The organism is Sulfurimonas sp., from assembly GCF_028694895.1.
In the GTDB taxonomy this organism is placed as follows: Bacteria; Campylobacterota; Campylobacteria; order Campylobacterales; family Sulfurimonadaceae; genus Sulfurimonas.
The window spans coordinates 1-56,026 of sequence record NZ_JAQVKA010000001.1 but is presented as its reverse complement, the minus strand read 5'-3'; the positions used below and the strand labels follow the sequence as shown (position 1 = coordinate 56,026).

Genomic DNA, 56,026 nt, shown 5'->3' with positions numbered 1-56,026 from the left:
TAACACTTCAAGCGGATGTGATACTTTTGTCGGTGCCATTTTTGAGATATGAATCATCCCATCATTTTTAAGACCAATATCCACAAAAGCCCCAAAATCGGTAATATTACGGACAACACCAGAGACAAAACTTCCTACACGAAGCATTTTTATATCTGTTATCCCATCTTTAAAAGGTATCGGTGGAAGCTCTTCTCTTGGGTCATATCCAGGTTTTTGAAGTTCTTTTATGATGTCTTTGAGTGTCTCTTCTCCAACGCCTAGCTCTTTGGATTTCTCTTTTATATCAATACTTGTCAAATCAAGCCCTGTGAGTTTTTTCGCAACTTCATAACTCTCAGGGTGGATTCCGCTGTTATCAAATATATTTTTAGAATTTTTTATACGGATAAATCCAACAGCTTGTTCATAAGCTTTTTTTCCTAAACCTTTTACTTTTAAGAGCTGTTCTTTTGTTTTAAAGACACCATTTTCTTCTCTAAAAGCGATGATGTTTTGCGCGACTTTAGCGCCAACTCCTGCAACATAAGATAGGAGTGAAGCAGATGCTGAGTTTATATCAACACCTACACGATTAACCAAATCCTGCGTTACATCTGTTAGTTTTTTCTCCAAAAGCTTCTGATCCACATCGTGCTGATATTGCCCGATTCCTAGTGATTTCGGGTCAATTTTTACAAGTGCCGCCATTGGGTCTTGAAGTCTGTGAGCTATCGAGATAGCGCCTCTGATGGTTACATCAAGGTTTGGATACTCCTGCGATGCTACTTTTGAAGCGGAGTAAACAGATGCTCCAGCTTCTGAGACCACTGTGTAGTTTAGGTTTGCATTTTCATCTTTGTTGAGACGTGCAAAAAACTCTTGTGTCTCTCTTGAGCCTGTTCCGTTTCCTATAGCTACACCTGTAATGTTGTACTTATCTTTAAAGGCTAAAACCCTTTTTTTTGAGTTTTCATAATCTTTTTGTGGCTCGGTTGGATAGATAACGCATGACTCAAGATAGTTTCCATTCTCATCAACTACAGCTAGTTTACATCCTGTTCTAAATGCTGGATCTACTCCCAAGATAACTCTCTTTGTAACTGGAGGAGTCATGAGGAGTTGATTTAGATTTTTACCAAAAACAGAGATGGCAGAGATATCCGCTCTCTCTTTTAACTCTGCGTGAACCTCTCTCTCAAGTGAAGGCAGAAGAAGACGTTTTAGCCCATCTTTATACGCTTCAAAGAGAAATTCTTTTGAGCTTGAAGCACTGCGAGGGATTTTGTACTCTTTGATATTTGCTTCTATCTTCTCTATATCTATAGTTATTTTTACGCTTAACTCTTTCTCATTTACCCCGCGCATAACCGCAAGATAGCGATGCGATGGCATATAAGCTACTCTCTCACTCTTACCATCAAAGTTTTTAAAGAGTCCATTTTCATCAAATGTTTTTGTTCTTTTTATCTCTAAAACACCACTACGGAGCATCATATTTCTTATCGCTTCACGCTCACGAGGCATATCCGCATAACGCTCTGCTAATATATCTTTAGCTCCATTTATAGCATCATCAACAGATGATATTTCACCTTTTACAAACTCTTTGGCTTTTGTTTTAAACTCATCAGCACTAAGTTTTGCAGACTCTAAAATATTTGCAAGGGGTGTTAAACCATTTTGCATAGCAGTTGCAGCGCGAGAGTTTTTCTTCTCTTTGTATGGACGATATATATCCTCTAAAACCCTTAGTGTATCGGCATCTTCTATGCTTTTACTAAGCTCTTGCGTGAGAGTTGCTCTCTCTGAGATAAGCCTTTTTATCTCCTCTTTTCTCTCTAATAGTTTTTTAGCACTTATGTAAATAGTCTCAAACTCTCTTAGCACTTCATCATCAGCGCCGCCTGTCATCTCTTTGCGATAACGTGCGATAAAAGGGATGGTTGCACCCTCATCAAGAAGTTTTAAAATATTTTCTATATGCTCTTTTTTTAGGGTTGTTTTTTTTGTTAGTAGATTTATTAGATTGTTAATATTTCTTTCCCTCACACTCTATAAAATCTTTTGGACTTAAGTCTTCTACAAGTGATTTGAAATTTTTAAGAGTTATAAGTTTTAAGCTCTCACTCTTTAGTGCTTTTAGCTCATTTGAAAAGCCACTCTTTGAGACTATAACAGAGATATCAGGAACTAACTCTGCGATGTCACACTGCTCATGAAGCTTTGAGAGAGTTGTTTTTTTAGTTTTTTGGTTTGAGTAGCGACTCACTCCTGCTACGATTTTTCCAGACTTTGTTTTGGCTAAAATCTCTATCTCACTATCTCTATCCCAGTAACTTCCTATCTCAATAATTGCGTCATCTTTGAAGCTCTTTTTTATAACTTCATTTGAGAGTTTTCTAAAAGTATGCTCATAAAGCTCACTCTTACGGTTTTCAAAGCTCTCTTTTGCCTCTTTAAAATCTCCCTCTTTTATGCTCTTAAAATATGGCGATACAAAGGCAAACCAAAAGCGCATAAATGGGGTGTTGAAGTTTAACTTCTCGTCAATCTTCTCATCAGAGTTTATAGGAGCTTCAAGAGAAAACTCAGCTCTTAGAAGGTTCTTCGCACAAAGTTCTCTAATCGCCTCTTCACCCTCCGCTCTTGAGACTCTAGCTCTCTTTAGTGCAGAGTGAACTCTTCCATCACCAACAGCGATAGCGCTTAGTATTGAGTGAGCAGTTTTATCGCTTTTTGTTACTTTTGTTATATCTGAGTGGATATATGTATAGTTTTTAAAAACCTTGTTTTCTATAAGTTCTTCAAGGTCTCTGCTCATATCTACACTCCAACTCATTCCGCCAAAAACTGCAAAATACTCTATAGCGCTCTCTAAATCATCTGGAGAGTTTTGAAAGTAAAAAGAGCGAAATTGTTTTAAAAGTGAGGGATATTTTGCCATAAGAGAGCCTTTGGAATGTTTTTAAAATTATACTCGAATAACATACAAAAGAGCTTGAGAAATGATATACTTTAGCATGATTAATCTATCTCTTGACAAGCATCTTGGCATTATAACACCAGCTACTAACAAGGCGTTAGCGACTGTTTTAAAAGAGGCATCTCCTAAAGATATGCAGCTACTTAGTAAAGATAAAGATCTCAAATCCGTTATAACCTCTTTACTTAAAGAGAGTACACAAAACGCAGACTCTAACAAGACTCTTTTAACCCTTGTAAAAAACAATCCAACACTTAAGGATTTAGGCAATGTATCTACTACTATCAAAGAGCTTTTAAGCTCAATAAAAAACGATAAAGAGCCTCTAAAAATTGAGAGTGTACTTAAAAAGTTTGTTCTTGATACAAAAGAGATTGGCTCTGCTGCGCTGAAGCAAAAACTCCAAGATTCTGGTGTTTTTTTAGAGTCAAAACTAAAAAATGTACAAAACCCACAAGTTGAACTAAAAAATATTCTAAGCACGCTTGAAAAAAGTATAGAAAAAAGCCAGTTTCCCGCGGCTAAGCAAGTTGTACAACAGATAAGAGAACTACTCTCAACTCCAACTCTAAAAAATGCTACAAATATGGCTTTTTTAGAAGCTCCAAAAGATGAAAAGGCTATTTTAAAAAGCATTGCAAAAGAAGTTTCAGAGATTGTCTCAAAATTAAACGAGGTTCAAAAGAGTTCAACTGTTATAAAGAGTGCAACCCAGATAATGGAGATAGTTTCCTTAAAAGAGAGCACTTCAATTACTTCAAAACTAAATGAAGCGCAAAAAGCTCCAGATGTTATAAATAGTAAAGCTCAGGCTCCAGATGCAGCCTTATCCAAAGAGACTCTCTCACTTACATCTAAACTTACGTTATTTGCAAATGCTCAAAAACTAGACTCTCATGAGAATATAAAAGAGATACTCTCAAAAGATTTAAAAGCAATCTTACTTAAAACTGTAGATGAGGCAACAAAATCTTCACATCCAAATCAAAGCGAGATAGCAAAACAAGTAGATAAGCTTCTACTTCAGATAGACTACTTTCAACTGCTCTCGCATCTATCTTCATCATCAATTCTCTATGTTCCTTTTTCTTGGGACTCTTTAGAGGAGGGAAATATAGATATAAAAAAAGATAAAAACTCTGCATTTTACTGCGATATAGATTTGAAGCTTAAAGAGTATGGAGAGTTAAAACTAAAGCTCGCTCTTTATGAGCAAAATCAGATAAATGTTCACATCTACTCGAACAATAAAGAGTTTAAAGAGATTGTAAAAGAGAATATCTCTTCTCTTAGAAGTGCCCTTATCGAGGCGCATATTACGCCTAAAGAGATACGGATATTTGATGCAACTAAAAAAAATCAAACCTCTGCGTACGAACAAGAGCCAAGAGATATTGATTTGGGATTTGAGATAAAAGTATGAAAAAAGCAGCAGCTCTAAAATATGATACAGACAAAGACGCAGCGCCAAGAGTAGTTGCCAAAGGGCAGGGGCAGAGTGCTGAGAATATTATCAAGATAGCCGAGCTTCATAACCTTCCAATAAGAAAAGATGAAGACCTAATAGAACTTCTCTCAAAAGTAGAGCTAGACAAAGAAGTTCCCGCAGCCCTGTATAAGGCAGTTGCAGAGGTTTTTAGTTTTATATATAAAATCAGTAAAAAAAGTTAGCAACTTGACTAGAGTTGCTGATACTCTGGAATTTGAGTAATATCTATACCTTTTTCTTTTAGCTTGTTTCCTATCTCAACTATTATTTTGTTATATTTTTCTGTCTGCAAAAAGCCTTCATAGGAATCAAGAGTACCTTCGTATACTTTTGCTCCTATATTATTAACCGCTATGATTGCTTTTTGTAACTCTTCATCTAAATACTCAACAGTATCTTTTAAAATCTCTTCTTCGTTCATAGTTTTCATCCTTTTTTAAATATCGTCTTCACTAACATCAGTGAGAGACTTTGGTAATGCTTTACTACTTTGCGCACCCAAAGCTTCGAGCTTTTGAAACTGGCTTGTTATGCTTCCACTTCCTGAGTGAAGCTTTGAGAATGTTTCATCATAGGTTTTTTGTACAGTTGTTATCTGTCTTCCGAGTTTTTCAATACTCTCAATAAAACCAGAAAATTTATCAAAAAGCATACCAGCTCTCTTTGCTATCTCTTGGGCATTTCTTTGCTGTTTTTCGTATCTCCAGCTGTTCTCAACTGCGCGGAGTGAAACCATAAGAGTAGTTGGTCCAACTAAAATAACGCTCTTTTTAAATGCGTGGTCAAAGAGAGTGTTGTCATGCTCCATCGCCATAAGTAGAGCGCTCTCGATAGGCACAAACATAAAGACAAAATCGAGTGTTTTTATCCCTTTTAAGTTCGCATAATCCTTCTCGCTCAGCTCTTTTATATGCTTTTTGATAGAGATTATATGCTCATTTATAAACCTCTCTTTGTGCTCATCATCCTCAGCAGAGGCATACTGTTCATACGCCACAAGAGACGTTTTAGCATCAACGATAATATCTCTACCATCTGGAAGGTGTACGATTACATCGGGGCGGTAACGACTTTGGTTATGCTCATGCTCAAGTGTTACTTCACGCTCATACTCGATGCCAACTCTAAGTCCAGAGTGCTCAAGAACGCTCTCAAGCACCATCTCGCCCCAGACACCTTGCTTTTTACTCTCACCTTTTAGAGCCTTTGTGAGGTTTTTTGCGTCTTGACTCATCTGATGATTTATCTCTTTGATGCTCTTTATCTCAGCTTGAAGCATTGAGCGATCTTTTGCTTCTTTTATATAAACATCATCAATCTGTTTTTTAAATTCGTTAAATTGTTCTCTCATAGGAGTTATCATCTTTGAGAGGTTTTCTTGATTTTGAAGTGAGAATTTTTGTGAGTTATTGTCTAAAATACTTTGAGCAAGTTCTTTAAACTCAAGTCTCATCTGCTCTTTGTTTTGCTCAAGTAGTATCAATTTTTCTTGATTTTTCTCATTTATACCATTAATACGCTCTTTTAAAACGCTGTTTTCATTTAAAAAAGCGGCTGATTTTTCTCTCTCAAGGTCTAGTTGATTTTTTAGATTCTTTGCAACTGCAATCCAAATACCAATAGCTCCAAAAAGTAAACCAAGTCCAACATAAAGGGCTTCAAACATTTCTAATACTCTCCAAATAGTTGGCATATTGTAGCAAAAAGATACTATAATCTACTTTTTTAAAAGTGAGATTTTTTAATATAAAACATCTTTTTTTAGGATGAATATTAAAATATTGGAGATATATTGAACAACAACAAAGAGTTCTCAAACCTACCCTTAACTAAAGAGATGCTTCATAACTTAAATGAGATAGGCTACAGTGAGATGAGTGACATCCAAGCGCAGGCTCTGCCTTTTATCATTGATGGCAAAGATGTAATAGCTCAGGCAAAAACAGGAAGCGGTAAAACAGCTGCGTTTGGAATAGGACTGCTTCATAAACTTCAAGTTAAAAAATTTAGAGTTCAATCCCTCATCTTGTGCCCAACTCGTGAGCTCTCTGATCAAGTGGCTCGTGAATTGAGAATGCTTGCTAAATTTTCACATAATATAAAGATACTCACACTATGCGGAGGCGTTGCATTTGGCCCACAACTAGGCTCACTCAGACATGGTGCGCATATCATAGTTGGTACTCCTGGGCGGATTTTAAAGCATCTTAAAAAAGATAGTCTATCTCTTGAAGATGTCGATACGCTTGTTCTTGATGAAGCAGATAGAATGCTTGATATGGGATTTAGTGAAGAGATAAATGAGGTTTTAGAGTTTGTACCAAAGAGTAGACAGACACTTCTCTTCTCAGCAACTTATACCGATGAGATTTTGGATATTAGTGCTTCTATACAAAACAGTGCTATACATGTAAAAACGACTGCAACTGAGGTCGCCAACAAGATAGAAGAGCGGTTTTATGAGGTTGGTAACTCTGATAAAATCAAAACTGTTATAGATATACTGAGCAATTTCAAACCACAAAATGTGATTATCTTTGCTAACACAAAAGTAGAAGTGGACGAAATAGCTAAGAGACTTCAAGAGAGTAAGATTGACGCACTTGCAATCCATGGCGATTTAGAACAGTACGATAGAAACGATGTGTTAGTTCAGTTTGCAAACAAAAGCTGTCCAGTGTTAGTAGCAACAGATGTGGCAGCGCGTGGTCTTGATATAAAAGAGCTCTCTATGGTTATAAACTATGACCTGCCTCACTCGCTTGAGACTTACACTCACCGTATAGGCAGAACAGCAAGAGCTGGAGCAGAAGGATTGGCATTTACGCTTTATAGCGCGTATGAAGAAGAAAAAATACAAGAGTATAAAAACGACAGTCGTATCTTTGAGTCAAGCAAAACACTAAAGAGTGTTAGTGGTTTTATGATGAAGCCTCAAAACATTACTCTTGTAATCGAGGGTGGTAAAAAAGATAAAGTTCGTGCTGGAGATATTTTAGGTGCACTAACGGGCGAAGCAGGGCTTGGTGGAGATTCAATCGGAAAGATAGATATCTATGATAGACAGAGTTATGTAGCCATAGAAGCCTCTAAGATAGATGAGGCTCATGATAAGTTAAAGAGTGGAAAAATCAAAGGTAAAAAGTTCTCAGTTTGGATTCTTTAAAGTATATACAAAACTATTCTCAAAATGTAAAAAATCAAGTGCTATCTCTTATCAAAGAGGATAAGTTAGCACTTCATCTCAAGAGTAAATACTCTCTCTCACACAGTATGAAAACAGATAAAGCACTCTTTAGCTATGTAAATGAGTTAAAACAGACTCATATGAAAAATGCCCCAACTCTCAGTAAAGCGCTTTATGATGGCAAGATAAGTGTTATCCATAACGCTTTGGGTACGCATCACTTCATCTCAAGAGTTCAAGGCTCAAAACTTAAAAGTAAAAACGAGATTCGTATAGCTTCTATGTTTAAGAGTGTGCCTGAGGAATTTTTGGAGATGATAGTCGTGCATGAACTAGCGCATTTTAAACAAAAAGAGCATAACAAAGCGTTTTATAGTTTGTGCCTTCATATGCAGCCATCTTATCATCAGATAGAGTTTGATGTACGACTCTACATGACGCAGATGGAGATTTTTGGTAAAATAGATGAGTGGAACTAAAGGATTACTTTTGAGTGAAGATACTAGCCTAGCTATCATAAAGAGCATTACAGATATGCAAAAAGATTTGATTGTTATTTTCAAAGACAACAAGATAGTTCTGATGAACAGTGCTCTAAAGAAGTTCTTTGGAGTCTCTTCAGTTGAGCAGTATGAAGAGGAATTCGGTCCATTTGTTCATAACTTTGTTCCACATCCATCTTATTTTCACTCCCAGAAGATTCAAAACAAAGCTCCTTGGTATGATGCTATTTTAGAGCTAGAAGAGATTGATAGGGTTGTAAGCATGATAACACCTAGCTATGAGCCATACGCTTTTTCTGTAGAGATAAATAAAACACAAGATTATGTTATTGCTCTCTTTAGTGATATCACACAAACGCTAATTAAGCGTATCATGATTGAGAATAATGCAAATATTGATGCAAAAAGTGGAGCTTATGCTAAGGCTTATTTTTTACAAATCGCTCAAAGTTATCAAGATGTAGCGCTCTTAAATAAAAAAATAATAAGCGCAATTCTTATAAAAACTAATCTAGGTGATGCAAATTTGCTTAAAGATTTTGTGGCAAATCTAAAAAGTATAATTCGACAAGATGATATGCTAATCAGATGGGATGAAGACTCGTTTTTACTTATATACCTTGCCGAGACCCCTCAAGGTGCAAAGGTAATGATGAATAAATTAAATCAAATCTGCATAAGAGAGGGTATATCAGAAATCACCTATACCCTTAGTCAAATTATCCAAAAAGAGGGTGAAGAGATTAAGAGCTTTATAAAAAGAATCGATGGTTAGTGTAAATCTTTTGAAAAGAAAACGTATCTATTTCGCCCTGATTGTTTTGCTTCATACATAGCAGTATCTGCATTTTTAAAGAGACTCTGTTGATCTGAGCCATCTGTTGGGTATATAGCTATACCGATAGAGGCAGATACAAGAAGTTCATTCCCATTATATATATGTGGAGTATTAGTAATTTTAAGAAGTTTTTCTGCAAGATGCATAGCTCCAGCTGCACCAGTATTTGGTAAGATAAAAATAAATTCATCGCCACCCACACGTGAGACCATATCTGCATTACGTAGAGTTGATGCAAAACGATTTGAGAGTTCTACAAGAAGAGCATCCCCAGCATCATGGCCTAAGTTATCATTAATCTCTTTAAAATAGTCGAGATCCAAAAATATAACACTAAAATTCTCATTATTTCGCTCAGATATACCTATGATATATTTCATATGTTCATATAGTTGAAATCTGTTAGGAAGTCCTGTAAGAGAATCAAAATTTGCTAGATATTGGACTTGTGCTTGTATGCGCTTTTTTTCTGTAATATCCTCTTTTATCGCCATGTAATGAGAGATTGTTCCATCAGCTTGAAAAATAGGTGCAGCATTTACGCTCTCTATATATTCTTCGTCTTTTTTTGTCTTGTTAATAAACTCTCCTTGCCATATTTTTCCATCAAGAAGATTTTCCCACATCTCTATATATAATTTAGGATCTGTTTTTCCAGATTGTAAAAATCGTGGATTTTCACCAATCACTTCATCCTTCTTATATCCCGTTAAGGCTAAAAATCTACTATTTATATATTCGATATTTCCATCTAAATCAGTAATTACCACGCAATTTGGGCTTTGCTCAAGGGCTTGAGAGAGCTTAGAGAGTTCATTTGCCTGAAGCTTTAACATATGTCTATTTTTAATAAGTATCAAAATAACAAATAGTAAAAGAAATTGCACTAATAAACCAGCTGATGTAATAAGTAGAGGAAAGAATGTGTTTGCAGAGTCTTGAAACTTTTTTGTACCACATATGTTGATATACCATGTTTTGTTGTTTACAGTAACTGTTTTTTGTATTTTATATTTTGTGTTATAAGAGTCTGATTTAGGTGATTTGTAAAGTAGGTTGGCTTCAGTCATGCTCTTATCATCATAGATTTCAAAGTTTAAAAGAGAGTTGTCTAAATTTATACTTTGCATAAGCTCGTTCATACGAAAAGGACTGTAAACAAAACCTAATAGTGCTTCTCGCCTCTGTTCTATGCTATCTATCTTTGCACCTTTTTTATAAAGTGGCATATACATTAATATGCCATGCTGTGCATCTTGCTCAGTCTCTTGAACTAATCTAACCTTTGCAGAGATTGATATTTTTGCGCTATCTGCGGCTTTGTCCATTGCAAAACGGCGCACGGGCTCAGAGTACATATCGTAACCAATTGCAGTTAGATTACGTTTATCTGTAGGCTCTAAGTAGAGAATTGAGCTGTAAATATCTCGTTTACCAGAAGGAGTTATTGCAAATGATTCAAACCCATCTTCTTTCATATTTTTCTCTACAAGAGATACTTCTTCAGGAGCAATCATCATAGCAATACCAACACCATAAGCACCAGGATAATTGTTATATATATCTATTGCGTTTATAAAATCATGCCACTCTTTATGTTTTATATGCTCACTTCCATAAAAAAAAGCAGCTCCACTTTTTAAAACACTCTCATAAGTTAGCATATGCTTTTCTATTTTGTAAACATGCTCATCCGCAGCACTCTCAAATCTTTTTTGAGATAAAGAGTCATGATAATTCTTCGATGCATACCAAATAATAACCGCGAGTATTATCGAGAGCAAAAGAACCAACAAGGCAATTATATTGTTGCGACTAGCTCTTTTTTGCATAGTAGTATATAACTTACAAAATATTTCCATGTTTTTACACCCTTAATTTAGGTTAATCACCAAGCTCTGCTATTTTTTTATCAAAATCAGTTGTTATTTCATCAAATTCATTTTGCAAAATCTCTAAGAGTTCAAACATCTTCTCAACCTCTTTTTGCTCCATGCTTACGAGCTTTGAGTACTCTATGATTTTAAAACTATCTCCGCTAGTAGAGCCTTCAAGAAGCTTTTTTTGATGAGAAGCTAGCGTTGCTTCTGATTTAATTATACTCTCTTCTAGTTTTATTATCTTTTTACTTATAGGCGTTGTTAGTTTGCTCTTTGTTTTTATCAAATCAGCTTTTGTCTTTTTGTTATCTTTTGAGCTATTTTTCGCTTTTGGTTTTGAGGAGCTATCATCCTCTTCATCTTCCCAACCCATTTTTTCTAAGAAGAGGTCATATCCGCCATCAAAGAGTTCTGCCCCATTTCTTGTAAAGACGATTAGTCTATCACATGTACGGCGGAGCAACTCTTCAGAGTGCGTGACAATGATGAGTGAGCCTTCAAACTCTCCAATCGCAACCGTTAGGGCTTCAATAGAATCCATATCCAAGTGGTTAGTAGGCTCATCCAAAAATAGCAAGTTTACATCACGGGCTAAAATCTGACCTAGCATTACACGACTCTTTTCCCCACCAGAGAGAAGAGATACTTTTTTCTCAGCGCTATCTCCGCTAAACATCATCGAGCCACAGATACCTCTGATAGTTTGTGCGGAGAGCTTTGTGTTTGCTGAGTGAATCTCATCCATAACGTTGCTGTTTGGATGAAGTCTTGCTATGTTTGTTTGACCAAAGTGTGCAAATGCAGTGCTTGGGTGCATGTGAACCTCTCCACTTAGAGGTTTTAACTCACCTGCAATTGTATTTAAAAGGGTTGATTTACCCTTTCCGTTTTTACCGATTATGCCAAGTCTTTGACCTTTTTCAAGCACAAAAGAGATGTTTTTAAAGAGTATGTTGTCCTCTGTGTAACCAAAACTTAGATTTTTAACTTCAAGCAGAACTTTTGCTGGAGTGTCTTTGTAGTTAAAGTTAAAGCTTAGAGTGGAGTCATAACCCAAATCTTCAAGCAAGTCCATCTTCTCGAGCTGTTTTACTTTTGATTGAGCAAGAGCTGCAGTTGAAGCGCGCGCTTTGTTTCTTGCGATAAAATCTTCTAGCTCTTTTACTTTTTTATCTTGTGAGATTTTTTGCTTCTCATGAAGCTCATCACTTGATTTTAGTTGCTCATAATACTTATGCGTATCTCCAGCGATAACTCTTAAGTTTCTGCGCACAATTCCCATAGTATGAGTTGTAACAGCGTCCATAAAATCTCTATCGTGAGTGATTAGGATAACCTCGCCCTGAAATGCTTTTAAAAAGCTCTTTAACCATCTAAGCGAGAGGATGTCAAGGTAGTTTGTGGGCTCATCTAGGAGTAGTAGATTTGGCTCTGTTACAAGTAGTTTTGCAAGATTTATACGGATTTGATAACCACCTGAGAATGAGAGTGGATCTTTTTCCAAATCATCTTGCGTAAAACCTAAACCAAAAAGAATCCTCTCAACTCTATAAACATCATACTTCATATCCTCTTCAAGAGCAAGTGCTGCCTCTTCTCTAAGTGTGGACTCTGTGAAGACAAGATACTGTTTAAGTGTTCCTATCTTGTATCCTTTTGGGATGATTACCTCTCCGCTATCAGGAGTCTCTTCGCCCAAAATTATCTTGAAAAGTGTTGATTTTCCACTTCCATTTCTACCAACTAAGCCCATTTTGTTTCCTGGATTTAACTTAAAGCTAAGTCCGCTAAATAGATCTTGTTTTCCAAAGTTTTTGGTAATGTTTATTAACTGTATCATTTTCTTCTTTTTTGTTTTATTTTTTTATCTCTTGTAATAGCCATGGCCACTCACCATAACCGCCATCAGCGTTAATGTGCCCAGCGCCTCGTAACTCTTTCATATCTATGCCAAGCGCATTTTGGAGCTTTTTTGCCTCATCTTGTGAGATGTATGGATCATTGTTTGAGCTAATGAGTAGAGTTTTTTTTGCATAAAGACTTTTTGGAATCAAACATGGAAAAAAGCTCTGCAACTCTTCAATGTCGCATTTAAGACTCGGAGGAGCTACTAAAAAAAGTTTCTCTATCCCTAATAGTTCTACTTTGTTACAAAGATGAAACCAGAGTATATTTGCTATAGAGTGGCAAAGAACTACATCTGGGCGAAATCTATCCATCTCAAGTTCTAACTCTTTTAACCAAACATCTTTTTTTGGATGCTGAGTATCGCTAAACTTTAAAAAACTAACACATCCATAATCTTTTGCTATCTCGCTAGCAATCCAACTCTGCCAGTGTGGAAAATCGCTTCCACCCCAGCCATGTAGTATTAGAACTCTTCTCATTTTATAAGGGCTAAAGTGCTCTTTACTCGCTTGATAGTCTCATCAACTCCGATAACCGCCATAACGCTATCAAGCCCTGGACCGCTCATCTTTCCAAGCAGAGCAACTCTTAGTGGCTGTCCAATTTTTCCAAATCCAACACCCATTTCATCAACTACTTCTTGCATAACATGATGATACTCACTTGGAAGATGGAGCTCTTTTGATGAAGAGAGTTTTGCTACAAAGTTGTTTAAAACTTCAACAGCTTCGCCTTTAAATGCCTTCTCAAGTGCTTTTTCATCATAAGATGCTGGAGGATTAATCATCTCGCTTACAAGAAGTGCCATCTCTTTAAGAGTCTTTGCTCTCTCTTTTACAGCGTCAAGCAAAATCTCTTTTTTATCATGAGAAGCTATAGTTATATCATACGCTTCTAACATCTTTGCCAACTCTTGATTTGGAGTGTTTTTGATGTAGTGTGAGTTTAGCCAATCAAGCTTTTCAGTGTTGTAGATAGATGCTGAGCGATTTATATTTTTTGGGTTAAAAAGCTCTTTCATCTCATCCATTGAAAATATCTCTTGATCTCCATTACTCCATCCCAAACGAACTAAAAAGTTTAGTAGTGCAGCTGGAGTGTAGCCCATCTCTTTATACGCCATAACATCAGTCGCGCCATCTCGCTTAGAGAGTTTTTTGCCCTCTGAATTATGAATCATAGGAACATGATAGAACTTTGGAACATCAAATCCGAGCGCTTCATAAATAATTATCTGCTTTGGCGTGTTTGAGAGGTGGTCATCCCCACGGATTACCTCATTTACCCCCATAAGATGATCATCAATCGCCACAACAAAGTTATATGTAGGCGAGCCATCAGCTCTAGCGATTACAAAATCATCTAAGATATCTTCAGCTCTAAAGACAACATCACCTTTTACGCCATCTCTTACAATAATCTCACCACTTAGTGGAGCTTTTATGCGGATAACACTCTCTACGCCCTCAGGTGGCGTGCCTTCAAAATCACGATATTTGCCATCGTACTTTGTTCGCTCTTTGTTTGCCATCTGAGTCTCTCTAAGAGCATCTAACTCCTCTCTTGACATGTAGCATCTATACGCTTTGCCCTCATCAAGAAGTTGTTTTACATAGACTGCATAGATATCATCTCTTTGTGACTGATAAGTGATTTCGCCATCATGCTCTAAACCCAGCCAATGAAAAGCTTTTACAATAGCCTCTGCGGCTTCTTGAGAGTTTCTTGCCTTATCTGTATCTTCTATGCGAAGAAGAAATTTGCCACCGTTTTTTCTAGCCCAAAGATATGAAAAAAGCGCCGTTCTTAAACCGCCTATATGTAAATATCCCGTAGGACTTGGAGCAAAACGAGTGACAATCATAAAAAAAGCCTTTGTAAAATAGTTGTCGAATTTTAGGGTATCATTTGTTAAAAGCGGGTAAAATACTTATCTTAAATTTTAGAGGATTTTGAATGTATAAAATAATATTAGCGCTTCTCTTAGGCGCGATGCTTAGTGCAGAGATGATTAATGGGGTTAGCGTTGTTGTAAAAGGCGAAGCTATTACAATTCGTGATGTTAAAGATGAGATGCACCTATCAAAAGTAAACGCAACAATGGCAACAGATATTTTGATAAGAAAAAAGCTAGAAGCGGCTGAAATACAAGAGAGAAAAATAACAGTAACTAGTAGTGAAATTTATGATGATATTAAAAAAGTTGCAGCTGCAAACAACTTGAGTATAGATGCATTTTATGATGCAGTTCGCGAGTCAAATGGGCTAACTTCTGAAGAGTTTAAAGAAAAAACTAGAGAGAAACTTCTCTCTCAAAAACTCTACTCAGCAATCGCATACTCTTCAATGAGCATGCCTGATGAAGAAGAGATGAAGGAGTATTATGAGCTTCACAAAGATGAGTTTTCACGTCCAAAATCTTTTAAAGTTATCATTTACTCTTCACCAAATGAAGAGGCACTTAGAAAGAAGATAACAACTCCTATGTTTATCTCTGATGAGGTAAAGGTAGAAGAGAGAGAACTTCCATATGATAAAATATCTCCAGAACTTGCAAAGCTACTTGAGAAAACAGAAGATAAAAATTTTACACCTGTAGTTATGGACCAACAAGGTGGGCATGTGAGCTTTTACCTCCAAGAGGCTAAAAAATCGCATATTGGTAGCTATGAGGATGTAAAAAACCAACTAAGTAACACTCTTATGGGTCAAAAAAGAGAGCAAGTTTTAAGTGACTACTTTGCAAGATTAAGAGGAAACGCAGATATTCAAATTGTACGAGAAGTGAAGTAGATGCTAAGCGATGAAAATTTTATAAACATAGCCAAAGAGATAGCAAAAGCTTCAAAATGTGTCTCAAAGCAAGTTGGCGCTGTAATTGTAAAAGATGGAAGAATCCTAAGCACTGGCTATAACGGTACACCTGCTGGATATATAAACTGCTGTGAGCATTGGCAAGATAACTATACTCATGAGCACCATGAGTGGTCAAAAACATACGAAATACATGCAGAGATGAATGCAATAATCTGGGCGGCGAGAAAAGGTATAAGTATAGAAGGTGCAACTATCTATGTAACTCTTGAGCCATGTAGCGAGTGTAGTAAAAACATAATAGCAAGCGGAGTAAAGAAGATTGTATATCTAAAGTCTTATGAGCATACACACTCAGAGGTAATCTCAAAATTTATAAAAGATAACAATGTAGTTATACAAAAGCTCGGAGTAGAGAATGATTGAAGATAAAGAGTTACAAGCAGAAATCGGTAAGCATCTTATGCAGCCTGAAAATTATGGTAAATTAGAAGACGCTTCATGTGTTGGAGTAGGGATAGACCACTCAACAAAAAGCTATGTGATAATGTATATAAAAAGAGATGATAAAAATATCTTGGATGTTATGTTTGGAACAAATGGCACACAAGATACAACCACTCTGGGTTCGATTTTTACTGGTATGATTAAGGGTGAGAGCGTTGAGAGTGCGCAAGAGATAGCTGAGGAATTAAACAAAGACCTTCAAGAGAGTTACGCAGCTATTCCCGCTCCAAAGGTTGACTTGAGTAAGCCTGAGGGTGAGCAAGTTGAGCATATCTCAACAGAGCACCAAGATAGTGCAAATATGGTCCTCACAGCTTTTAATGCGGCAATGCGTCACTATGAGCGCAGTGAGGGCGGTATAGAAGAGGAGCAGTATGAGATGAGTATAGTAAAAACTTGCCCATACTCAACTACTGAGTGCCACTTTGTAACAAAAGCTTCACAAGAGGATTAACTCTTTAAAAAAGCTTCAATTATCTCAGTTGGGCGACCTATGATTGCACGGTTACCTTTAAAAATAATAGGTCTCTCAATAAGCTTTGGGTTTGCAACCATGGCATCTACGAGCTTATCATAGTCATACTCTTCTTTTAAATTTAGCTCTTTATATATATCTTCTTTTGTTCTCATAAGCTCTTTAGGATTCATCCCAAGCATTGTGAGTGCTGTTATGATTTCATCTTTGCTTGGAGCAACATCAAGGTATTTAACAACCTCTACTTCGCAACTGTTTTGCTCTAAAATGCTCATAGCTTCACGAGATTTTGAACATTTTGGATTATGCCAAATAGTTATTTCTTGCATTTTGACCTCTTTTTTTCTTGTAGTTTTACAATAAATTTGATGCTATTTTACACTATAATCAAATAATTTTTTTTCAAAGAGAGAGTTATGGTAGATATTATTTTATATTTTCATATTTTAGCGGCAACTGCGTGGATAGGTGGAGCACTTTTACTTTTCTTACTTGGTATCTTTTTAAAAGGTAAAGAAAAACAGGCACAAACTTATGAGTATTTAGGCCCATTGTATGGCTATTTTGAGAGCTTTTGGCTCATAGTTCTTATAAGTACTGGTACATTTTTGTTTTTCAACTTTAACCTTATTTCAGTTCTAACGCTTGATGTAAATGAGTCAAAACTAGGCTATATGATGAGTCATAAACTTTTTTATGTAGCAACGATTACATTTTTGACAATCATTCACATGCGAATAGCACTAAGAACACATAAAAATGAGCGTACAACTATTCAAAAAATAGTATCACGTGGAAGCTCTATGATGATATTCTTTTTAAATCTTATAGTTCTATGGTACGCAATGCAGTTAAGACATATCCTCTCGTAGATGAGGTTTGATTTAAGAGACAAAAATGCCTCAGAAGTACTTAAGTGCTTCAAGAGCATGGATATAAAAGATGGCGAGATTGCCGAGATTGAGTTTCTTGACTCTGATGTAGAGAGGTTTGGATATAGGGGTTTTGTAGATTTAGCTCAACTCTTTTTTATGAAACTCTTAGCGCCTATAAAGAGAGATGAAATTACTACTATTTTAAGATTTCAAAAGTTAAATGCACAGAACTCATTTCACGAGAGTGGTGGTGGCTCTGAGAAGTATGGTGTAGATAGTGAGTTTTTTAAGCTTGATAAAACAGAAGAGTTTAGCTTTTTGTATCACTATCAAAAGGCTCTGGAGTTTATAAATATAGGCTCAAAAAAGAGAGTTTTAAATCTTGGCGTAAACCGAGGTGATGAGTTTAGAGTTATAAAAGAGATGCTGCCTTATGAGCTCTTTAGCAAGATAGAGTTTATAGGGATTGACTACTCAACTTCTGCGATAGAGTATGCAAAGAAGGATTTTTTAGAGGATGAGAATGTAAGATTTTTCTCTCATGATATAAACTCTCTTGGGGAACTTGATTTAGGTGAATTTGATATTATCATCTCCATAGGGACTTTGCAGAGCTCAAACATAGAGTTTAACGCTGTATTTATGAGCATTTATCAAAATTATCTGCAAAAGGATGGAGCTATGATTTTAGGCTTTCCAAATTGTAGATGGATTGATGGCGAGATGATTTATGGTGCAAAAGCCCCAAACTACGCCTTTAGTGAAATGAGCTTAGTTTTAAAAGATATACATTTTTGTAAAAAATACCTCCAGCAAAAAAAATATAGAGTAATTATTACCGGAAAAGATTATCTCTGTTTAACAGCGAGGAAAATTATTTAGATATAATTTTTTTCACAAATTTTATGGAGGTTTTGTATGGTTAATAACAATATGATTTTAGGCAATAAGCTTTTCCAAGATAGTTTTTTCAAAGCCTACGAAAAAGAGTTTTTACAGTTAGCTCAAAAAGGCCAAACACCAAAAGCTCTATATATAGGCTGTTCTGACTCAAGAGTTCTGCCAAACCTTATAACGCAAAGTGCCCCAGGGGATCTTTTTGTTATTAGAAATGTTGGTAATTTTGTAGCTCCTTATAAACCAGATGAAGATTTTCACTCAACAGCTTCAGCAATAGAGTATGCGGTAACCATTTTAAAGGTTGAGAGTATTATTGTATGCGGACATACAAATTGTGGAGCAATAGAAGCAATCCATAAGAAAAGTTGTGCAAATAACCCTGAGTTAGTTCATTCAAAAACATGGTTAACACTAGGAGAGAGTGCAAAAGTTCAAGCTATTTTAGCACTTGGATTAAATGCAGATAAAGAGACTCTTTACCGCCTAACAGAGAAACTCTCAGTTGTATCGCAATTGGAAAATCTTTTTACGTATCCATCTGTTAAAAAAAGAGTCGATAGTGGAGAAATCACTATACATGGATGGGTTTACAATATAGAGTGTGGAGAGATAGAGTACTATGATCCAGAAATCTCACAGTTTGTACATCTAAGTTCTATTAATGTTGAAGAAGAGGAGTCATAACAGATACTTCTTTAACCAAACGCTCAGTACATAAAGTCCCCATATGTGCTGTTTAAAGCCACCACTCGCAGCTTGTTTGATATGCTCGTTCAAAATATCTTTTTTAAAAATCCCAGTTTTATCATTTACCTCTTTTATGAGCGATATTTTTTTACTCTCTATGAGATACTCCATAAATGGATTTGAAAATCCTTTTTTTCTTCGCCCAAGAATTTTCTCATCAATCATAGGTTTTAGAGCGGACTTTAAAAGAGACTTTGTTACACCATCTTCGTAACGAAGTTTTGGATCTATGCTAAATACCAAAGAGGCAAGTCTATGGTCTAAAAAAGGTGCTCTTGTCTCAATGCTGTGTGCCATACTTAAGCGGTCTAATTTGCTAAGTGAGTGCTCGCCTAAAAAAATATGCATATCTATATAGCTGTACCAGATACTCTCATCAGAGTGGGATGAAGCTTCAAATATATCTCTATAATGTTGTATATACTTTAGTGATTCGTTATCTCTTACGTTTCTTTTCATAGTTACATTTTTTTGCAAGTCTGTAAAGTTTTCTCCACTTGTACGAAATAAAAGTGAGCCATCAAAGACTCTTTTATAGCGTTCCCACTCTCTGTTCATTGAGAAGTTTGAATGAAAATAACCGCTTAACCAGTTCTTGTTTTTAATGTTTGTAAGATTTTGAATATCTAAAAACTCAAAATATTGTCTATACCCTAAAAATAACTCATCACTCCCTTCACCACTTAGAACCACCTTGTAACCATCTTGCTTAATATGCCCAAAAAGTAGAGATAAAGGTATGCTTGCTGGATCATTTATAGGCTCATCAAGAGTGTCCAAAACACTATCACATGACTCTATAAACTCTTTTTGAGAAATCTCAATAGCTCTGTTTTTTACTCCAAGAAGCAAGGCACTCTCTGCGGCATTTGCTCTTTCATCATACTTTGCAAACTCTTTGTATCCAAGCGTGTACGTTTGGATGTCTAAAGCACTCTTCTTTGTATAAGCGCTAATGGCAGCACTATCAATTCCGCCAGAAAGAAGAGATGCCATAGGAGTATCGCTACTAACTCTTATATTTATTGCCTCTTCAAGTCTGTTTTGGATTAAAAAGATGGCTTCATCTCTATCTTTTATAAGAGATACAGCAGAGTCGAGTAGGTCAAAATATCTCTCTACTTTAACTTTACCATCTTTAAAAACAAGATACTCTCCAGCAGCTAATTTTTTGATATTTTTAAAAAAGGTAAAGGGTGGAGTTGGTGCTAAGTATGAGAGATAACTAAGAAGTGCATCCTCATCCATCTCTATTTTTTGCAAAAAAGGTACAAGGGCTTTTATCTCAGAGGCAAAGATAAAGGCATTATTATGTAGATAATAGAGCGGTTTTTCACCAAGTCTATCACGAAAAAGATAGAGTGTAGCATCATCTAAAATAGCTATTACAAATGCTCCACTTAAGTGAGATACAAAACTTTCTCCCCACTTTAAGTAAGCAGCGATTATAACTTCATCATTACTTTGAGTTCTAAAATCAAATTCGCAAGATAGTTTGGCTTTTAGCTCATTTAAGTTATAAACTTCACCATTAAATGAGAGCAATATATTTTTATATATAAAGGTGTTATTTGCAAAAAATAGATTTTCTCTCAGTACTGTTTTACTAAAATCTACTCCTCTATGTAAGAGTAAATAGAGCGCATGATTTGCCGCTCTTTCGTCATACTCTCCTAAAATCCCAAAAACAGCGCCCATTAAAGACTCTTTTTAAACATTACAGTTACATCATCTTGCATATAGTCATCTTTAAATATAACCTCGCTTGCGCCCAACTCAGTTGCGATTTTCTCTATCTTTGCTCTTGTGAGGTAGTTATATGTTTCACTCTCTTTATCTCCGTAAAGTACATTGAACAAAAAACCAACTTTGCATGAGTTAAAGCAGTTTTGCATAAAAAGATGTGTTTCAAAATCATTTAACACATTCATAGCACCGCTACAGATATAAAAGTCAGCAGAAGGAAGCTCTTCTTTGCAGATATCAGCAACTACTATCTCACAACCAGTTCTTTCACTAGCAATCGAGTACATATCTATAAGAGCGTCTATACCGATATACTCTTTTGGCATTCTCTTTTTCTTCTGCATATAAAGATACAAATCTCCAAATCCACATCCAGCGTCAGCCACGCTATACTCACTCATCTCTTTGGGGAGCATCTTTAAGATAATCTCAAAGCGAAGGTTTTGGGACTCCTTTGAGTGCCAATTTACGCCTTTGGCAGTTATTCCATACATCTCTATTGCACTTGAGTAGAATGTTTTATTGTCAATTTTAGGCATTTATAGAGTTCATAGTGTGGGATTTTTCCAAAAAAAGAGATTTAATTTGTAAATTATAGTACAAAATATATATAGAACACTTTTTGGTTGTGATATTATGCAGATATTAAAAGATAAGGATTTGTTATGAGTCATATGTACAATCTTGCAATCATTGGTGCTGGACCATCAGGAATTGCAACTGCAGTTGAGAGTTATCTTCTTGGTGTAAGAGATATCATCATCTTAGAAAAAGACCAAAACCACAACTCAACGATACGAAAATACTATAAAGAAAACAAGAGAGTTGACAAAGACTGGAAAGGGCAAAAAGTAGAGTTAGAGGGTAAAATCTACTTTGTAGATGGTACAAAAGAGAGCACTTTAGATTTCTTTGATGAGATTTTAAACAACCACTCTGTAGAGCTAAGAACACATACAGAAGTTCAAGGCATCAAAAAAAGAGATGGCTTCTTTGAAGTATCTATTGCGGGTGAGAGTATAGAGGCAAAATATGTCGTTGTAACCATTGGAAGAATGGGTAAGCCAAACAAGCCTGATTATAAGATACCACATGAGATCAAGAGCAAAGTTGGATTTACTCTTGAGGGTTGTAATGGTGGTGAGAAGATTTTAGTTGTTGGTGGAGGAGATAGCGCTATAGAGTATGCCGTTGATTTAAGTGCTAAAAATGAAGTTGGTATCTGTTATAGAAGAGAGACTTTTAGACGCGCAAACCCTACAAATCAAAGAGATATCGCAAATGCGATTATGCACAAAGAGGTAGAGCCAATTTTAGGAGTAGATATAACTTCTCTTGAAAATGATAATGGCAAAGTAAAGGTTATCTTCGGCGAGATTGAACCACGAGTCTATGATAGAGTGATTTATGCAATTGGTGGAACAACGCCTAGTGCCTTTTTGGCGAGTTCTGGCATAAAAGAAGAAGATGGCAAACCTGTTCACAATGATAACTATGAGACAAATATAGAGGGACTTTTTGTCGCTGGAGATATAACGCAAGAATCAGGTGGAAGTATAGCTCTGGGGCTAAATCATGGGCACGCTATTGCTAAACATATCCAAGAAGAGAAGCTATAAGAGACTATTTTAGAGCTTCTAGTAGGTTGGCAAAATCTATTTTGTTTGAGAAGCCAACACTCTGATGAAATGATTCCTCACTTGAAGGGTCTATAAAAAATGTTGTTGGTACAACAGGAACATTAAGAAACGGTGGAAAATTCTTCTCATCTTTATTTATGATTAGAGGGATATATTTTGCTTTTATAGTTTTGTCTATATTTGCGTCCATCAGAGTTCTTTTTTCAAACTTAGAACACCATGGACAGTAGTTAGTAACCATCAAAACCATAAGATTTTTATTCTCAGCTTTAGCCCGCTTAAGAGCTGTTTCATAGTTTGTCTCATAGCTCATAGCTGTTGCAAAATCTCTATAACCATCTGCAAAAACTACAATGTTAAGTAAAAGAGCTAGTAGTATATTTCTCACAGATTATCCTCTTTATATTGTGCTACAAACATATCTAAAAGTTCTTCACTATTTTCAAGGAGCTCTTCTTCAAGCTCCTCGGGTACAAAGATACGACTATTTATATAAGAGAGGACAAAAATCTCCTCTTTTGTATCAAGGCGCATAACATTTTCTCCAACAAGAAGCTCCATCTTAAGTGCAAGTGTGTCGCCCACACCGATATAGCTGACAATTAGTGCAAGTGAGCGAGTTGAGAAGTTTTTTGTCTCAACTCCAAGTTCTGCTGATTTTTCAATGAGCATATTTAGTATTTGCTCTTTATATTTTGTATCTATCTTGTCTGTATTAAATTCAACCACTGGATAGTAACTCTTTATACCAGTTAGAGTAAAAGGGGTTTGTGCATTTATAGATGGGATAAAGCACAGAACAAGCAGTGCAATGAAAATGCTCTTAAAGCGGCTCATGATGCAAGCTCCTGCTTGATTTTATAATTGTTTATCAGTTTGATTATTATTGTTATAAAGATTGCTTGAAACAGAGAAGCTAAAATTAGCGCATAATAGTTTAGCTCACTTATGCTCTTACCGTTGTATGCAAGCGTTGCCATTGCTATAAGAAGGGTAAGTGGCATAGAGTGGGAAAAGCCCATCAAAAGAGTGTCCACAAGCTTTAAATCTTTTATAAAAACAAGCGAAGCAACAAGGCGCATAAATGTCATTGCAAAAGTAATCAAAAGAGCCTTTGTTATAAGACCATCCATAAAGAGCGCTTCAAGATGAAACGAGCTTCCTATATGGATAAAAAATATTGGGATTAAAAAACCAAAACCAAAAGAGGCTAGTTTCTCAGGAAGCTCTTTTTTATGCTCAAAAAATGTTGGTATAAAAATTCCAGCTAAAAATGCACCAAAAGCGAGTTCAAGTTTTAGATAAAGCATAGCTCCAACAAGGAGAAAAAATATTCCCATAGATAGTCTTATATCTTGCTCTTTGTTGTCTTCGTGAGGCATAAGTGAAGTTGCCACTGATGGAAACCACCAAAAAAGAAGCTCAATAGCACGAAAGAGTACAAACATAAAGAGTAAGAAAAGTGCGAGTGAAAAGATTGATTGTACAAGTGCGAAGCCAACACCGGTCTCTATCGTTGCAGATGTTAGTGTTAAAAAGCCAATACTTACGATCTCACCTATGGCTCCTGCCGTCATTGAGAGAGCCAGCCATGGAGTTTTTCCGTACTCTTTTGAGAGTGTTGCGATTAAGCCAACAGAGATCAGAGGCATAAGCACCATAAAGATTTTTCCAAGATCAAAGTAAAGAGAGATAGCAATAGAAAAAGCGTATAAAATAACAAGATAGATGATGATTTTTCGTATCAACTCTTTTGGGGTTTTTAGTGTACTTTTGAGGTTTATCTCTGTTCCTGCGATAAACATTAGATATAAAAATCCAAGCTCTGCAACTATTTTAAATAGATGCGCCTCGTGTAAAAACCCCATATATGCAAAAATAGAACCAAACATAATCTCTATTGGGGTGGTAGGTAGCTTTATAAATTTCGCAAAAAATGGCGAAAATATAATAATAAGAGAGATGGTTGTGATTAATGCTATATTGTCATACATAAACTATTTTACCGAAGAAGCTATATCAAGATTTAGTGATTTTAACATCTCCAAATCCCTCTGCATTGCCTTTCCGCTTGTTGTAAGATAGTTTCCAATAACAATAGAATTAGCACCATGAGAAAATATCTCACCCTCTCTATCTCCAAACATAAGTCCTCTTCCACCAGCAACCATTACTCTTTGCGCATCAGGAAGCATCTCCCTTGTGAGCTTTATAAGTGAGAAGGCCTCATCAATATTTAGAGGATTTGGACTAAGTTCAAGAGCTTCATTATGATGGTAGAAGTTTATAGGAACAGATGTTGGCTTTAAGCTATCTAGTGACTTTAGCATAGAGATTCTATCTTCCTCACTCTCTCCAAGACCAAAAATTCCTCCACTTATAAGGACTAAACCTGATTTGTTTACATTTTGGCATGTCTCATATCTGTCATTCCAAGAGTGAGTTGTGCAGATTTTAGGATAAAAGTCTTTTGAAGTCTCTAGGTTGTGATTATAGGCTTTTATACCAGAAGCCCTAAGTGTTAGAAGTTGCTCTAAAGTTGCTGTTCCATTGCAAGCGATAAGCCTTAACTCTGGTAACTCTTTAGTTAAAACCTCTGCGATAGAGCATACAAAACTTAGTGTTTTATCGTTTAAGCCTTTATCTGAAGTTACAAGGCAAAAACCAAGCGCACCATTGGAGTAAGCACTATGTGCTTCTTTGAGTATTAGTGACATCTCTTTTTGCTTATAACGCTCTATATCAGCTTTGTAGCGCACACTTTGAGAACAAAATTTACAATCTTCATTGCATGTACCGCTATTTATATTGCAGATAGAACATAAAAATATTTTTTGATTCACTTCTTTTCTCTTATATATTTAAATTTTGTCTTCTCTATTGTATCGCTTTTATTCTCTCTTGTATATCTTGTGAGTTTATAGCTTTTATCTTCTACTTCAAGCATCAACCACTCTGAGATAGGTTTGTTTCTTGCACAAACCTCGCCAGAGTTAACAAAAAGAGTGTTGTTTATAAACTCTTGTGAGAACTCATGTGTATGACCAAAAACCACAACATCAGCGTCAGGCGACATGTAAAATGGAAGATGCATCAGCTTGAACTTAACACCTGCTAATTTAAAGTAGTAAGGCTCTTGAACTAAGTTGAATTGTGTATGAAACTGAGCTAAATGAGCATCGTTGTTTCCATACACTGCTATATACTCTATACCGCTCTCTTTCAAAATATGAAGGATTTCAATATCTACGATATCACCAGCATGTATTATAAACTCCGCGCCATCTTTGATTAAAGTATCTATTGCACGACGCGCTTTTTTTACTTTTGTGTGAGTGTCAGAGATGATACCTATCTTCATTTCTCTACTCTGCTGTTATCTCTTGCGCTGGTGTTTTTGCTTTACACTTTATACACTCATATATCTCTTTACCTCTAAATACTCGATATGCAAGTGCGCCACTGCATCCCTCTTCTTTACATTTAAACTTTGATGGTTCAAACTTTGAGATAAATTTACAAGTAGGGTAGTTTCCACATCCCCAAAATGGCCCTCGTCTTGAGTTTTTAAGACTTATTTGACCACCACAATCAGGACATGGAATAAGGCTTATTTTCTCTTCTATATTCATACTTTTTGTATTTTTACAATCAGGATAACCGCTACATGCTAAGAACTGGCCATTTCTTCCATTTTTAACAACCATCTCTTTTCCGCATTTATCGCAGATTTCATCACTTGAAGATGCCTTCTCGCCATCATCTCCCTCTTTTTTCTCGCCTTCAACTTGCTCTGTGTATTTACACTTTGGAAAGCCACTACATGCGATAAACTCACCAAATCTGCCAGAGCGTAAAAGAAGCTCTTCTCCACACTTAGGACAAGCTCTACCTAGAGGCGTTGCCGTCTTTAGAGAGATTATGTTTGTTTTTCCCTCTTCAACCTGCACTGAGAAATCAGCATAAAAATCACTAAGAAGTTTTTGCCAATCGTTTTGGCCTTCTGCTATCTCATCAAGTTTTTCTTCCATGTTTGCTGTAAAAGATACATCAACAATGTTTGAGAAGTTTTTCTCTAAAATCTCTGTAACTGTAAAAGCCATCTCTGTTGGAATTATCTGCTTTTTTTCTATAGTTACATATGTGCGGTTACTGAGAGTTGCTATCGTTGGTGCGTAAGTAGAAGGTCTTCCGATTCCTTCGCTCTCAAGCTTTTTGATAAGTGCAGCTTCAGAGTAGCGAGCTGGTGGCTCTGTAAAGTGTTGAGTTGGCTCTATCTTTTGGATTTTAGCAACTTGACCTTCACTTAGAGTTGGAAGAAGCTTATCTTTATCTTCTGCTCCTGTTAGTGCGTAAAAACCATCAAATGTTAGTTTTCTACCAATAGCCTTATACTCGTTGTTCTCTCCGCTAAAGATGATACTTTGTTGCTCAAACACAGCATCATTCATCTGACAAGCTACAAAGCGCTCATAGATAAGACGATAAAGTTTTATCTCATCTGGTTTTAAAAACGATGCAGCTACTTCTGGAGTAAACGCAAGCATTGTAGGGCGGATAGCCTCGTGAGCCTCTTGCGCACCTTTTGTCTTTTTACTGTAAACTTTAGGCTCAGCTGGAAGATACTTCTTGCCAAATCTACTCTCTATAAGTCCACGAACAGCAGTTACAGCCTCATGAGCTAAGTTTAGTGAGTCTGTTCTCATATAGGTTATCACACCACTTGTACCGCTTGGAGTTTTTACACCCTCATAAAGACTCTGTGCAACCATCATAGTTTTTTTAGGAGTAAATCCTAGTTTACTTGAAGCAACTTGTTGAAGAGTTGAGGTCATAAATGGCGGTGGAGTTGCACTTCTTCTCTCTTTAGTCTCTATCTTTGAGATAACAAAACTATCCTCTTTAACGCTCTTTGCTATAGCAGAAGCATCTGCGCTGTTTGTGATTGAGAGCTTTGAGAGTTTCTCACCCTTATGAGATACAAGAGAAGCCTCTATATCTTTTGCAAATAGTGTATCTATAGTCCAATATTCCTCTGCAATAAACGCTCTTATCTCTCTCTCACGATCAACTACAAGCTTTAGTGTTGATGACTGAACACGCCCAGCAGAGAGCCCTTTTTGGATTTTTGAGCTAAGAAGTGGAGAGAGTTTATAACCCACAACACGGTCTAAAATGCGGCGTGCTTGTTGAGCGTTTACCATGTTCATATCTATTTTTCTAGCATTTAAAAGCGCATTTTCTATAGCAGTTTTTGTTATCTCATGAAAAACTATACGAGGAAGTTCTTCTGGGTCTTTTTTGATAGCATGAGCTATATGCCACCCGATAGCTTCACCCTCACGGTCCTCATCGGTCGCGATGTAGATGATATCGCTCTTTTTTGCTAAAGCATTTATCTCTTTAACCGTAGCGGCATTCTCTTTTGCAACACTGTAAGCTGGGATTAGATGAGAGTTTTCATCTACTGTTATTCCAAAACGAGATTTTGGCAAATCTCTTATATGACCCTTTGACGCAATAACCTCATACTCCTTGCCAAGGAAGTTTTTTATGGTCTTTGCTTTTGCGGGTGATTCGACGATAATTAGGTTCAAATAGCTTTCCTATATATATAGTATAGTTCTTTTTAAGTCCGCAAGTGTAGCAAAAAATAAATAAATAGACGAAAACAAAACTTTTTAAAAAATATTTCTAAATATATTAAAGTAATTTATTTGCTTGTCGATTTAGTTAACATCAAGGCAAGGATGCCTAGATAAAAAATTAAACTAGAGCGTAAAGCTCTACCCGAAAAGGATTTATTATGGGATTTAGAATTAACACAAACGTTGCGGCAATGGACGCACACAGAAACTCTCTAAAAACAAATGCTGGATTAGACAAGAGTCTTAACGCGTTAAGTTCAGGTCTAAGAATCAATAAAGCGGCTGATGATGCTTCTGGTATGACTATTGCGGATAGTCTTCGTTCACAAGCTCAAGGTCTTGGTCAAGCTATTAACAATGCAAACGATGGTGTTGCTGTTATTCAAACAGCTGATGGTGCTCTTGATGAGTATATCAATATCATTAACACTGTAAGAACCAAATCGATTCAAGCTGCATCTGATGGTCAAAATACTGACTCTCGTAAAGCTATCCAAGCGGACATCGACCGTCTTTTAGAAGCGGCTAATGGTATTGCAAACACAACTCAGTTTAACGGACAAAAACTTCTTGATGGATCTTTTACTAACAAATCTTTCCATATCGGTGCTTATGCTGGTGAGACAGTAAATGTTTCTGTTGGTAATGTTCAAACAAATTCTGTTGGTGATATTAAAAGTTATGCTGGAGGATCTGTTCATACTCCTTTAGCTGTAAATACTAATGTTGCTGAAGGTGATAAAGGATACGCTCTTAATAGTGGTCAGCTAAAAGTTAATGATGTTGATGTATCTGGATCAATTAACAAATTAAGCTCAGCAAGATTAACTGATGCGGCTGGTGTTGCTGCGGCTATTACTGATGCTACTGGTCTAGTTGCACAAGGGCATAATGTTCTTACTGCTGGAGCGGCTGTATTAGCTGGAACGATAAATGATGCTAACTCATTAAAAATAAACGGTATTGCTATCGCTGATACAACTGTTTTAGCTAATGATTCTAGTGGTGCATTGGTTCGTGCTATTAATGATATCTCTGATCAAACAGGGGTTACAGCTAGCTTAAGTGCTGATAACAAACTGATGTTAGAATCAAAAGATGGTTCAAATATCTCTATAAGCACAAAAGGCGATTTGGATGTAGATACTGTTACTTTTGGTGGACCTACTACGGCTAGTGGTGACATTACTCTTACAAATAGTAATGGTGGTACTGTAACTTATCATGCAGTAACAGGTGCTACTGCTAACCAGATAAGAGATGGTTTACTATTAGCTATAACTAATAGCACTACATTTGGTGCAACAGCAGCTCTTAATGGTGCTGGTAGTCTTACACTAACGCAATCAAAAACAGGAGCTGCTAATATAACAAATACTTCTGCTGTAGCTGGTGCTGCTTTTACTACTACCGACTTACCTGACCTTCTAGGATCATCTGCTGTATCAGGTTTAACGGCAGATAATTTAACAGATCAGATTGCTACTGCTGTAGTTGCTTCTTTAGACTCAACAACTGCAGCTGCGCTAACGATTGCTAAGGGTGAGTTGATTATCAATGGTCTTGATATGCAAGGAACTTATGGCGATGGCGCAACACTAGATAGTGCTAGAGCTGCTTTAGAAACTGCTATTAAAAACATCGATGGAATGTCTGATTCTTCTATTGCTAATGACGGTATAATGACTCTTGTTGTTAACAATGGAGACGATTTAAATATTTCTGGTACAGAAGCAAATAACACTTATAACTTAACAAAAGGTGTTACTAATGAGTCTAGAATAGGTTCTGTTGAAATTTACAGTGACAACTCTGTAAAAATTGGTGGTACTGCTACTGATGCATTTGGTTTTACAGTAGGTACAAAAGCTGTAGCTGAAAATGGTGTTTCATTAAGAAGTATTGATGTAACTAATCGTAATTCTGCTGAAATTGCTATCTTGATTACTGATAGTGCTTTAAAACAAGTTGATGCTACTCGTGCAGACCTTGGTTCTGTTCAAAATCAGTTAGAATCTACTATCCGTAACATATCTGTTACTCAGGTAAACGTAACTTCTGCTGAATCACAAATTCGTGATGTTGACTTTGCTGCTGAGAGTGCAAACTTCTCTAAACTGAACATTCTTGCTCAGTCTGGTTCGTATGCAATGAGTCAAGCAAACGCTGTTCAACAAAATGTATTAAGACTATTACAATAGTCTTAATCATTTCTTCAGAAAACGTATACTGAGGCATAAGCCGTGTATGTTTCTTTTAAGCCAAAGAATTTTTTTCTTTGGCTTTTTTTATGCCCTTATTTGTCTATCCACTCTCTATAAATTCTCATAGTAATTAAGTATAAATCCAATATTTTTATAAGTTGCTTTATATATATTTGGTTTATTATCCTAATATGCTCTTGCTCATCTTTTAACTGCTTAGTATTTAAAATATCAAATATATAACTAACAATATTTTGTAAAAATGAAGAAAAAACATGATTGATATCATGCTCTTTTTTAGAGATGTTAAGTAGTTCTATATATAGGGCATAAAACTCTTTTAAGTATGATTCTTTATTAACAGCAGATGATGAGTTTTTAAACTCTTGAACCAAGCGTAAAAGCCTTGCCGCCTCTTCTATCTGTATATCCATATTTTTAATATCAGATTCATTCATGTGATTTTCAGAAATTTCATCTAAGAAAGTTTTTAATTGTTTGAATTTTTCTATTTGGCTTAATGAATCAAACATGCTAGTATCTAAGTTTTCTGAGTGTAAGGGGATAGCTCCCTCAAGGTAAGCGCCATTGTTAAGATTATATACATTCTGTTCGTTTTTTAAAAATATTTTTGATATCACATTAAATGATTTAGCTGACATGTCAAATAGAGCATTAGTTGGAACTTTTTCAAGAAAATTTCCTTTAGTGTAAAAAACAGTATCTCTTAACGAAGTGTATTGTTCACTTTTTAAGTTATTAGGATTGTTTTCTTTAAAGAAAGCATGATCTTTTGTGTGAGTATTCCCTGTCTCAGGATCAAGTGCTAAGTCAAGACCAAGCAGATATAACTCTTTAGCCCCTAAAATTAAACTAATAGCATAAGAGGCTTCACCAATACTAGGAACACCTGGTATTCTAGAGTTTTGTTTATAGTTTGATGCAGTTTCAAAGAAATATATTTGTTCTTTTGGTATGGCATCTACTACATTTCTTGAAACAACTGAGGATAATAAGAATATAGTTTTATCAAAAAAACTTTCCTTATCTATTGTGTCAAAGAATGCTATAGCTAGTGATTGTGAATCCATATGAAGTACAACATCTGGTTTTACATCTATCTTATATAATGTTTTAACTGATGATAACACAGCAATAATAAAAAACTTGTCTTTGTTTTCTTGAAGCCAGGCGCTATTGTTTCCTAAAGATGGACCGGATGCTATTAGTAGCACAGGTTTAGTTGACAATACAGAAGAGTATGTTTTAGATAAATTTAAAAAAGGGTATTTTTCAACAAGATATTCTGGTGCTTTTAAAAGTTCTTTTAATTTTACTGAATAAGGATATATTAAATGATTAGATCTGACTATGGCGTCTTGTATAGTTTTAATTTTAAGCATATCATTTTGTGTAAATGAAGAATATTTAATATAATGATTATATAAGTATCCTTCAGTAAAAAAGTTTGTAAAAACCTCTTTAAATTCATACTCATTATCCATTATTGAAAAAAACACTCTAGCTTTTATAGAAAGATTTTGATAATCAGTTGTAAAAAGAGATAGCCTGAAGAGTTCAAGATTATCTTCTACTATTAAGATGAGTGAAGAGTTAATTTTTTTTTGTATTTTATTAAGATGTAATCCTAACCCAACTCCTAAAAAGATAAATTTAAATATCTCTTTCATCTCATCATTTTTTGATGTAACACTATTGGTATAGTGTATCAATGCGGCTGTTGCAAACAATTGATTATTTATATTAATCTTTCCATCATAACTTTCTGCTTGTGCTTTAGTTATGTCTCGATTATAAAAACCTTCAATAACGCTATCAGATTTTTTAAAATTTACACTTTGTGTTAAAACTTTTGAATATTCATTACTGTCTTGATTGTAAAGATACTGGTTTGATGATATATCTAAAACGTCAAAGTAACTATTTTTATATTCGAGAGCATATTTTTCTTTGTAGCTCCCATCTTTTATAGCTTGATTTAAAATAGCTATCTTTTCATAAACTTTTGGTTGTTTTTCTTTGAAATAATCTAGATTTTTTTGAAATGTAGTAATTGCTTGTTTTTCTATTGAACGCATTTTATCCCTTTGTTATAGAATTTAGTTTCAATCTATCTCTAAAGGCAGGATGTTCAGATGACACTTTATCCAAAAATTAATTTAAATATTTTGGATAGACTCCATAATCAGAGCGAACACTTTTCACATTTCATTTTGTAATATCTACTACTAGACGAAAGCCCCACTAAAACAACCTATTTACTAAGTTATAAGTATGTTTTTTTGATTTAACTATAATAATTTATATAACAATGAGCAATTTTAGTACCATTATGTAATTTTAGTTAGCTCTTAGAATCACCATAAGATTGATCAATCATCATTTGCAGTGAAGAAAACTGCGCATTTAGTCTGCTAATCATGGCATCATAAGCAATGAACTTTTTAGTAAGGATTTCATAACGACTATCAAGAGAAGCCTTTTGTTTGTCATACTGAGTTATAGTGTTCTCTTTTGCGCTGTCAAGTTGCTTTGAGAAGTTACTAAGGAGCTTGTTATAGCCAGTATAATCATCCATTCTGTTGTTAAGTTTTGTAAAGATGCCCTCAATTGTGCTATCTCCACTAAAAAACATCTCCAATCCTTTTGGATCAGTGCTGAGTTTTTCATTAAACTTAGAAGAGTCTAAACTCATAACGCCATATCTATCGATATCTATACCATAGTCCATAAGTGAGTTTCCATTTTTATCAACTTGTGTTATTAGATCTGTTATGTCTCTTTTTATTGATTTTACAAAACTATCACCGTTAAATATACCTACGCTGCCACTCTCTCTATCAGATCTAGTCATATCCTGCAAGTTTGTCATTAAGTTGTTGTAGTTTGTTACAAACAAAGACATCTCTGAGTTTATCGATGTAGTGTTCTGAGCTATATTTATAGATGCCGTGTCAGTAGGCTTTTGGTTTTCATTTAGTTTTATAGTAACACCAGTAATCAAGTCGCTTACCTCATTTGTGTCACGAGTTATTTCAACACCGTTATACTTAAAAGTTGCAGGTTTGGCAATTTGTATATTGTTTAGTCCAAGTGCAGTTGTTAGATTTACCTCAGGTGCTACTGTATTTGCATTTGAATCTGAGAATGTTATTGGCTTATTGGTATCTTTTGCTGTAATGACTAGTTTGTAGCTATCTTTTCCTACTTGTAAAACAGACGCTGTGAGTGAATCACCCGCTGTCTCATTTATACTATCTCTTATCTCATTTAAAGAGCTATTTGCGTTATAGTCTATATTAAAGTCCTTACCGCCTGTGCTTATAGTAAAAGTACCAGCTCCCAAATCAGTTATAGGAGTTGACTTTGTAGCTAATGCAGCAGAGTTCCAAACATCCGCTTCAGCTTTACTTACATCCGTAATGCTAAAAGCTTGTACATTTGAGCCTGAATCAGCAGTAACTGTTACTGCATCAGTGTTCCCAGTTACAGCGCGGCTAAGGTAAAGGTTGTCTCCATCAAGTGCGCTAAAGCTTCCTTTTAGAGTAGTCATAAGAGACTCTAAAAGCTTATAAGCATCCTCTTTTTGAGCATCTAAAGTCATCTTTTTCTCTAATGGTTTTAGAACAGTCGCTTCATCGGCTGTTCTAAGCTTATCGACTAAATCTGACGTTAATACTCCTGAACCAATTCCAAGTGAGTTTACTGATGACATAATAAATCCTTTTTATATAATTATTTACATATTTATTAACCATAAAATCGACCAAATTGTAAAAATCTTTAGATTACATAGAAGCAAATAAAATACCATCTAAATTATGTTTAAACACTAAAGTAATTTTTTTGCTGTCCGATATACAAACAATGGATAATTACGAAGAAGAGAAAAAGGAGTTTCACATGTATGGTAATTTAGCACATAATATATATGCACAAAATAACGTCGGTATAGAATCGCCGCAAAAGCTTATAGAGATGCTTTATGAAGGTGTTTTACGTTTTAATGCACAGGCAAAAAAGGCTATAAAAGATAATAATTTAGAGAAAAAAGTTTATTGGACAAATCGTTCTGTAGCAATTATTACTGAGCTAGTAAATACATTAGATATGTCGCATGGTCAAGTATCTCAATATTTACAAGAACTTTATAGCTATGAGATTAGACTCTTAAGCACTGCAAGCTTAGAAAATAATACTGATAAGCTTGATGAAGTTAGCAATGTTTTTAAAGGGCTTTTAGAGGGATGGCGAGAGAGCACTTATGTGGCTCGATAAGTTAAAGATAGCAATTGTTCAAAAAGATACAGATAGTATTAGTAAACTTTTAGACGATATTTCTCAGATTAAAGATGCTAAAAAGTTAGAGGAGTTGCAAGAAGCAAGTTATCTTCTTCAAGAGGCTTCTTTGCTTCTAAATTCTCTAAAAGATGAAACGTTAAATTTTATAAATCAGACTAAAAAGAGTATAGACTTTTTAGGCTCTACAGATATGAGAAACTCAAAAGGGTTAGACATCCGTTTGTAATTTCAGCTTTTTTGGTTATAATTTCATCGCTTCTCTCTAGACCTGTGCAATGGTGTCTTAGGATATCGTGTCAGGGTAGGAATACAGCAGCACTTCTTGATGTGCTATGTGCCGCAGGTATCTGGGGAGGGGTGCTTAAATATCCCCACAACACTCTTTAAATCACACTATTTTTTTAATCTTTTCTATGTTTAGAAATTCCACATGCTTGATTTGGTTTAGGCGGATTATTTTTTAAATAAGTTAAATCTTCTAATGTTTGAGCAAGTACTCTTTTTTGTTGCAGTAGCGGAAGCATTCTGTTGTCTTTTTCATTCATAGCTAAGCTCATGTCCATGAGGATAACCTCTACCTCTTTGTCTAAATCACCAATTGCATTGTTAATATGTTTAATAGAATTCATAGTGTGAGTATAACAAAAATTAAAAAATTTGGGTATAATTGCGCTTCAATTTACAAAGGAGTTTCGATGCCAAAGATGAAATCGGTTAAAGGCGCTGTAAAGCGTTTTAAAGTTAAGAAAAACGGCACTGTTAAACGTGGTACAGCGTTTCGTAGCCATATCTTAACTAAACAAGATTCAGATACTCGTAGCAAGCAAAATAGACCAAAAACTATTGCTAAAGTTGATGAAAAAAATGTTAAGGCTATGATTAACTAATTTTAGTTAATTGTTAAATCTCCAACTTTCTTAGTTGGGCAAGACCACTTAATATGTGGCACCTTATGCACAAAGAGTGATATAGGTAAAGAAAAAAGGAAATAATATGCCAAGAGTAAAAACTGGTGTTGTTCGTAGAAGAAGACACAAGAAAATATTAAAATTAGCAAAGGGTTTTTATAGCGGTCGTCGCAAACATTACCGTAAAGCTAAAGAGCAACTAGAGCGCTCAATGTACTACTCATTCCGTGACAGAAAGCAAAAGAAACGTGATTTTCGTAAACTATGGATTATCCGTATCAATGCAGCTTGTCGTTTAAATGGAATGAACTATTCAACATTTATAAACGGTCTTAACAAGAGCGGCATCGAGCTTGACCGTAAAATTTTAGCTGACATGGCTATGAATGATGCAGCAGCATTTAGTGCAGTTGTAGCTTCATCAAAAGCAGCTCTTAAGTAAATAAATATCGAGTGTAACTATGTTGCACTCGATTATTCACACACAACTTTTTCTAACTCACCTTTTAAAATCATATAAAATCAACTAAAAACTCTTATTGAAGATATCCACTCAATCATCTTTTTCTCATAACCTATTGGCTTTAATGTTACAAATTTTAGTGGCTTTGATAGATAGTTTTGCTTGACGTATCCACCAAAATCATGAGGATATAAATAACCGCTATTTTTCTGAGTTATATTTTTTGGAATATCGAGCATTACACCCTCATTTACGGCTTGAAGAGCACTATTTATAGCCAGATATGCAGAGTTTGATTTTGACGAAGCGCAGAGATATATGACTGTTTGTGAGAGAATTATTTTAGCTTCGGGATAACCTATCTTTGAAACACTTGTCATGGCACTTGTTGCTAGAGTTAGGGCTTGGGGATTTGCATTTCCAATATCTTCACTAGCTAGTATTACCAGTCTTCTAGCGATAAACTCGGCACTCTCTCCACCATCAATTAACCTAGCAAGATAGTAGATAGAAGCGTCCATATCAGAGCCTCTTATAGACTTAATCATAGCACTTGCTAAATCATAATGAACGCCAGCTTCACTACTTCCAGTGCTTAGTGCATTTGGACGAAGTGATTTTAATATATCTAACGTAATGTGTGTGTCAATATTTGAAGCAAACTCTAAAAGCTTCAGCATTGAGCGGGCATCACCACCACTACTTGCTATAAGATACTCGGACGCTTCATCATCACATGTGATCTCAGAAGTATTTATAGCTCTTTGAAGAAGCCCACTTAAGGCCTCATTTGAGATGTAGTGAAGCTCAAAAAGCATTGAACGAGAGCGTAAGGCAGAAGTTAGTGAGAAAAATGGATTTTCAGTTGAAGCGCCGATGATAAGCACAGAGTTGTTCTCCATTACAGGAAGAAGTACCTCTTGCTGGTTTTTTGCCAGACGATGTACTTCATCTATAAAAATCAGTGGTCTTTGAAGGGTGTTTTTGTACTGCTCAAATATCGCTCGCAGTTGCTCTATCTTTATGCTAGTTGCATTAAACTCATAAAAGGGCATATCCATAGTTTTGGCTATGACCCTTGCTATGGAAGTTTTTCCACATCCTGAGGGACCGAAGAAGAAACTATGCCCAAGTGCGCCCTTTTGGCATAAAACTCTAAGAGGAGCATTTTCTTTGCTAAGATGTTCTTGGCCAACAAGTTCATCAAAGTTAGAAGGGCGTAAGAGATGAGTAAAATCAGCCAACTTTAGCTCTTCTTTTTAGTTACTTTTTTATCTTTAAAAACCTTTTTCTTGTCGTCTTTCTTCTTGTCGTCTTTATATTTTGGCTTTTTTACATCTTTATCACTCTTCTTGTGCTCTGTTTTTTTATGATCTGTCTTTTCATACTTTTTAGCAGCTGGTTTTTTCTCATCTTTTTCTTCTGCTTTTTTCTCTTCTTTTAAAAATTTAAAAAGTGCAGAGTACTCACTACGTGATAAAAATCTAACTTTTCCTGTTGGAAGATTATTAAGCTCAATCTCTGCAAAACTGATTCTCTTAAGGTCAACTATATCTGCTCCAAAGTGTGCAAAAAAGCGTCTAAGTTCACGGTTTTGACCCTCGCTTAGTGCTACTTTTAATACAGAGTAGTTTGGTTGATTTTTCTGAATTTTATACCCTATAAAAGGTTTAAACTCCATTTTTGTAACTTTTGAGTGGCTATGTCCGCCCGCTGTTGCATCATCTAACATCATTCCACTTAGCATGGCAGCTTCCATCTCTGAAGTTACTTCGCCTTTGATTTTTATTTTATAGATTCTCTCTAAATTTGATTCCATAAGAGCTGAAGCAACCTTCGAAGCATCAGTTAAAAGAAGCAGACCCTCAGAAGCATAGTCAAGTCTTCCAACTGGGATATAGTGCTTGTACTCTTTTGGTAGAGTGTCATAGATAGTCTTTCTCTCTTTTGGATCACTCTTAGTTACTAACTCACCCTTTGGCTTGTTATACACGATAACAGTATATTTGTCTCGGACAGTTACTTGCTTGCCACTTACGTAAACAACATCAACTCCCTCATATACGTCTGTTGCAGGGTTGTTTTGAATCTCTCCGTTTATCCTTACATAGCCGTCTTGTATGACTTTGTCTGCTTCTCTTCTTGAGTAGCTTGAGTGGTGTGCGATGTACTTGTTTAGTCTCATGATATGCCTTTTTCTATGAGAGTGTGGATATGAAGCACGCCAAGAACTCTTTTTTGTTTATCTGTTACAACTAAAAGCTGTATCTTCATCTCTTCAATGATAACAAGTGCTTCACTTGCTAAAATATTTTCATCTTCTATCGTTCTTGGTTCTTTTGTAGCGTACTTTAAAACACTCTCTTCAAGCGAAAAATCTTCACTCATTAAAGCGCGACGGATATCTCCATCACTCATAAGTGCGAGAAGTCTGCCAAGTTCATCTACTATTAAAACAGTTCCAAGTCGTCCTTCACTAATCTTTACAATTGCATCTTTTACTTTTGTATCTTCTCTAACAAGAGGCAAATCTTTTGTTCTCATAAGGTCTTTTACTTTTACAAAAAGTTGTTTACCCAAAGCTCCACCCGGGTGGAAAGAGGCAAAATCACTCTTTTTAAAGTTTTTTGCCTTCATAAGGCAGACTGCAAGTGCGTCTCCGAGGGCAAGGGTTAGTGTTGTTGAGCTAGTTGGTGCAATATTTAGAGGGCATGCCTCTTTTTTGACAATTACATCAATCACAATATCGCTATATTTTCCAAGTGTTGAGTTTCTATCTCTTGTCATACCGATAAGTGGAGTGTTAAATCTCTTTATATGAGGTAGTATTGAGCTTAGCTCTTCACTCTCTCCGCTGTAACTTATTGCAAGGACGACATCGTTATGGCTTATCATGCCAAGGTCGCCATGAAGGGCTTCTGTTGGATGCAGAAAAAAGCTAGGAGTTCCAGTAGAGGCAAATGTTGCTGCCATCTTTGCACCGATTAATCCTGATTTTCCAACACCTGTAATAATTAGCTTGCCCTTGCATGCAAGAATTATCTCAACTGCTCTATCAAAAACATCATCGATTTTATCAGCACTATCAAGTAGTGTTTGCGCTTCTATTTTAAGGGTTTCTTGTGCGATTTCTTTGTAATTCATGGTGCAATTATACCCTTTTTTTGGGTATAAATTGCGAGGGGATATCTATTTTAGATCTGGTTTTGGAGTAGTTGAAGTTGATGCTGGAAGTTGAGGTAAAACAACTGGATCTTTTCTTCCCTCAAGAGCTTTGAAGAACTCTTCAATCGAAGCAGCTTCAGCGTCACTTATATCAGTGCCAAGCTGGATACGTCCCATCTCTTTTATAGCATCTTTAAGTTCCCAAAATTGACCATTATGGAAATATGGTGCAGTTTGAGTTATGTTTCTAAGAGTAGGTACTTTTACCATACCATTTGCATCGCCTTTGAAATCGCCTACATCTTGGAATTTATAAGTACCTGTGATGTTAAACGCATTCATCTCTCCGCCAAGTGCAATACCATTATGGCAAGATACACACCCTTTATCTATAAATGTTCTAAGACCATCTTTTTGAGCTTTTGTTAAAGCGTTCTTCTTACCATTTAAAAAATCATCATATGCCGATGGAGTAACTAAAGTTCTCTCAAACGTAGCAATAGTATCAGCTATCTTTTCAAAAGTAATTTTTACATCTTTGCCATAAGCACCTTTAAAATCAGCAACATACTGAGGCATAGAAGTTACAACTCCTGCAACGTGTTCTGGTGTTGCAGACATCTCTGGAGCTGCCTGCATAGGACCTTGAGCTTGAGCTTCTAAGTGTGGATCACGTCCATCCCAAAACTGTGAAGCAAAAAATACAGAGTTGTAAACAGTCGGTGAGTTTAAGTGGTGAGGATTAGCAGTCCACATATGCCCAATAGCAGCAGGGATTCCATCATCTCCACCTTCACTAAGGTTGTGACAACTGTTACAGCTTATAAAACCACTCTTTGATAGTCTTGGGTCAAAATATAGTTTTTTACCAAGTTCAATTTTTCTATCAGTAATTGGGTTTTTTGGGTTGTCAATTAGCTTTAAAAGCTCTTTTTTATCACTTGGAATTGGTTTTAAGTCAGCTTTTTTTGCATCACTAAGCAAATCAGAAGCACTCAAAGAAGAAGTTATAATAGCAGCAGATAATAATATTTTAGTGTACATGTGTTATTCCTTATTGTAATATTGTCATAAATCTTACATTTAATATGCTTAATAGCATATAATTTACTCGATTTTTGTATATAAAGCCTAAACTCTTTTTAAGTGTAGGCACCTATTAAAGTATTTAACGAATTAATGCTACATTCAAAGAAAATCCTTAGATGTAGCTATTTAGTTTTAAGACTTTACTCTCATACCTAACGCTTTTGCCACACCTGCACCATAAGCTGGGTCTGCCTTTGTGCAGTTATCTATATGTCTTTGCTTAATCATCTCTGGAGCATCACCCATAGCTCTTGCAGTATTTTCAAAGAGAACTTGCTGTTGCTCTTTACTCATAAGTTGAAACAACATTCTAGGTTGTGTAAAGTTGTCATCGTCCATCTCCCATCTGTTTGCTCCACCATCTATATCAAGTGTTGGCTCTGCATACTCTTTTTGCTCTTGCCACTCTTCATATGAATTTGGCTCGTACGCTATAGTGGCTCCTGCATTTCCATCAACCCTCATAGAACCATCTCTGTGATAACTGTTAACTGCACATTTTGGGGCATTAACTGGAATCAGGTTATGGTTGACTCCAAGTCTGTATCTTTGCGCATCACCGTATGAGAAGAGTCTTCCTTGAAGCATCTTATCAGGTGAAAAACCAATTCCTGGGACGACATTTGCAGGGTTAAATGCCGCTTGCTCTACATCTGCAAAGTAGTTCTCTGGGTTGCGGTTTAGCTCAAACTCCCCAACTTCAATAAGTGGATAATCTTTTTTAAGCCATACTCGTGTCAAATCAAAAGGGTTAAATTTATAGTGCTTTGCATCTTCTTCGCTCATTATCTGCACAAACATTTTCCATTTTGGAAAGTCGCCTCTCTCAATACTCTCAAACAAATCTTGTTGATGGCTCTCTCTATTTTGGCCAACTAACATTTGAGCCTCGGCATCTGTTAAATTTTTTATGCCTTGCTTCGAGACAAAGTGAAACTTAACCCAATTTCTCTCATTTTTAGCATTTATAAAACTAAAAGTGTGACTTCCAAAGCCATGCATATGACGGTACGAATAAGGAATGCCTCTATCGCTCATTGTGATAGTAACTTGGTGCAGAGCTTCAGGCAAGTTAGTCCAAAAATCCCAGTTATTTTTTGCACTTCTCATATTTGTTTTTGGATCACGCTTGACAGCATGGTTTAAGTCTGGAAACTTAAGCGGGTCTCTTAAAAAAAAGACCGGAGTGTTGTTACCAGCTAAATCCCAGTTCCCTTCCTCTGTATAAAACTTAAGTGCAAAACCACGGATATCTCTCTCTGCATCCGCTGCACCGCGCTGACCAGCAACGGTGGAAAACCTTGCAAACATCTCTGTTTTTTTACCAATTTTGGAGAAAATTTTTGCTTTAGTATATTTTGTTATGTCGTGAGTTACTGTGAAGGTTCCAAATGCGCCAGAACCTTTTGCATGCATACGTCTCTCAGGAATGACCTCTCTATCAAAATGTGCCATTTTTTCCAGATACCATACATCTTGAAGTAACATTGGCCCTCTAACTCCAGCGGTAAGTGAGTTGTTATTGTCGGCAACAGGTGCGCCAAATGCAGTTGTTAGTTTCTTTTTCATTTTGTTTTCCTTTTTATAGTAAAAGTTAAATTCAAGTATACACTGTTTAATAAACAAAGTATAAATTTACTAGTTTGTTCTAATATTCTTTTTTAATTTATAATTGAACATATACAGAAGCTTTTGCTCCACATACTGGACAATTCTTAGGAGGTCTTCCTAACTCTATATGCCCACATATCGGGCATAAGTATATATTTACTTCATCCAAATCTTTTCCATCTTTTACAGCTTGAAATGCTTTTTCATATAACTCTGCATGAACTTTTTCAGCTTCGAGCGCATAACCAAACATCTTTTTTGCTTTGTGATTATCTTGTTTAGCTTGTTCATACATAAGCTTGTATATTCAAAACATTTGGTTCTACCATCTTGTTAAGTATTTCAGATAAATCTTTTGGAGTAAAGGCCTTATAGACATATGTTGTTTGAGAATAAGATATAATATTTGTTAAGATTTTTTATAAAGGGAAAATATGAGAAATAGACTCGGAAAATATGTCAGCAGTATCAATACATTAAACGTTGAGGAGAGATTACTTTATTGTAATACATTGATTTTAGGAGAAGAGGGTTCAGGTAAAACAAATTTAGCATGTAGAATCAGAAACTTTGTAATTGACAGCAATGTTGCTACTTTATATCTAGATTTCTCTAACTCAGATGAACATAATATTGAACTAAGATATAAAGATGAAAATTTTAACTACATAAGATTTGATGAGAGTGATGAGTTTCAAAAAGAGTTTGATGATTTAATTGTTGCAAACAAGCATATTTATATGGCAGTTGATCCTATCTACTTTTCAAACAAGAGAGATATAACTAGTAAATTAACGGTTACATTACAGCATAAAGGGCTTTTAGAAAATTATTATTACTTTTTTCACGATATTGAAAATCTAAATGGATTTTATACAAAGTTTGAAGATTTCTTACTCTACATGTTAAACTTTTTCAACCTTAAAAAATATGGGCTTACGTTTTTAGCACAGCCACATAGTACATTTGAAAATCACCAATTGAAGCTTCTCTTTACATTTTTATACCTTGGTAAATGTTCAAACTTAGAGTATTTCAACACTTCAAATTTAAAGAAATTACCAAAAAACAGATTTTTTTATCAGTATAGAACGAACTATCATACACTTTTATTTAATGATATTAAAAGCAATATAGTTCAAATCGATGAGTATCTTTTTCAAGAGTAAATGTGCAGAAACTTTTTGATGAGGTAGCGTCTCTTGATGATAGGTGCTACAAAGAGTTTTATCTAAGCGAAGATATTTTGATGGAACATGCCGCAGAAGGTATGGCTGAATATATTCGAAACAACTTTAAAAAAAAATCAAAAGTTACTATTGTTTGTGGAAGAGGAGATAATGGAGCCGATGGTTTGGCTCTTGGTAGGCTTTTACATGGTGACTTTGATGTATCTCTCTTTTATGCAAAACCTCCAAAATCAAAAATGGCTCTTTTACAAAAACAACGCTCTCTTAGCATAGGGGTAAAAGAGTCCACCAAGCTTTTAGAATGTGATATTTTAGTCGATGCGATAGTAGGCACTGGTTTTAGTGGAGAGTTTGATAAAGAGATGCTAACTCTTATAGAGCAGATGAACTCTTTGCGTGCTTTTAAGATTGCATGTGATGTTCCTTCCGGTTATCTATTTAGAGCGGATCTTACTCTTACTATGGGTGCACTAAAGAAGAAAATGTTCTTGGATGAGTCAAAAGAGTGTGTTGGCGAGATAAAGGTAATCAATCTTGGAGTTTGCAGAGATATTTATGAGGGTAAAAGCAATTGCTATCTTCTTGATTTAGAGGATTTAAAACTTCCAAACAGAACTAAAAAAAGCTCTCACAAAGGCAGTTATGGACATTTAGCTGTTGCCTCTGGAGAAAAAAGTGGAGCTAGCATCATGAGCGCGCTCTCAGCCCTACGTTTTGGAAGTGGCTTGGTAACACTTGTTGGTTTTGAAAACATTTCAACTCCGCACTCCATTATGTACTCTCATGAAGTTCCAAAAACAACAACTGCTCTTGCCCTTGGAATGGGCCTTGGAGTAGAATTTAGTAACATAGAATTAGATAAGTTTTTAAACAACACTCACAGCATGGTTGTAGATGCAGATATGTTTTATATGCCAATAATTATTGAGATACTTGGTAGAGAAAATCTTGTAATCACTCCTCATCCAAAAGAGTTTGTCTCACTTTTAAAGCTAACAAATCTAGCAGATATATCGGTTAATGAATTGCAAAAAGAACGCTTTAAATATGCTGAGATGTTTTGCAGGGCGTACCCAAAAGTTACACTTCTTTTAAAAGGCGCAAATGTCATAATCGCTCAAGATAAAACTTTTTATGTTAATCCACATGGAACGCAAGCTTTAGCAAAAGGCGGAAGTGGGGATGTACTTAGTGGTTTAATTGGGGCTCTTTTAGCTCAAGGATATGCTCCGATAGATGCAGCAATTAATGGCTCTTTAGCACACGCTAAACTTGCTCTACTTTATAATGGTGCTGATTTTTCACTTACGCCAGATGATTTGATAGGTGCAATTGGTAAACTATAAGATGGCTTATGTTATAAAATGGCAAAAAAATTTTTAGGAAAAAAAATGGAAAATATTTTAAAAATAGGAAAGTATGAATTAGGCTCTCGCCTTATTGTAGGAAGTGGAAAGTATAAAGATTTTCAAACCACAAAAGAGGCGACACTTGCCAGTGGAAGTGAACTTATCACTGTTGCAGTTCGCCGCTTAAACATTACAGACCCAGACAAAGAAAATCTTCGTGATACATTTAAAGGCACAAAAGTAAAATTTCTTCCAAATTCAGCAGGTTGTATAACAGCAGAAGAGGCGATAACCACTTTTCGTTTGACTCGTGAGGCAACTGGAATTGATTTGATAAAGCTTGAGGTAATTGGTGATACTCTGAAAACTCTCTATCCAGATGTGATAGAAACTATAAAAGCGTGTCAAATACTTTCTAAAGAGGGCTTTACAATCATGGCGTACACTTCAGATGACCCTATCATGGCAAAGAGACTAGAAGATGCTGGAGCTCACGCCATCATGCCTCTTGCTGCTCCTATTGGGAGTGGTTTGGGTATTCAAAACCCATACAACATAGTATTTATCCGTGAAGCGGTCAATTTACCAGTTATAGTAGATGCCGGAATAGGGTGTGCGAGTGACGCAGCGTACGCAATGGAACTTGGAGCTGATGGAGTTTTAACAAACTCAGCAATAGCAGGCGCGCAAAATCCTATGATGATGGCTGAGGCAATGAAGCATGCAGTTATTGCTGGGCGTATGAGCTACTTATCTGGAAGAATAGCAAAGCGTCCATACGCAACAGCTTCTTCACCGATTAATGGAATGATACAGTTTTAAAAAAATACTTAAAGCTCTATCTTTTGTGAGAGATGTGTCATAAGAAGAAGCTGTCCCATGCTTTGAAAAAAACTCTCAACCCCATCACTTCCTAAAAAAGTTGCCTTCTCAAGAGCCTTTAAAAAAGAGACTTGAGAGGGCTCTGATGCCATCATAAAAGTATCTATGATATAGCTAAATGAGAGAGTATGAAGTTTTGAATTTACATCAAAATCTATCTCTGAGTCAATATTTATACTGTTTATCTTCAAAAGTTCTCTACACTCTAACGTTATTTTATTCATCTAAGCGCCTCTGCATCAAGTTCACCACTTTTTAGTTTTACTAGATACTCATCAAGCGCTATCTTTACATCTTTACTCAAGATAAAAAGTCCAAGTATATTTGGTAGAGCCATAGTGAGAAATAACATAAAGCTAAAGTCAACGAGAATGGCCGTATTTACGGTTGTTCCTAAAATTATAAGAGATAAAAAACTTAACTTATATATTACAGAGTATTTTGAACCAAAGAGATATACCCATGCACGCTCACCATAATAAGCCCATGCGATAATCGTTGAAAATGCAAACAGCGTTATACTAACAGATAAGATAATAGGAAACCACCCTATAACAGTTCCATATGCTGCGCTTGTTAATGCTGCTCCTTCTTTTGCCTCTATAAGAGCCATATACGCTCCATCATGAGCATAAACACCAGTTATAACAATAACAAGCGCCGTCATAGTACAAATCACTATTGTGTCTATAAAAGGTTCGTAAAGTGCAACTAGACCTTGTCTAACTGGATACTTTGTTTTAACTGGAGCGTGCGCAACGGGAGAAGAACCGATTCCAGCTTCACTTGAAAATACCGCTCTTTGAAAACCATGTACAATTGAGCCAGCAACGCCGCCATAAATTGCACTAGTAGAGAACGCTTCATGAAAAATGATACTTATTGCTTCACCGATCTTATCAAAGTGGTAAGCTAAAATCCATAAAGATGCACATATATAAATAATTGCCATGATTGGAACAAGTATCTCTGTGATTTTAGCTATTCTTGTAACTCCACCAATGATTACAAAACCTACAAAAATAGCGATAATAATGCCAAAGATAATTGGAAACTTATCAAAGAAGTCTACTTCTTGTGATACTGCTCCAAGAGCTTGAGAGACCTGAAAAACATTTCCACCTCCAATTGCTCCGCCAATCATAAAAACAGCAAAAATTAGCGCTAAAATTTTACCAAATCGCGCATATCCTTTTTGAGCTAAACCTCTTGAGAGGTACTCCATTGCTCCACCCATAACAGTTCCATCTTTTAGAAATATTCTATGCTGCAAGGAGAGAGTTACCTCTGTAAACTTTAAACTCATCCCTAAAAAGCCAGCAACTATCATCCAAAATGTAGCACCAGGCCCTCCAAGAGCAACTGCCAATGCCACACCAGCAATATTTCCAAGTCCAACAGTAGCACTAAGAGCTGTGGTTAATGCCCCAAATGATGAGATTTCTCCAACGTCATCAGCAGTGCGGTATCTACCTCTTATGATATTAAATGAGTGTTTGAACATTCTGAGATTTATAAATTTTGTTAAAAATGTAAGATATACCCCGCCTGAAATAAGCCAAACAACTAAAAATGGAAGTTTGACTCCATCTACCATTCCAAAAAGAATATCAAAAAACAGAGCCGCCTCCAAAAAAGAGTTGACACTACTAAAAAACTCACCCATATTCACCCTTTAAAACCAAATGCGCATTATTGTAACAAACTAATCTTAATCTCTTTTTGTACGAGTTAGAGCAAAGTTTGAAAATATCTAAAAAAGCTATTGACATTTGGGTAGTTATTGACTATAATTTCGCCTCATTAATCAGCTGTAAGGTTGCTTTAATGTGTAGGTCGGGGTGTAGCTCAGTATGGTTAGAGTACCTGGTTTGGGACCAGGGGGCCGAAGGTTCGAACCCTTTCACCCCGACCACTTTTATGTTTAAAAAAATATGGTGAGATTAGCTCAGCTGGTTAGAGCACTGGTTTGTGGTGCCGGGGGTCGCGGGTTCGAATCCCGTATCTCACCCCATAAATTAGATATAAAAACTTAAATAATAATAATAAATTTTGTGGCGTCCGTGGCTCAACTGGATAGAGTTTCGGACTTCGGATCCGACGGTTATAGGTTCGAATCCTATCGGGCGCACCATTTTTATGAATGTATGCGTCCTTAGCTCAGCTGGATAGAGCAATGCCCTTCTAAGGCATCGGCCTCAGGTTCGAATCCTGAAGGGCGCACCACTAAATTTTTTATAACCATGTGCGGATGTGGTGAAATGGCAGACACGCTAGACTTAGGATCTAGTGCCGCAAGGTGTGGAGGTTCAAGTCCTCTCATCCGCACCATCAACTTTTTTAAACCCTCAAAATAATACTTTTAAAACTTCAAAAATATATTTTTCAATTAATTATACTTTTTAACCTCATTTGTGATACTTTTTCAATGTCAAAATAGTGAAGTATATATTTTATTAACAATTGGCGAGACTTGAATTTGTATAGGATGTTATATGGATAAGTTTTTACAAGCGGCGATAGAAGAAGCTAAGAAAAGCCTCAAAGAGGGTGGGATTCCTATAGGCTCAGTGCTCGTTATCGATGGCGAGATTGTGGGTCGTGGGCATAATAGACGTGTGCAAGATAGTAGTTCGATTCTTCATGCGGAGATGGATTGTCTTGAAAATGCTGGAAGAATGACAGCATATGAGTATAAAAAGGCAACGCTTTACTCAACACTCTCGCCTTGTAGTATGTGTAGTGGGGCAGCACTTCTATACAAGATACCTAAAATTATCATCGGTGAAAACCGTACTTTTAAAGGTCCAGAGGAGTATGTTCGTTCATTAGGGGTTGAAGTAGAAGTTTTAGATAATCAAGAGTGCTTTGATATGATGCAAAAGTTCATTCATGAAAATCCATCTCTTTGGAATGAAGATATAGGAGAGTAGAGTAACTTCCATAGTTTAGGCTATAAAAGCTCTGTTTTTATCTTTATAACCACTTTTTTTATATGCTCTTTTTTAATCCCAACTGCTAAACATGGCATATGAGCATCATGTGGAAAAAACATAGCAAAATATCCAACTGAAATATTTAAGAGTGAATGTGCTCTTGCTTCTGTCTCATAAAACTCTATATCTTTTTGAGCATCATAAGGATCTCTTACAATAAGAGAATCTCTATAGTGACATTCAAAGCCTTCCACTCCTCTTAGCGTTGCTTGAATATCTGTATATTTTTTATGAGATTCAAGCATAGCATCACTTCTTAAAACTGTTTCATAACTCATAACGATTGCATAGATATCCTCGCCTTGAATCTCATACTTTCCATCTTCTGTCTTTGATGAAAGAGAGTTTAAGAACTCAAAAGCCTTTTTCCATGCTTCACCAAACGGATATTTATGAGAATTTTCTAACTTATCTACTATCATTGTTTTTTAGCCTCTTTATAAAATCTCTCAAGACCTTTTTTTGCTTTTATATCAAAGTTGTAAGAGATGTATTTTAGATAGTTTAGTATATTTTCTTGGGATACGCCTGTTCGCTTTGAAGCTTCGTTTAGTATATATCGTGGGATTTTTACTTTTGTTTTCAAGAAGCTTTTCTCTATCTTTTTATAGAGTGCTTTGTCGTTGTGGTAGCATAAAAGTGCGAATACAAATGGGAGGTTATATTTTTCATTCCACGTTTTTGCTAAATCTACATGAGGTTTGTTTTTAAGGTAGTATCTTAGGGCTTTATCTCCTATGAGGACTTCGCCTTTTATTTGTAGTACCTTTGCAAGTAGGTTTGAAGTTTCAGACTCACTATCGCTAGTGTTAGTCTCACTTGGAGCAACTAAAACACTAAGTACCTCTTTTTTTGCGATGATTCCAAGGTTTACATGTTTTTGATTTTTTGCTCTGATACTTGAGATAAAGGCTGCGTCAACTCTGCGTGAGAGAAATTTTTTGTTTGTCTTTGCTGGGACATCTTTGTAGTAGTTCATGCTCATACTCTCTTGAGAGCTTCTAGCAAATCTTTTCATAAAGACATGAAAAGGCAGAAGATTTAGATACTCAATTTTTCCAAAAACCACAAACCCCTCCACCATATAATTGGCAAAATTATACATCTATTAACTTATAAAAAAGATGAGTTAGATATAATCATAGCCATAAAAATATAGTTTGGGAGCAATCTTTTGGTACGAGTAGAATTTTTAGGTCCAATACAAAAAGAGCCGTTAGAGCTCTATATTACAAACTTAAATGAGTTAGCAGAGATACTTAAAAAAGATGCAACTATGCAAGAGTGGCTAGAGAACTCTGCTGTTGCTGTAAATGACACTCTTGTATCAAGTAGAGATTTCCCTCTAAAAGATGGCGATAGAGTAGCACTTCTTCCACCAGTTTGTGGAGGTTGAGTTATGCTTTATCTCTATGATGGAGCACTTGATGTACCTCGTATCTTAAAAGAGTGGTATGAACAAGAAACTTCTAGTAACTATGGTGCTTATATCCCATTTGTTGGGACTGTAAGAAGTGAAGGTGGGATTGACGGTCTTAGTTTTGACATCTATGAGCCGATACTAAACTCTTGGTTTGATGCATGGAGCGAAAAAGCTAAAGCTAAAGGCGCGATTATAAAGATGGCACACTCTCGTGGAGATGTGATGCTTCATGAGTCCTCATATATTGCAGCAGTTTTTTCTCCAAAGAGACGTGTGGCGTTAGAGTTTATAGATGAGTTTGTAGAGGATTTTAAAGCAAGCGCACCTATCTGGAAGTATGATTTAAAGGGTGGCAAGAGAATCTATGCGCTTGATCGCTCAACAGCAATAAAAGGGAGTGGAATCTTACAATGAGTCTATTATCATACGAAACAAGTCAAACAATGCTCTCACTACTTCAAGTAAACTCATCAAGAAGTCAAAATATTCCACTAAGCTCGTCTCTTGGAAGAGTTTTGAGTGAAGATATCATAGCCAAACATAACGATCCAGAGTTTCCAACAGCTTCAATGGATGGATATGCAGTTATACACTCCGATTTGGAGTTATGTAAAATCTCTGTTATTGGTCATAATCCTGCTGGAAGTAATGAGCAACGCACACTCATTAGCGGAGAGTGTATAAAAACTTTTACAGGTTCTATGATGCCTCATGGCGCAGATACTCTTATCCAGATAGAAAATGTTACACTCGAAGATGGAGCGATTATCATCAATGAGAGTGTTGCCAAAGGCTCATCTGTTCGCCCTGTTGGCGAAGGTTATAGAGCTGGCGATGTACTCATTAAAAAGGTACAAAGATAGGTTTTGCAGAGATTGGTGTTATGGCTGCACTAAATCATGTTATGGTAAAAGTGGCTCTTAAGCCACGTGTAGCAGTCATATCAACTGGTAGCGAAATCTTAGATTTGGGCGAGTATAGCGACAATCCTTCACAAATCAGAAGTTCAAATAACTACACACTAGCAGCTCTTTTTGAGCAAGCAGGAGCCGAAGTTGTTCAACTAGGAACAGTTGGGGATGATAAGAGTTTAATTACACAAGCATTTGAAGATGCGCTTTTAAGTGCAGATATTGTGGTTAGTACAGGCGGGGTTAGTGTGGGGGATTATGATTTTGTAAAAGACATCGTTCCTAGAGTTGGAGCTGAAGTTGTATATAAAGGTGTAGCTATTAAACCTGGGAAGCATATTTTAGTTGCGCAAAAAGAGGATAAGTTTATACTAGCTCTTCCTGGATTTGCGTACTCTTCAACTGTTACAGCTATTCTTTACATTCTTCCTCTTATTGCAAAAATGCTAGGAAAAAAGAGTGCATACAAGGTGGTAGCAGCAAAACTTAGCGAAGATTTTAAAAAAAGAAGCCGCTTAACAGAGTTCACTGCATGTAATGTTGTGATAGAAGATGGTGAGTACTTTGTAAACTTTAAAGATAAAAAAATTGGAAGTTCTGCAATTTTGACAAATATGTTAAACGAATCTGCTCTTATGATTACTGGTGAAGATGATGGAGATTTGCAAGAGGGTACTTTTGTAAACGTAATTCTTCTAGAGAGTTTTTGATTTTATATTAAAGAGGTTAAGATGAAAAAATTGTTTCTTGTTTTAGTTATTTTGTTAGGATTACTTAGAGCTGATGGTGATACAAAAAAGGCTGTTATTGATCTTACAACCTCGGATTTAGCAAAGATTGAAGGAAGACTGATAAAGGGAGTTGCATTTAACAATGCACATTATCAAAGTGATTCTAAAGGGCTAGACACCATAGTCGTTATACATGGAGAAGCATATAAATTTTTTGTAAAAGATATCGCAAAAACAAAATGTAAAAAAGACAAAGAGTTTGAAGCAAAAGCTAAAGAGATACATCAAAAACTTGAATTACTTACAAAAAATTACAGTGTGAAGTTTCAAATGTGTGGTGTTGGAATGAAGCTAAAAGAGATTAATAAAGATAATGTTGTAGAGTTTATTGAGATAATCCCAAGTGCTATGGTTGGCCTTATAGATGCTCAAAATAATGGTTATGCATTTGTTCCTATCTATTAGGCTTAAGAGCTAAAGAGCGTTATTTCTAGCGCTTTGAGCTTATAGCTTTTTCTATGAATCTCAGAGTATCCATACTTTTTTATCATCTCTATATGTAAGGCTGTTCCATATCCCTTATGTTTTTCTAGTTGATAGAGTGGGTATTTTTTCCCTAACTCTATTATGTCTCTATCATGAGTGACTTTTGCTAAGATCGAAGCAGCACTTACCTCTGGGATTTTTCCATCTGCTTTTATCATAGTCTCAATACCAGCTACTCCAAACTTAGAGTTCCCATCAAAAAGATACGATTCACATGGAAGCATCTCTATAATCTCTCTTAGACCTCTTGTAATGCAGAGTGAAATCCCAAACTCATCAATATCTTTTGCAGAAAACTTCACTATATGAAAAGAGGCATTTTTTATAATTAACTCATAAAGAAACTCTCTTTTTTTTGGAGTCAATTTTTTTGAATCATCAAGCCCATCAACTCTATTGTGCAAAATACATCCAGCCATAACTAAATCCCCAGCGATTGGGCCACGCCCAGCTTCATCTATGCCGCAAAGTTTCTTATACATCTAATCTCCTAATGCCCAAATATCAAAGGGAACCATCTCCACATCAGAGAGTGGGTGGCTCATTCTACCCTCAGTACTCATAGTAATTGCGGTAACTCTCTTTATCTGATAGGTAAATAAAAAAGCTTCTATTGCTTCCATCTTTTTAAAAAGCATTCTCTCATCAGCAAAAGGCATCCCTAAGATAACTTCATCAGACGATGGAAGATAAAAGTCGATATTTTCATCATAAAATACATCTCTGTCAGATTTTAAAAGCTCTAAATATATCATATTTTCAAAGAGTTTATTAAATTGCTTCTCTATAGTTAGAGCTGATTTTAAAGATATATCGCATAGGTATATCTTTCTTATCGCTTTTGGATGGCCTACTTTTTGAAGCTGATGAATATATCCTTTTGAGCAAAGCATGTCAAATGAGCTGTAGAGCTTATCTTTTGATATTTTTTGCGTATGTTTTAAACGCTCATATATAGAGTATGGCGATATTTTTTGTGCCATCATTTTTGTACAAAAAATCAATATGTCTATCTCTATAAGGCTTAGCGTATTTTTTAAAGCTTTTTGAAGAAACAGTGCTCTCTCATCAGAGCTTACTTTATGCATGGAAGGAAATCCACCAAGTTTAAAAAAATGGTTTAGTGCTGTTGAATCATACTTATACTCAAAAGCCAAGAACTCCTCATAATCAAGTGGATAAAGTTTTAGTGCTCTTAAAAAATCAAACTTATAATGTACTTCAGAGCAGATAAGTAGTTGAGCAACATTTACTATGTTTATATCAGCAGAGTAGTTGTCAAGAACAAGAGTGCTTATCTTATTAGTTGTACAAAAATCCCCAAGAGTTTTATTAAGACGTTCTTTATCTATACGTAAATCTCTGCAATCTATATATAGATAGCTACTTTTTTTTAGTCCTAAAAGATAGTTTTTGACAAGTTTTGTCTTTCCAGTTTGTGTAATTCCATTTATTTGATAGCTTTTCTCGTCTAAAAAAAGCTTTCTTGTGTGAAATTTTTCTATATTTATATCAGTCTTGTATAACTCTTCTAATAATATTTCCATGTTGCAATTTTACCACTTCCTTATTAAAAGGAAATAAATTTAAAGATATTTCAAAATTTAGCCTATATTTTCTTGAATTATTGAGATGCTTTGGGTACAATTCCGCTCCCTTAATATAGTTAGGCTAGACCTGACGAGTTCTTTAGAAGGAAAAACATGGAAAAAATTCGTTTAAAATTGAAAGCTTATGATCATCGTGTACTTGATAGATCTGTAGCGTCAATAGTAGAGGCTGTTAAGCGTACAGGCGCGGTAATTCGTGGTCCGATACCTTTACCAACAAAGATTCGTAAATATACTGTTATCAAATCTCCACACATAAACAAAAGTTCACGTGAGCAGTTTGAAATTCGTATGCACGCTAGAGTAATTGATATAGTTTCAGCAACGCCTGAAACAGTAGATTCTCTAATGAAACTAGATCTTGCACCAGAAGTGGACGTAGAAGTTCGCTCTATGGATAAGTAGGAGATCATCGTGGAATATATTGTTGAAAAAATCGGCATGAGCCGTACTATCGCAAATTCTTCAAAGCCTGTTACTCTATTAAGAGTATTGGATGCTAAAGTATGCGAAGTTAATGAAAACACTGGGATTGTTGCTTATAAAAGTGGCAAGAAAATGAATAAGGCAATTGAGGGTCAGCAAAAGAAATACAGCATTTCTTCTGAATTTAACCGTTTTGTTACTTTAGAAGTAGCAAATAGCGAGGCTGGTGATATAGATTTAACACCTTTAGCAGAAGCTAAAGTTCTTAAATCTACTTTTACAACTAAAGGTCGTGGTTTTTCAGGTGCAATGAAACGTTGGAATTTTGGTGGTGGTCCTGGAGCACATGGTCATAGATTTGGCCGTAGAACAGGTTCTATCGGTAATGCAGAATGGCCAGGTCGTGTTATGAAGGGCAAGAAAATGCCTGGACAATACGGAAATACACAAAATAGTGTGAAGAATGAAATCATCTCTTTTGATGCTGAAAACAAAATAATTGCGGTTATTGGTTCAGTTTCTGGAGCTAATGGTTCTTTAGGTCGTGTAAAGGTAGCTAGATAATGAGCGCAATAGTTCTAAATGAAAAAATGGAAAAAGCTTCTGAGTTAACACTACCAGAGAGTTTTTCTGGTATTAATCCTCATAACTTATATCTATATGTAAAGTCAGCTCAAGCTGCGATGAGAGCAAATAGTGCATCAGCACTAACGCGTTCACAAGTTAGAGGTGGTGGTAAGAAGCCATGGGCTCAAAAAGGCGGCGGTCGTGCTCGTGCTGGATCTCGTCGTTCACCTGTGTTTGTTGGTGGTGGTAAAGCATTTGGTCCAAGTAACAATCGTAACTATGACCTCAAAGTTAATAAAAAGCAAAAAAAACTTGCACTTAACTTTGCACTTAATGAGCATGCAAACAATGGTAGTTTATTCATCGTTGATAGCATCGAAATAGCATCTGGTAAAACAAAAGATGCTGCTACTTTGTTTAAAGCGTTAAACCAAAGAGATACTCTTTTTGTAAAAACTGTTTTAGATGAAAAAACTTATTTAGCATTTGAAAATATCGCAAGCACTTACGTGATTGAAGAGAATGAATTAAATGCTTATTTAGCTGCAAATTATCGCTCACTCGTGATCGAAAAAGCGGTATGGGAAAATCTTGTAGGAGAGGCTAAGTAAATGGCAGATATTACAGATATTAAATCTATACTTTATACAGAGAAGACTTTAGGTATGCAAGAGGATGGAATCATCGTTGTGCAAACTTCTCCTCGTATGAGTAAAACTGGTCTTAAAGAGGTTTTTCGTGAGTATTTTGGAATTATTCCAACAAGAATTAACTCACTAAATCAAAGCGGAAAAATTAAAAAGTTCCGTGGTGTTGCTGGTAAACAAAATGACTTTAAAAAGTTTTATGTGAAGTTACCAGAAGGTGCACAAATAGAAAGTTTGGCGGTGTAACATGGCAATAAAATCTTATAAACCAACAACCCCGTCTCGTCGTTTTTATACAAATGTTGAAAACAAAGACATAACTTCTAAACCAAGTGTTCGTTCACTTCTTATAAAACTTCCTGCAAGCGCTGGAAGAAATAACAATGGACGTATTACATCTCGTCACAGAGAAGCTGGTGCTAAAAAGCTTTACCGTATTATTGATTTTAAAAGAAATAAATTTGGAATCGCTGGTACAGTTAGTACAGTTGAGTACGATCCATATCGTAACTGCCGTATTGCACTTATTACATATGCAGATGGTGACAAGAGATATATTTTATTACCAAAAGGTTTAAATGTTGGAGATGCTATTATCGCTGATGAAGCAGGTGTAGACATTAAACCAGGTAATGCAATGAAACTTATGAATATCCCAGTTGGTACATCAGTTCATAATATTGAGTTAAAAGTAGGCAAAGGCGGACAAATGGTTCGTTCAGCTGGAACAAGTGCACAAATTATGGGTCGTGATGGTAAGTATGTTTCACTTCGTATGCCTTCATCTGAGATGCGTTTAGTTCTTGGTGAGTGTATGGCTACTGTTGGCGCTGTAGGTAATGAAGAGTATATCAATATCGTTC

General features: G+C 35.8%; 61 protein-coding genes, 5 tRNA genes, 1 other RNA gene and 1 pseudogene (1 of these 68 cut by a window edge). 36 read left to right on the top strand and 32 right to left on the bottom strand.

All coding sequences use genetic code 11. The features are described from left to right. Positions 1-2,016: the 5' portion of a Tex-like N-terminal domain-containing protein gene (locus tag PHI38_RS00340; protein ID WP_299851209.1), read on the bottom strand. The gene continues 81 nt to the left of window position 1, outside the view; only the first 2,016 of its 2,097 coding nucleotides appear in the window; the start codon lies at positions 2,014-2,016; its stop codon lies beyond the left edge, outside the window. Then, complete coding sequence (locus PHI38_RS00335; protein ID WP_299851137.1) at positions 2,012-2,926, bottom strand: DUF234 domain-containing protein; 915 nt, start codon at positions 2,924-2,926, stop codon at positions 2,012-2,014. Before PHI38_RS00335 ends, PHI38_RS00340 begins: the two co-directional genes overlap by 5 nt. Positions 2,927-2,987: 61 nt before the next feature. On the opposite strand from PHI38_RS00335, the gene PHI38_RS00330 reads away from it, so the two are divergent. Next, on the top strand, positions 2,988-4,388 hold the full coding sequence (locus PHI38_RS00330) for a flagellar hook-length control protein FliK (RefSeq protein WP_299851134.1): 1,401 nt from the start codon (positions 2,988-2,990) through the stop codon (positions 4,386-4,388). Then, on the top strand, positions 4,385-4,636 hold the full coding sequence (locus tag PHI38_RS00325) for an EscU/YscU/HrcU family type III secretion system export apparatus switch protein (protein WP_299851131.1): 252 nt from the start codon (positions 4,385-4,387) through the stop codon (positions 4,634-4,636). Before PHI38_RS00330 ends, PHI38_RS00325 begins: the two co-directional genes overlap by 4 nt. Before the next feature lie 8 nt (positions 4,637-4,644). Here PHI38_RS00325 and PHI38_RS00320 read toward each other — a convergent pair whose 3' ends face one another. Continuing rightward, a complete protein-coding gene (locus PHI38_RS00320; RefSeq protein WP_299851128.1) occupies positions 4,645-4,875 on the bottom strand; it encodes a hypothetical protein in 231 nt (76 codons plus the stop codon). Between the two features lie 15 nt (positions 4,876-4,890). Further along, positions 4,891-6,120 carry a DNA recombination protein RmuC gene (locus tag PHI38_RS00315; protein ID WP_299851125.1) on the bottom strand — a complete coding sequence of 410 codons (1,230 nt, stop codon included), beginning with the start codon at positions 6,118-6,120 and terminating at the stop codon, positions 4,891-4,893. 126 nt (positions 6,121-6,246) lie between these two features. Here PHI38_RS00315 and dbpA point away from each other — a divergent pair, with 126 nt between their 5' ends. The 3 genes from dbpA to PHI38_RS00300 are packed head-to-tail and all read left to right on the top strand — an operon-like array spanning position 6,247 to position 8,919. After that, a complete protein-coding gene (gene dbpA, locus PHI38_RS00310; protein WP_299851123.1) occupies positions 6,247-7,620 on the top strand; it encodes an ATP-dependent RNA helicase DbpA in 1,374 nt (457 codons plus the stop codon). Beyond that, positions 7,608-8,120 (top strand): YgjP-like metallopeptidase domain-containing protein, encoded by a 513-nt coding sequence (locus PHI38_RS00305; RefSeq protein ID WP_299851120.1) that lies wholly within the window; start codon positions 7,608-7,610, stop codon positions 8,118-8,120. The genes dbpA and PHI38_RS00305 overlap by 13 nt, the downstream gene beginning before the upstream one ends. Continuing rightward, positions 8,107-8,919, top strand: a complete 813-nt coding sequence (locus PHI38_RS00300; protein WP_299851117.1) for a hypothetical protein — start codon at positions 8,107-8,109, stop codon at positions 8,917-8,919. Before PHI38_RS00305 ends, PHI38_RS00300 begins: the two co-directional genes overlap by 14 nt. On the opposite strand, the gene PHI38_RS00295 is transcribed toward PHI38_RS00300, so the two are convergent. The 4 genes from PHI38_RS00295 to gltX are packed head-to-tail and all read right to left on the bottom strand — an operon-like array spanning position 8,916 to position 14,634. Continuing rightward, on the bottom strand, positions 8,916-10,844 hold the full coding sequence (locus tag PHI38_RS00295; protein WP_299851114.1) for a CHASE domain-containing protein: 1,929 nt from the start codon (positions 10,842-10,844) through the stop codon (positions 8,916-8,918). The genes PHI38_RS00300 and PHI38_RS00295 overlap by 4 nt on opposite strands. Before the next feature lie 22 nt (positions 10,845-10,866). Further along, positions 10,867-12,702, bottom strand: a complete 1,836-nt coding sequence (locus PHI38_RS00290; RefSeq protein ID WP_299851111.1) for an ATP-binding cassette domain-containing protein — start codon at positions 12,700-12,702, stop codon at positions 10,867-10,869. A gap of 16 nt (positions 12,703-12,718) precedes the next feature. Then, a complete protein-coding gene (locus tag PHI38_RS00285; protein WP_299851108.1) occupies positions 12,719-13,249 on the bottom strand; it encodes an alpha/beta hydrolase in 531 nt (176 codons plus the stop codon). Further along, positions 13,246-14,634 carry a glutamate--tRNA ligase gene (gene gltX, locus PHI38_RS00280; RefSeq protein ID WP_299851105.1) on the bottom strand — a complete coding sequence of 463 codons (1,389 nt, stop codon included), beginning with the start codon at positions 14,632-14,634 and terminating at the stop codon, positions 13,246-13,248. Before gltX ends, PHI38_RS00285 begins: the two co-directional genes overlap by 4 nt. A gap of 92 nt (positions 14,635-14,726) precedes the next feature. On the opposite strand from gltX, the gene PHI38_RS00275 reads away from it, so the two are divergent. The 3 genes from PHI38_RS00275 to PHI38_RS00265 are packed head-to-tail and all read left to right on the top strand — an operon-like array spanning position 14,727 to position 16,545. Further along, positions 14,727-15,563: a peptidylprolyl isomerase gene (locus PHI38_RS00275; RefSeq protein ID WP_299851102.1), complete on the top strand. Its 837-nt coding sequence runs from the start codon at positions 14,727-14,729 to the stop codon at positions 15,561-15,563. Continuing rightward, complete coding sequence (locus PHI38_RS00270) at positions 15,564-16,010, top strand: dCMP deaminase family protein (protein ID WP_299851099.1); 447 nt, start codon at positions 15,564-15,566, stop codon at positions 16,008-16,010. It begins immediately after the preceding gene. Further along, a complete protein-coding gene (locus PHI38_RS00265; RefSeq protein WP_299851096.1) occupies positions 16,003-16,545 on the top strand; it encodes an iron-sulfur cluster assembly scaffold protein in 543 nt (180 codons plus the stop codon). Before PHI38_RS00270 ends, PHI38_RS00265 begins: the two co-directional genes overlap by 8 nt. Here the strand turns inward: PHI38_RS00265 and arsC are convergent. Continuing rightward, on the bottom strand, positions 16,542-16,895 hold the full coding sequence (gene arsC / locus PHI38_RS00260) for an arsenate reductase (glutaredoxin) (protein WP_299851093.1): 354 nt from the start codon (positions 16,893-16,895) through the stop codon (positions 16,542-16,544). The genes PHI38_RS00265 and arsC overlap by 4 nt on opposite strands. Before the next feature lie 87 nt (positions 16,896-16,982). Here arsC and PHI38_RS00255 point away from each other — a divergent pair, with 87 nt between their 5' ends. The 3 genes from PHI38_RS00255 to PHI38_RS00245 are packed head-to-tail and all read left to right on the top strand — an operon-like array spanning position 16,983 to position 19,025. Beyond that, positions 16,983-17,438, top strand: a complete 456-nt coding sequence (locus PHI38_RS00255) for a hypothetical protein (RefSeq protein ID WP_299851090.1) — start codon at positions 16,983-16,985, stop codon at positions 17,436-17,438. Continuing rightward, the gene (locus tag PHI38_RS00250; protein ID WP_299851087.1) at positions 17,439-18,323 is read left to right on the top strand and encodes a methyltransferase domain-containing protein; all 885 of its coding nucleotides are present in this window, start codon (positions 17,439-17,441) and stop codon (positions 18,321-18,323) included. Positions 18,324-18,359: 36 nt separating this feature from the next. After that, positions 18,360-19,025 (top strand): carbonic anhydrase, encoded by a 666-nt coding sequence (locus tag PHI38_RS00245; RefSeq protein ID WP_299851084.1) that lies wholly within the window; start codon positions 18,360-18,362, stop codon positions 19,023-19,025. On the opposite strand, the gene asnB is transcribed toward PHI38_RS00245, so the two are convergent. Further along, on the bottom strand, positions 19,020-20,786 hold the full coding sequence (asnB, locus tag PHI38_RS00240) for an asparagine synthase (glutamine-hydrolyzing) (protein WP_299851081.1): 1,767 nt from the start codon (positions 20,784-20,786) through the stop codon (positions 19,020-19,022). The genes PHI38_RS00245 and asnB overlap by 6 nt on opposite strands. Next, positions 20,786-21,373: a class I SAM-dependent methyltransferase gene (locus tag PHI38_RS00235; protein ID WP_299851078.1), complete on the bottom strand. Its 588-nt coding sequence runs from the start codon at positions 21,371-21,373 to the stop codon at positions 20,786-20,788. The genes asnB and PHI38_RS00235 overlap by 1 nt, the downstream gene beginning before the upstream one ends. 126 nt (positions 21,374-21,499) lie before the next feature. Between PHI38_RS00235 and PHI38_RS00230 the strand changes: the two genes are divergently transcribed. Next, positions 21,500-22,453 carry an NAD(P)-binding domain-containing protein gene (locus PHI38_RS00230; RefSeq protein ID WP_299851075.1) on the top strand — a complete coding sequence of 318 codons (954 nt, stop codon included), beginning with the start codon at positions 21,500-21,502 and terminating at the stop codon, positions 22,451-22,453. Between the two features lie 4 nt (positions 22,454-22,457). Here the strand turns inward: PHI38_RS00230 and PHI38_RS00225 are convergent, their stop codons facing one another. Genes PHI38_RS00225 through topA form a run of 6 tightly spaced genes read right to left on the bottom strand, consistent with a single transcriptional unit; the run spans position 22,458 to position 28,071 of the window. Further along, positions 22,458-22,862 carry a thioredoxin family protein gene (locus PHI38_RS00225; protein ID WP_299851072.1) on the bottom strand — a complete coding sequence of 135 codons (405 nt, stop codon included), beginning with the start codon at positions 22,860-22,862 and terminating at the stop codon, positions 22,458-22,460. Then, positions 22,859-23,311, bottom strand: a complete 453-nt coding sequence (locus tag PHI38_RS00220) for a hypothetical protein (RefSeq protein WP_299851069.1) — start codon at positions 23,309-23,311, stop codon at positions 22,859-22,861. Before PHI38_RS00220 ends, PHI38_RS00225 begins: the two co-directional genes overlap by 4 nt. Then, positions 23,308-24,468 (bottom strand): cation:proton antiporter, encoded by a 1,161-nt coding sequence (locus tag PHI38_RS00215; protein WP_299851066.1) that lies wholly within the window; start codon positions 24,466-24,468, stop codon positions 23,308-23,310. Before PHI38_RS00215 ends, PHI38_RS00220 begins: the two co-directional genes overlap by 4 nt. A 3-nt stretch (positions 24,469-24,471) precedes the next feature. Then, positions 24,472-25,317 (bottom strand): biotin synthase, encoded by an 846-nt coding sequence (locus PHI38_RS00210; RefSeq protein WP_299851063.1) that lies wholly within the window; start codon positions 25,315-25,317, stop codon positions 24,472-24,474. Then, the gene (locus PHI38_RS00205) at positions 25,314-25,835 is read right to left on the bottom strand and encodes a metallophosphoesterase family protein (protein ID WP_299851060.1); all 522 of its coding nucleotides are present in this window, start codon (positions 25,833-25,835) and stop codon (positions 25,314-25,316) included. The genes PHI38_RS00210 and PHI38_RS00205 overlap by 4 nt, the downstream gene beginning before the upstream one ends. A 4-nt stretch (positions 25,836-25,839) precedes the next feature. After that, complete coding sequence (gene topA, locus PHI38_RS00200; RefSeq protein ID WP_299851057.1) at positions 25,840-28,071, bottom strand: type I DNA topoisomerase; 2,232 nt, start codon at positions 28,069-28,071, stop codon at positions 25,840-25,842. Between the two features lie 209 nt (positions 28,072-28,280). Between topA and PHI38_RS00195 the strand changes: the two genes are divergently transcribed. Next, on the top strand, positions 28,281-30,323 hold the full coding sequence (locus tag PHI38_RS00195; protein WP_299851054.1) for a flagellin: 2,043 nt from the start codon (positions 28,281-28,283) through the stop codon (positions 30,321-30,323). Between the two features lie 95 nt (positions 30,324-30,418). Here the strand turns inward: PHI38_RS00195 and PHI38_RS00190 are convergent, their stop codons facing one another. Both PHI38_RS00190 and fliD read right to left on the bottom strand, forming a co-directional pair. Further along, a complete protein-coding gene (locus PHI38_RS00190) occupies positions 30,419-32,425 on the bottom strand; it encodes a 6-hydroxymethylpterin diphosphokinase MptE-like protein (RefSeq protein WP_299851051.1) in 2,007 nt (668 codons plus the stop codon). Between the two features lie 266 nt (positions 32,426-32,691). Then, on the bottom strand, positions 32,692-34,062 hold the full coding sequence (fliD, locus tag PHI38_RS00185; RefSeq protein ID WP_299851048.1) for a flagellar filament capping protein FliD: 1,371 nt from the start codon (positions 34,060-34,062) through the stop codon (positions 32,692-32,694). Positions 34,063-34,250: 188 nt separating this feature from the next. Between fliD and fliS the strand changes: the two genes are divergently transcribed. The 3 genes from fliS to ffs all read left to right on the top strand — a co-directional run bounded on the left by fliS (position 34,251) and on the right by ffs (position 35,006). Further along, entirely contained in the window at positions 34,251-34,625 is a 375-nt protein-coding gene (gene fliS, locus PHI38_RS00180) for a flagellar export chaperone FliS (protein ID WP_299851045.1), read from the top strand. Then, the gene (locus PHI38_RS00175) at positions 34,612-34,875 is read left to right on the top strand and encodes a hypothetical protein (RefSeq protein WP_299851042.1); all 264 of its coding nucleotides are present in this window, start codon (positions 34,612-34,614) and stop codon (positions 34,873-34,875) included. Before fliS ends, PHI38_RS00175 begins: the two co-directional genes overlap by 14 nt. A gap of 33 nt (positions 34,876-34,908) precedes the next feature. After that, an RNA gene (gene ffs, locus PHI38_RS00170) (signal recognition particle sRNA small type) lies at positions 34,909-35,006 on the top strand. Positions 35,007-35,050: 44 nt separating this feature from the next. Here ffs and PHI38_RS00165 read toward each other — a convergent pair. Further along, a complete protein-coding gene (locus tag PHI38_RS00165; RefSeq protein ID WP_299851039.1) occupies positions 35,051-35,278 on the bottom strand; it encodes a hypothetical protein in 228 nt (75 codons plus the stop codon). Positions 35,279-35,344: 66 nt separating this feature from the next. Here PHI38_RS00165 and rpmI point away from each other — a divergent pair, with 66 nt between their 5' ends. Continuing rightward, positions 35,345-35,536 (top strand): 50S ribosomal protein L35, encoded by a 192-nt coding sequence (rpmI, locus tag PHI38_RS00160; RefSeq protein WP_299851037.1) that lies wholly within the window; start codon positions 35,345-35,347, stop codon positions 35,534-35,536. Between the two features lie 106 nt (positions 35,537-35,642). Continuing rightward, entirely contained in the window at positions 35,643-35,999 is a 357-nt protein-coding gene (rplT, locus tag PHI38_RS00155; protein ID WP_299851034.1) for a 50S ribosomal protein L20, read from the top strand. Between the two features lie 80 nt (positions 36,000-36,079). Here rplT and PHI38_RS00150 read toward each other — a convergent pair whose 3' ends face one another. The 6 genes from PHI38_RS00150 to PHI38_RS00125 all read right to left on the bottom strand — a co-directional run bounded on the left by PHI38_RS00150 (position 36,080) and on the right by PHI38_RS00125 (position 42,180). Next, the gene (locus PHI38_RS00150) at positions 36,080-37,264 is read right to left on the bottom strand and encodes a replication-associated recombination protein A (RefSeq protein WP_299851031.1); all 1,185 of its coding nucleotides are present in this window, start codon (positions 37,262-37,264) and stop codon (positions 36,080-36,082) included. A gap of 2 nt (positions 37,265-37,266) precedes the next feature. Then, positions 37,267-38,205, bottom strand: coding sequence for a pseudouridine synthase (locus PHI38_RS00145; RefSeq protein WP_299851028.1), 939 nt, complete (start codon positions 38,203-38,205; stop codon positions 37,267-37,269). Next, positions 38,202-39,164, bottom strand: a complete 963-nt coding sequence (locus PHI38_RS00140) for a KpsF/GutQ family sugar-phosphate isomerase (protein WP_299851025.1) — start codon at positions 39,162-39,164, stop codon at positions 38,202-38,204. Before PHI38_RS00140 ends, PHI38_RS00145 begins: the two co-directional genes overlap by 4 nt. A gap of 45 nt (positions 39,165-39,209) precedes the next feature. Then, positions 39,210-40,229, bottom strand: coding sequence for a cytochrome-c peroxidase (locus tag PHI38_RS00135; protein ID WP_299851022.1), 1,020 nt, complete (start codon positions 40,227-40,229; stop codon positions 39,210-39,212). A gap of 177 nt (positions 40,230-40,406) precedes the next feature. Further along, positions 40,407-41,843 carry a catalase gene (locus PHI38_RS00130; protein ID WP_299851019.1) on the bottom strand — a complete coding sequence of 479 codons (1,437 nt, stop codon included), beginning with the start codon at positions 41,841-41,843 and terminating at the stop codon, positions 40,407-40,409. Positions 41,844-41,940: 97 nt separating this feature from the next. Beyond that, positions 41,941-42,180: a rubredoxin-like domain-containing protein gene (locus tag PHI38_RS00125; RefSeq protein WP_299851016.1), complete on the bottom strand. Its 240-nt coding sequence runs from the start codon at positions 42,178-42,180 to the stop codon at positions 41,941-41,943. Between the two features lie 139 nt (positions 42,181-42,319). On the opposite strand from PHI38_RS00125, the gene PHI38_RS00120 reads away from it, so the two are divergent. The 3 genes from PHI38_RS00120 to PHI38_RS00110 are packed head-to-tail and all read left to right on the top strand — an operon-like array spanning position 42,320 to position 45,246. Then, positions 42,320-43,054 carry an ATP-binding protein gene (locus PHI38_RS00120; RefSeq protein ID WP_299851013.1) on the top strand — a complete coding sequence of 245 codons (735 nt, stop codon included), beginning with the start codon at positions 42,320-42,322 and terminating at the stop codon, positions 43,052-43,054. Positions 43,055-43,056: 2 nt separating this feature from the next. Then, on the top strand, positions 43,057-44,421 hold the full coding sequence (locus PHI38_RS00115) for an NAD(P)H-hydrate dehydratase (protein ID WP_299851010.1): 1,365 nt from the start codon (positions 43,057-43,059) through the stop codon (positions 44,419-44,421). A 45-nt stretch (positions 44,422-44,466) separates the two neighbouring features. After that, positions 44,467-45,246, top strand: a complete 780-nt coding sequence (locus PHI38_RS00110; RefSeq protein ID WP_299851005.1) for a thiazole synthase — start codon at positions 44,467-44,469, stop codon at positions 45,244-45,246. Positions 45,247-45,254: 8 nt separating this feature from the next. Here PHI38_RS00110 and PHI38_RS00105 read toward each other — a convergent pair whose 3' ends face one another. Both PHI38_RS00105 and PHI38_RS00100 read right to left on the bottom strand, forming a co-directional pair. Next, complete coding sequence (locus tag PHI38_RS00105) at positions 45,255-45,530, bottom strand: hypothetical protein (protein WP_299851003.1); 276 nt, start codon at positions 45,528-45,530, stop codon at positions 45,255-45,257. Then, complete coding sequence (locus tag PHI38_RS00100) at positions 45,527-46,972, bottom strand: sodium:alanine symporter family protein (protein WP_299851000.1); 1,446 nt, start codon at positions 46,970-46,972, stop codon at positions 45,527-45,529. The genes PHI38_RS00105 and PHI38_RS00100 overlap by 4 nt, the downstream gene beginning before the upstream one ends. 171 nt (positions 46,973-47,143) lie before the next feature. On the opposite strand from PHI38_RS00100, the gene PHI38_RS00095 reads away from it, so the two are divergent. The 6 genes from PHI38_RS00095 (at position 47,144) to PHI38_RS00070 (ending at position 48,239) form a co-directional block, all read left to right on the top strand. Continuing rightward, positions 47,144-47,221, top strand: a tRNA-Pro gene (locus PHI38_RS00095). A gap of 22 nt (positions 47,222-47,243) precedes the next feature. Then, positions 47,244-47,320 (top strand) — tRNA-His (locus tag PHI38_RS00090). Positions 47,321-47,363: 43 nt separating this feature from the next. After that, positions 47,364-47,440 (top strand) — tRNA-Arg (locus PHI38_RS00085). A 15-nt stretch (positions 47,441-47,455) separates the two neighbouring features. Beyond that, positions 47,456-47,532 (top strand) — tRNA-Arg (locus tag PHI38_RS00080). A gap of 21 nt (positions 47,533-47,553) precedes the next feature. Further along, positions 47,554-47,637, top strand: a tRNA-Leu gene (locus tag PHI38_RS00075). Positions 47,638-47,801: 164 nt separating this feature from the next. Next, positions 47,802-48,239 (top strand): nucleoside deaminase, encoded by a 438-nt coding sequence (locus tag PHI38_RS00070; protein WP_299850997.1) that lies wholly within the window; start codon positions 47,802-47,804, stop codon positions 48,237-48,239. A 20-nt stretch (positions 48,240-48,259) separates the two neighbouring features. Here PHI38_RS00070 and PHI38_RS00065 read toward each other — a convergent pair whose 3' ends face one another. Further along, entirely contained in the window at positions 48,260-48,724 is a 465-nt protein-coding gene (locus PHI38_RS00065; RefSeq protein ID WP_299850994.1) for a YhcH/YjgK/YiaL family protein, read from the bottom strand. Next, positions 48,721-49,371: an MqnA/MqnD/SBP family protein gene (locus PHI38_RS00060; RefSeq protein ID WP_299850991.1), complete on the bottom strand. Its 651-nt coding sequence runs from the start codon at positions 49,369-49,371 to the stop codon at positions 48,721-48,723. The genes PHI38_RS00065 and PHI38_RS00060 overlap by 4 nt, the downstream gene beginning before the upstream one ends. A gap of 105 nt (positions 49,372-49,476) precedes the next feature. Between PHI38_RS00060 and PHI38_RS00055 the strand changes: the two genes are divergently transcribed. From PHI38_RS00055 to PHI38_RS00040, 4 genes and pseudogenes are all read left to right on the top strand, one after another. Further along, a complete protein-coding gene (locus PHI38_RS00055) occupies positions 49,477-49,698 on the top strand; it encodes a MoaD/ThiS family protein (RefSeq protein ID WP_299850988.1) in 222 nt (73 codons plus the stop codon). 3 nt (positions 49,699-49,701) lie between these two features. Beyond that, the gene (locus PHI38_RS00050) at positions 49,702-50,139 is read left to right on the top strand and encodes a molybdenum cofactor biosynthesis protein MoaE (RefSeq protein ID WP_299850985.1); all 438 of its coding nucleotides are present in this window, start codon (positions 49,702-49,704) and stop codon (positions 50,137-50,139) included. Further along, a pseudogene (gene glp, locus PHI38_RS00045) lies at positions 50,136-51,346 on the top strand (gephyrin-like molybdotransferase Glp). Before PHI38_RS00050 ends, glp begins: the two are co-directional and overlap by 4 nt. A 21-nt stretch (positions 51,347-51,367) precedes the next feature. Beyond that, positions 51,368-51,832 carry a DsrE family protein gene (locus PHI38_RS00040; RefSeq protein WP_299850982.1) on the top strand — a complete coding sequence of 155 codons (465 nt, stop codon included), beginning with the start codon at positions 51,368-51,370 and terminating at the stop codon, positions 51,830-51,832. A 2-nt stretch (positions 51,833-51,834) separates the two neighbouring features. Here PHI38_RS00040 and PHI38_RS00035 read toward each other — a convergent pair whose 3' ends face one another. After that, on the bottom strand, positions 51,835-52,395 hold the full coding sequence (locus PHI38_RS00035; RefSeq protein WP_299850979.1) for a ribonuclease HII: 561 nt from the start codon (positions 52,393-52,395) through the stop codon (positions 51,835-51,837). After that, entirely contained in the window at positions 52,396-53,460 is a 1,065-nt protein-coding gene (locus PHI38_RS00030; RefSeq protein ID WP_299850976.1) for an ATP-binding protein, read from the bottom strand. It lies immediately after the preceding gene. A 156-nt stretch (positions 53,461-53,616) separates the two neighbouring features. Here PHI38_RS00030 and rpsJ point away from each other — a divergent pair, with 156 nt between their 5' ends. From rpsJ to rplB, 5 genes are all read left to right on the top strand, one after another. Continuing rightward, a complete protein-coding gene (gene rpsJ, locus PHI38_RS00025) occupies positions 53,617-53,928 on the top strand; it encodes a 30S ribosomal protein S10 (RefSeq protein ID WP_294877813.1) in 312 nt (103 codons plus the stop codon). Between the two features lie 9 nt (positions 53,929-53,937). After that, positions 53,938-54,513: a 50S ribosomal protein L3 gene (rplC, locus tag PHI38_RS00020; protein ID WP_299850972.1), complete on the top strand. Its 576-nt coding sequence runs from the start codon at positions 53,938-53,940 to the stop codon at positions 54,511-54,513. Beyond that, positions 54,513-55,127: a 50S ribosomal protein L4 gene (gene rplD / locus PHI38_RS00015; RefSeq protein ID WP_299850969.1), complete on the top strand. Its 615-nt coding sequence runs from the start codon at positions 54,513-54,515 to the stop codon at positions 55,125-55,127. The genes rplC and rplD overlap by 1 nt, the downstream gene beginning before the upstream one ends. Next, the gene (locus PHI38_RS00010; RefSeq protein WP_299850966.1) at positions 55,128-55,409 is read left to right on the top strand and encodes a 50S ribosomal protein L23; all 282 of its coding nucleotides are present in this window, start codon (positions 55,128-55,130) and stop codon (positions 55,407-55,409) included. A 1-nt stretch (position 55,410) separates the two neighbouring features. Next, positions 55,411-56,026, top strand: a 616-nt coding sequence (gene rplB, locus PHI38_RS00005) for a 50S ribosomal protein L2 (protein ID WP_299850963.1), incomplete at its 3' end; no start/stop codon positions are given.

Coding starts and splice junctions, on each gene's coding strand:
- PHI38_RS00335 (WP_299851137.1), bottom strand. CDS start 2,926: ATGGCAAAATATCCCTCACTTTTAAAACAATTTCGCTCTTTTTACTTT.
- PHI38_RS00330 (WP_299851134.1), top strand. CDS start 2,988: ATGATATACTTTAGCATGATTAATCTATCTCTTGACAAGCATCTTGGC.
- PHI38_RS00325 (WP_299851131.1), top strand. CDS start 4,385: ATGAAAAAAGCAGCAGCTCTAAAATATGATACAGACAAAGACGCAGCG.
- PHI38_RS00320 (WP_299851128.1), bottom strand. CDS start 4,875: ATGAACGAAGAAGAGATTTTAAAAGATACTGTTGAGTATTTAGATGAA.
- PHI38_RS00315 (WP_299851125.1), bottom strand. CDS start 6,120: ATGTTTGAAGCCCTTTATGTTGGACTTGGTTTACTTTTTGGAGCTATT.
- PHI38_RS00300 (WP_299851117.1), top strand. CDS start 8,107: ATGAGTGGAACTAAAGGATTACTTTTGAGTGAAGATACTAGCCTAGCT.
- PHI38_RS00295 (WP_299851114.1), bottom strand. CDS start 10,844: ATGGAAATATTTTGTAAGTTATATACTACTATGCAAAAAAGAGCTAGT.
- PHI38_RS00290 (WP_299851111.1), bottom strand. CDS start 12,702: ATGATACAGTTAATAAACATTACCAAAAACTTTGGAAAACAAGATCTA.
- PHI38_RS00285 (WP_299851108.1), bottom strand. CDS start 13,249: ATGAGAAGAGTTCTAATACTACATGGCTGGGGTGGAAGCGATTTTCCA.
- gltX (WP_299851105.1), bottom strand. CDS start 14,634: ATGATTGTCACTCGTTTTGCTCCAAGTCCTACGGGATATTTACATATA.
- PHI38_RS00275 (WP_299851102.1), top strand. CDS start 14,727: ATGTATAAAATAATATTAGCGCTTCTCTTAGGCGCGATGCTTAGTGCA.
- PHI38_RS00270 (WP_299851099.1), top strand. CDS start 15,564: ATGCTAAGCGATGAAAATTTTATAAACATAGCCAAAGAGATAGCAAAA.
- PHI38_RS00265 (WP_299851096.1), top strand. CDS start 16,003: ATGATTGAAGATAAAGAGTTACAAGCAGAAATCGGTAAGCATCTTATG.
- arsC (WP_299851093.1), bottom strand. CDS start 16,895: ATGCAAGAAATAACTATTTGGCATAATCCAAAATGTTCAAAATCTCGT.
- PHI38_RS00255 (WP_299851090.1), top strand. CDS start 16,983: ATGGTAGATATTATTTTATATTTTCATATTTTAGCGGCAACTGCGTGG.
- PHI38_RS00250 (WP_299851087.1), top strand. CDS start 17,439: ATGAGGTTTGATTTAAGAGACAAAAATGCCTCAGAAGTACTTAAGTGC.
- PHI38_RS00245 (WP_299851084.1), top strand. CDS start 18,360: ATGGTTAATAACAATATGATTTTAGGCAATAAGCTTTTCCAAGATAGT.
- asnB (WP_299851081.1), bottom strand. CDS start 20,786: ATGGGCGCTGTTTTTGGGATTTTAGGAGAGTATGACGAAAGAGCGGCA.
- PHI38_RS00235 (WP_299851078.1), bottom strand. CDS start 21,373: ATGCCTAAAATTGACAATAAAACATTCTACTCAAGTGCAATAGAGATG.
- PHI38_RS00230 (WP_299851075.1), top strand. CDS start 21,500: ATGAGTCATATGTACAATCTTGCAATCATTGGTGCTGGACCATCAGGA.
- PHI38_RS00220 (WP_299851069.1), bottom strand. CDS start 23,311: ATGAGCCGCTTTAAGAGCATTTTCATTGCACTGCTTGTTCTGTGCTTT.
- PHI38_RS00215 (WP_299851066.1), bottom strand. CDS start 24,468: ATGTATGACAATATAGCATTAATCACAACCATCTCTCTTATTATTATA.
- PHI38_RS00205 (WP_299851060.1), bottom strand. CDS start 25,835: ATGAAGATAGGTATCATCTCTGACACTCACACAAAAGTAAAAAAAGCG.
- PHI38_RS00195 (WP_299851054.1), top strand. CDS start 28,281: ATGGGATTTAGAATTAACACAAACGTTGCGGCAATGGACGCACACAGA.
- PHI38_RS00190 (WP_299851051.1), bottom strand. CDS start 32,425: ATGCGTTCAATAGAAAAACAAGCAATTACTACATTTCAAAAAAATCTA.
- fliD (WP_299851048.1), bottom strand. CDS start 34,062: ATGTCATCAGTAAACTCACTTGGAATTGGTTCAGGAGTATTAACGTCA.
- fliS (WP_299851045.1), top strand. CDS start 34,251: ATGTATGGTAATTTAGCACATAATATATATGCACAAAATAACGTCGGT.
- PHI38_RS00175 (WP_299851042.1), top strand. CDS start 34,612: ATGTGGCTCGATAAGTTAAAGATAGCAATTGTTCAAAAAGATACAGAT.
- PHI38_RS00165 (WP_299851039.1), bottom strand. CDS start 35,278: ATGAATTCTATTAAACATATTAACAATGCAATTGGTGATTTAGACAAA.
- rpmI (WP_299851037.1), top strand. CDS start 35,345: ATGCCAAAGATGAAATCGGTTAAAGGCGCTGTAAAGCGTTTTAAAGTT.
- rplT (WP_299851034.1), top strand. CDS start 35,643: ATGCCAAGAGTAAAAACTGGTGTTGTTCGTAGAAGAAGACACAAGAAA.
- PHI38_RS00145 (WP_299851028.1), bottom strand. CDS start 38,205: ATGAGACTAAACAAGTACATCGCACACCACTCAAGCTACTCAAGAAGA.
- PHI38_RS00140 (WP_299851025.1), bottom strand. CDS start 39,164: ATGAATTACAAAGAAATCGCACAAGAAACCCTTAAAATAGAAGCGCAA.
- PHI38_RS00135 (WP_299851022.1), bottom strand. CDS start 40,229: ATGTACACTAAAATATTATTATCTGCTGCTATTATAACTTCTTCTTTG.
- PHI38_RS00130 (WP_299851019.1), bottom strand. CDS start 41,843: ATGAAAAAGAAACTAACAACTGCATTTGGCGCACCTGTTGCCGACAAT.
- PHI38_RS00125 (WP_299851016.1), bottom strand. CDS start 42,180: ATGTATGAACAAGCTAAACAAGATAATCACAAAGCAAAAAAGATGTTT.
- PHI38_RS00120 (WP_299851013.1), top strand. CDS start 42,320: ATGAGAAATAGACTCGGAAAATATGTCAGCAGTATCAATACATTAAAC.
- PHI38_RS00110 (WP_299851005.1), top strand. CDS start 44,467: ATGGAAAATATTTTAAAAATAGGAAAGTATGAATTAGGCTCTCGCCTT.
- PHI38_RS00105 (WP_299851003.1), bottom strand. CDS start 45,530: ATGAATAAAATAACGTTAGAGTGTAGAGAACTTTTGAAGATAAACAGT.
- PHI38_RS00100 (WP_299851000.1), bottom strand. CDS start 46,972: ATGGGTGAGTTTTTTAGTAGTGTCAACTCTTTTTTGGAGGCGGCTCTG.
- PHI38_RS00070 (WP_299850997.1), top strand. CDS start 47,802: ATGGATAAGTTTTTACAAGCGGCGATAGAAGAAGCTAAGAAAAGCCTC.
- PHI38_RS00065 (WP_299850994.1), bottom strand. CDS start 48,724: ATGATAGTAGATAAGTTAGAAAATTCTCATAAATATCCGTTTGGTGAA.
- PHI38_RS00050 (WP_299850985.1), top strand. CDS start 49,702: ATGCTTTATCTCTATGATGGAGCACTTGATGTACCTCGTATCTTAAAA.
- PHI38_RS00040 (WP_299850982.1), top strand. CDS start 51,368: ATGAAAAAATTGTTTCTTGTTTTAGTTATTTTGTTAGGATTACTTAGA.
- PHI38_RS00035 (WP_299850979.1), bottom strand. CDS start 52,395: ATGTATAAGAAACTTTGCGGCATAGATGAAGCTGGGCGTGGCCCAATC.
- PHI38_RS00030 (WP_299850976.1), bottom strand. CDS start 53,460: ATGGAAATATTATTAGAAGAGTTATACAAGACTGATATAAATATAGAA.
- rpsJ (WP_294877813.1), top strand. CDS start 53,617: ATGGAAAAAATTCGTTTAAAATTGAAAGCTTATGATCATCGTGTACTT.
- rplD (WP_299850969.1), top strand. CDS start 54,513: ATGAGCGCAATAGTTCTAAATGAAAAAATGGAAAAAGCTTCTGAGTTA.
- PHI38_RS00010 (WP_299850966.1), top strand. CDS start 55,128: ATGGCAGATATTACAGATATTAAATCTATACTTTATACAGAGAAGACT.